This is a genomic window from Methyloversatilis universalis EHg5 (genome assembly GCF_000378945.1).
In the GTDB taxonomy this organism is placed as follows: domain Bacteria; phylum Pseudomonadota; class Gammaproteobacteria; order Burkholderiales; family Rhodocyclaceae; genus Methyloversatilis; species Methyloversatilis universalis_A.
This window is the reverse complement of record NZ_KB900539.1, coordinates 191246-248556: the sequence shown is the minus strand read 5'-3', so window position 1 is coordinate 248556 and position 57311 is coordinate 191246. Positions and strand designations below refer to the sequence as shown.

The following is a 57311-nucleotide window of genomic DNA, read 5'->3' as shown; positions in this document are numbered from 1 at the left end:
ATGTCGACTTCGACTTGCTCGATACCGATGCCTGGCGCCTGTTCCGACAAGCACGGGGGCTATCAGGCAGCGACCTGCCAAAACAGTTGAAAAGCATTGGATTGGCACAGCAAGTCGGCGCTGAGCTGAAACCTCGGCGCGCAGCGGTATTACTGTTCGCCGACGAGCCGGGTGCGCTGCTGGCGGCGTCGGGCACACGGGCGGACATCCGGGTGTTCCATTACCGCGGCAACAAGATCGAAGAAGGCGAAGTTCCGAACCTGAAGAAGACGCCGAGAACGATTTCCGGCCCGCTGTACCAGCAGATCGCGCGTGCCCACGCCTACCTGATGGATGAACTGGCCGAGGGACTGACGCTGGCCGCCTCCGGCTTTCGCACCGTTCACCGTTACCCGGAGCGGGTGATCAAGGAAGCCATCACCAATGCGGTGATTCACCGCGACTACCACCTGAACCGCGACATCCGGATCCGCATTTTCGACAACCGCATCGAGATCGAAAGCCCCGGCCTGTTCGCCGGCAGGATCAGCGCCGCCACCATACAGCGCGCCGGGTCCTTCTCGCGCAACCCCTTGCTGGCCCGCAACCTGCGTGAATTTCCCGATCCGCCGAATGTCGATGCCGGCGAGGGCGTGCGCATGATGTTCAGCGTGATGCAGGCGAGCAAACTGTTCCCCCCGTTCTATTCGGAACAGAAGGAACAGGCGCAGGAAGCCATCATGCTCATGCTGCTGAACGAAGAGCGCCCACCCGTCTGGGAACAGGTGAGCGACTGGATAGACCGCCATGGCTCGATCGGCAACGCGGATCTGTGCCGGATCGCCAGCCTGGACACACTCAGATCGTCAAAGCTGCTGAAGCGCTGGGTCGCCCAGGGCGTGCTGGTGGCCGACCCCACCCGGGGCAAACGCAATATGGTCTATTACAAGCCCCAGCAGGACGACATCGCACAGGATGACCTGCTGCCCGACGGACTGGAAGACGGTGGAGATCCCGGTTAGTCCAGCCTAACCAGCCGGAAGGTTTTGTTATCCGACCCGCAGGATAACAACGGGGACAGTCAGAAAATCACATTCGAAACAGTTACTTGCTGGCGCATTGTTATCTGCGAACCGACAGCCAGCCTGTTGTTATCCAGATATCTGGATAACAGACCGGGGAAGCGTGATGAAGCGGGCGGTCTGGTTAATCCAGCCTAACCGGTGCAGAGAAGTTTGTTATCCGATCAGCAGGATAACAACGGCAGAAACAGAAAAATGTTTTTCCAAACAGTAGCTTGCTGACAATTTGTTATCCTTGAAGCTGCAAATGGCCCATCCGCCCGTGCACACGGACTGCCAGCACGCAGCCTGCAGCGATGGCGAACACCATACCAATGTCCGTCATCCAGGGCGCTGAGCGGATCTGGCCATCGTGATGACTGCATTCGAAGGTTGTAAACATGTTGATAACCTTCGCCCGAAACGCGCTCAGCCATCGCCGGATGCAGAATTCTCAGGCGGCGGGCGCCTTGTCATGGAAGCTTTCACGCCCGCCGGAAGGATAGTCGGAGTGAACAGTTTGTTATCCGACCACCTGGATAACAAACTAGGCTGAAAAATTTTTACAACCAAAACAGCAACTTGCAGCGCCCTTGTTATCCCGGGCGCTCGCCGGAACCCCTGATACCCCATGAACGCATCCTCCCTCGTCCAGAAGGTCTGGAATTTTTGCCACACGCTGCGCGACGACGGCGTGGGCTATGGCGACTACCTCGAACAGCTCACCTATCTGCTGTTCCTGAAGCTGGCGCATGAATACTCCGAGCCGCCGTACAACCGGAACACCCACATCCCGAAAAGCTGTGACTGGACGACGCTGCGCAGCCGTACCGGCGAACCGCTGGAGGCGCATTACCTGAGCGTGCTGCACAAGCTGGGACAGGAGCCCGGCATGCTGGGCGCCATCTTTTTCAAGGCGCAGAACAAGATACAGGACCCGGCCAAGCTGGCGCGGCTGGTGCAAATGATCGACGCCGAGCGTTGGATCAGCCTGGACACCGACACCAAGGGCGATCTGTACGAGGGCCTGCTGCAGAAGAACGCGGAAGACACCAAGAGCGGGGCCGGCCAGTACTTCACGCCGCGCGCGCTGATCGAGGCCATGGTGGCCTGCGTGCAGCCGGCGCCGATGAAAACCATCGCCGACCCCGCCTGCGGCACCGGCGGCTTCTTTCTCGGCGCCTACAACTGGCTGAACCGGCCGGGCGCAAACCTGAACAAGCGGCAGAAGGAATTCCTGCGCGACCAGACCTTCCACGGCAATGAAATCGTGCCGGGCACTCGCCGCATGTGCCTGATGAACCTGTTTCTGCACAACATCGGCGAGCTGGATGGCGAACCGCTGGTGGAACGCACCGACGCACTGATCGCCGACCCCGGCAAACGCTACGACTACGTGCTGGCCAATCCGCCCTTCGGCAAGAAGAGCAGCATGACCATCACCAATGAGGACGGCGAGGAAGACCGCGACGCGCTGACCTATCAGCGGCAGGACTTCTGGGAAACCACGTCGAACAAGCAGCTCAACTTCCTGCAGCACATCGTCACCATCCTGAAGGACACCGGCCAGGCGGCCGTCGTGCTGCCGGACAACGTGCTGTTCGAGGGCGGTGCCGGCGAGCGGATACGGCGCAAGCTGCTGGAGACCTGCGATGTGCATACGCTGCTGCGCCTGCCCACCGGCATCTTCTACGCACAGGGGGTGAAGGCGAACATGCTGTTCTTCGATGCGCGCCCGAAGGACGGGCGCGTGCACACAAAAGGGGTGTGGATCTACGACCTGCGCACCAATATGCACTTCACGCTGAAGACGCGGCAGCTGAAGCTGGCTGATCTGCAGGACTTCATCGCCTGCTATCGCCCAGACAACCGGCACGAGCGGGTGGAGACCGAGCGCTTCCGCCACTTCAGCTATGAAACGCTGGTGGCGCGCGACAAGGCCAGTCTGGACGTGTTCTGGCTGAAGGACGACAGCCTGGACAAACTGGACGACCTGCCGCCGCCGGACGTGCTGCAGCAGGAAATCATCGAGCACCTGGAAGCGGCGCTGCAATCCTTTCGCGACGTGGCGGCCGGGCTGGCGCGATAACTGCTTTTCCGCAGTCGGGCACCCACTCTTCACCCGACATGCTGCTGATCGAAACCTTCGCGCCGGCCGACCCCGTGCCGGCCGATACGCTGACGCTGAACTTCGAACTGCGCGCCAAGTGCAGGCTGCGCACGCGCCTGGATTCGGGCGAGGAGGTCGGGCTCTTCCTGCCGCGCGGCACGATACTGCGCGGCGGCGACCGGCTGGCCGGCAATGACGGCCGCGTGATCGCGGTGCAGGCCGCGCCGGAGTCGGTGATCGAGGCACGCAGCGCAGATGCGCTGCTGATCGCGCGCGCCGCCTACCACCTCGGCAACCGCCATGTCGCGGTCGAGGTGCAGCCGGGTCTGCTGCGGCTGGCCGCCGACCATGTGCTGGCGCAGATGCTGGCCGGCCTCGGCCTCGATGTGCAGGAGACGCAGGCGCCGTTCGAGCCGGAAGCCGGCGCCTACGGCGGCCACCCGGCGCATCACACGCACGCGCACGCCGAACAGACCGGCGCCAGGCTGCACCTGTTCGGCGGCGGCGCATGAACACGCTGGCCCTGGTCCGCCTGCTGCATCTGGCCAGCCCGACGCTGCCGGTGGGTGCCTTCAGCTATTCGCAGGGGCTGGAATGGCAGGTCGATTGCGGGGCGATCCGGACCGAGGCGGACGCTGGCGACTGGATCGCCGCGGTGTTCGACGCCGGCATCACCACCTTCGAACTGCCGCTGCTGGCCGCGCTGATGCGCGCCTGGGCAGCCGACGATGTCGTCGCGGTGCTCGAACTGAACGACGACTACCTGGCCAGCCGCGAGGCGGCGGAGCTGCGCGCCGAAACCGTGCAGATGGGCTATTCCTGCCTGCAGCTGCTGAAGGCGCTGCCGGAATGCGGCGCGGTCGCGGCGCGGCTGGCAGACGGCGGCGACATGGCTTACCCGACCGCGTGGTCCGGCGCCGCGGTGGCGCTGGGCGTGCCAGTCGAACCGGCGCTGACCGCCTGGGCCTGGGCCTGGGCGGAAAACCAGGTGATGGCCGCGATCAAGGCTGTGCCGCTGGGCCAGACCGCCGGCCAGCGGCTGCTGATGGCGCTGGGCGAGGCGATGCCGGCCCGGGTCGCCGCCGCGCTCGAACTGCCGCGCGAAGACTGGAGCAATTTCGCGCCCGGCCTCGCGCTCGCCAGCTGCCGGCATGAAACCCAGTACTCGCGGCTGTTCAGATCATGAGCACCGCCGCACCGCACCCCAGCTACCGCTGCAAATCCCCGTGGGAGCGGCGCCCCCGCCGCGATGCGGAGGTGGCTCGAGCGCCGGCGCGTGACCGAGGCCGTATCGCGACGAGGCGTCGCTCCCACGATCCCGGGCAAAGCCCAGGGCGCGCAATCCGCACCCGCATTTCCGATGAAAGGCTGACACCATGACTGCATCCACTCCCCGCCCGCCACTGCGCGTGGGCATCGGCGGCCCGGTCGGCTCCGGCAAGACTGCGCTGACGCTGGCGCTGTGCCGCGCACTGCGCAGCCGCTACAACATCGCCGCAGTCACCAACGACATCTACACCGAGGAAGACGCGCAGTTCCTGGTGCGCAACGAGGCGCTGCCACCGGAGCGCATCATCGGCGTCGAGACCGGCGGCTGCCCGCACACCGCGATACGCGAGGACGCGTCGATCAATCTGGAGGCGGTGGCGCGGCTGAACGCCCGCTTCTCCGGGCTGCAGATCATCCTGATCGAATCCGGCGGCGACAATCTGGCGGCCACCTTCAGCCCGGAACTGTCCGACCTCACGCTGTACGTGATCGACGTGGCGGCCGGCGACAAGATTCCGCGCAAGGGCGGGCCGGGCATCTGCAAGTCGGATCTGCTCATCATCAACAAGATCGATCTGGCACCCATGGTGGGCGCGTCGCTCGACGTGATGGAACGTGACGCGAAGAAGATGCGCGGCGAGCGGCCCTTCCTGTTTTCCAACATGAAGACCGGTCACAACCTGGACGCCATCATCGCCTTCATCGAGCGCGAAGGCATGCTGGGCCCTCACTGAACTGCACGCGCCCTGACCCCGGTCATGCCGCGGGCCGGGGCTTGCGGCTACACTCGCGCCACCTTTCCCAGTGGATGGCGGCGTGAAGATCATCATTCTCGGGGCCGGCCAGGTCGGCTCCTCGGTGGCGGAAAACCTGGTGTCGGAAGCCAATGACATCACTGTGGTCGATACCGACATCCCCCGCCTGCAGGCGATGCAGGACAGGCTGGACCTGCGCACCGTGGTCGGCAATGCGGCCAGCCCGCACGTGCTGGCCCAGGCCGGCGCAGACGATGCCGATCTGCTGATCGCGGTCACCGCGTCAGACCAGACCAATCTGTGTGCCTGCCGCATCGCGAAAACGCTGTACAACCTGCCCACCCGCATCGCCCGGCTGCGTTCGATGGACTACGCCGATCACCCGCAGCTGCTGGACGAGAACAATTTCGCGGTCGATTTCTCGATCTGCCCGGAACAGGAGGTGACCGACTACATCAAGCGGCTCATCGCCTTCCCGGAAGCGCTTCAGGTGATCGAATTCGCCGGCGGACGGCTGTCGCTGGTGGCGGTGCGTGCGGTCGGCGGCGGCCCGCTGGTCGGCCGCCAGATCAAGGCGCTGCGCGAGCACCTGCCGGACATCGACGCGCGCATCGTCGCCATCTACCGCAACGACACCGCCATCATGCCGGACGGCGACACGGTGATCGAACCGGGCGACGAGGTGTTCTGCCTGGCCGCATCGGAGCACATCCGCGCGGTCACCGCCGAACTGCGCCGGCTGGACAAGCCGATGCGCCGCATCATGATCGCTGGCGGCGGCAACATCGGCTTCCGGCTGGCGGCGTCGCTGGAACAGAACTACGAAGTGAAGCTGATCGAGCACGCGCGGGCGCGCGCCGAATTCCTCGCCTCCAACCTGCACAGCGCGCTGGTGCTGCAGGGCGATACCACCGACGAAATGCTGCTCGAAGCGGAGAACGTCGATGACATGGACCTGTATCTCGCGCTGACCAACGACGACGAGAACAACATCATGTCCTCGCTGATGGCCAAGCGCATGGGCGCGCACCGCGTGGTGGCGCTGATCAACCGGCGCGCCTACGCCGACCTGGTGCAGGCCGGACGCATCGACATCGCCATCTCGCCGGCCCAGGTGTCCATCGGCTCGCTGCTGGCCCACGTGCGCCGCGGCGACGTGGCGGCAGTGCACAGCCTGCGGCGCGGCGCGGCCGAGGCGCTGGAACTGGTGGCGCACGGCGACCGCAAGACCTCCAAGGTGGTGGGACGGCGGGTGGATGAAATCCGGCTGCCGGAGGGCGCGATGATCGGCGCCATCGTCCGTCGCAGCCAGCGCGAGGTGCTGGCCCGGATGTCCGACGTGACCGTGCACGAAACCGAGGAGCGGGTGGTCATGCCGCACCACGACACGGTGATCGAACCGGACGATCACGTGATCGTGTTCTGCGCCGACCGCAGGGTGGTGGCGCGGGTCGAGCGGCTGTTCCAGGTCGGATTCGGGTTCTTCTGATGCTGCACGTTGCCAACGTGCTGGGCCGCCTGCAGGCGGTGTTCAGCCTGACCTATCTGGCGCCCATCCTCTGTTCGCTGCTGTACAGCGACGGCATGACCTGGCATTTCATCGACAGCATGGCGATCAGCGCGGCCGGCGGCCTGCTGCTCTACATCGCGACCCGCCGCCACATCCGCGAACTGAAGCCGCGCGACGGCTTCCTGCTGGTCACGCTGTCCTGGGTGCTGATGTCGGCCATCGCCGCGGTGCCGCTCATGCTGTCGGTGGACATGAGCTTCACCGACGCCTTCTTCGAAACCATGTCCGGCCTGACCACCACCGGCGCCACCGTGATGACCGGGCTCGATCACGCGCCGCCGTCGGTGAACCTGTGGCGCCATCTGCTGAACTGGATAGGCGGCATGGGCATCATCGTGTTCGCAGTGGCCATCCTGCCGCTGCTGGGCGTCGGCGGCAGCCAGCTGTACAAGGCGGAAACCCCGGGGCCGATGAAGGACGGCAAGCTCACCGCCCGCATCGCCGACACCGCCAAGGCGCTCTATCTGGTGTATTTCGGCATCACCGTGCTGTGCGTGCTGGCGCTGCATCTGGCCGGCATGGGCTGGTTCGACGCGCTCTGCCATGCCTTCGCGGCGATGGGCCTGGGCGGCCTGTCCACCCGCGACGCCAGCGTCGGCGCCTTCGACTCGCCGTGGATAGAAGGTGTGCTCACCTTCTTCATGCTGGTGGCGGCGATGAATTTCGCCACCCACTTTCTCGCCTTCCGCGGCCGCTCGCTGAAGGTGTACGCGCAGGACTACGAAGTGCGCGGCGTGCTGATCGCCTGCATCGGCAGCAGCGTGCTGCTGGCCGGCTACCTGCTCTACGCCGGCACCTACGACAGCTACTGGACCGCGCTGCGCCACGTGAGCTTCAACCTGGTGTCCATCGCCACCGACTGCGGCTTCGCCAGCACCGATTACGCGCAGTGGCCGCTGTTCGTGCCGCTGTGGATGCTCTTCCTGTCCGGCGTGACCGCCAGTTCCGGCTCCACCGGCGGCGGCATCAAGATGGTGCGCACCCTCATCCTGTTCAGCCAGGCGCGGCGCGATCTGGTCAAACTGGTGCACCCGAACGCGGTCATGCCGCTGAAGGTGGGCCGCACCTGCGTGCCGGACCCGGTGGCGCAGTCGGTGCTCGGCTTCATCTTCCTGTACTTCATGAGCATCGTGCTGCTCACCTTCGTGCTGCTGCTGTCCGGGCTGGACTTCCTGTCGTCCTTCACCGCCATCATCGCGATGATCAACAATGCCGGCCCCGGCCTGGGCGAGGTCGGCCCGGCCAGCAACTACCAGGGACTGGGCGACTTCCAGACCTGGGTGTGCAGCTTCACCATGCTGCTCGGCCGTCTCGAAGTGATGTCGGTACTCATCCTGTTCACCCCCGGTTTCTGGCGCAAATAGGCCCGATCGTCGCCTGTCCGGGCTGACCGGCGGGCGCATCGGCTATCCTTGCGCCCTGATCATCAAGGATTTTCCATGTCCGCACTTCGCAACGACACCTTCCTGCGCGCGCTGCTGCGCCAGCCCACCGACTACACGCCGATCTGGCTGATGCGCCAGGCCGGTCGCTATCTGCCCGAGTACTGTGCGACCCGTCGCCGCGCCGGCAGCTTCCTGCAGCTGTGCAAGTCGCCAGCCATGGCCTGCGAAGTGACGCTGCAGCCGCTGGAGCGCTTCCCGCTCGACGCCGCCATCCTGTTTTCCGACATCCTGACCGTGCCGGACGCCATGGGTCTGGGCCTGTATTTCGCCGAAGGCGAAGGCCCGAAGTTCGAGCGCCCGCTGCGTTCGGAAGAAGCCATCCGCGCGCTGGCCGCCCCCGACCCCACGGCCGAACTGGGCTATGTCATTGACGCGGTGAGCGAAATCCGCCGCGCGCTGGATGGCCGGGTGCCGCTGATCGGCTTTTCCGGCAGCCCGTGGACGCTGGCCTGCTACATGGTCGAAGGCGGCGCGTCGGACGACTACCGCCACCTGAAAACGCTGATGCTGGACCGGCCGGAACTGCTGCACCACATGCTGTCGGTCACCGCGAAGGCAGTCACCGACTACCTGAACGCGCAGATCGAAGCGGGCGCCCAGGCGGTGATGATTTTCGATTCCTGGGGCGGCGCGCTGTCGGCCCACGGCTATCGCGAGTTCTCGCTGGCCTACATGCAACGCATCATCGCCGGCCTGAAGCGGGAAAAGGACGGCCAGCGCGTACCGGTCATCATGTTCACCAAGGGCGGCGGCCAGTGGCTGGAAGCGCAGGTCGAAGCCGGCGCCGACGCGCTCGGTCTGGACTGGACCACCGACATCGGTCTGGCGCGCCAGCGGGTCGGCGACAAGGTGGCGCTGCAGGGCAATTTCGACCCCACCGCGCTGTTTGCCCACCCCGAGGGCATCCGCCGCGAAGCCCGCCGCATCCTCGACAGCTACGGCAACCATCCGGGCCACGTATTCAACCTGGGCCACGGCATTTCGCAGCACACGCCGCCGGAACATGTGGCCGCGCTGGTGGACGAAGTGCATCGTCACAGCCGGGCGCTGCGCGCAGGCTGAAAACCGGGCCGGACGGGCGTCGCCGGCCATTTTCTGCACAGTCGGGCGGCCAGAGGGGGTTGACTTATGCACAGTCGGCCGCACAGGCCGCCCACAAGCCAAAGGTGCAGTCATCCACAAGACGCATCGGAACAAGTCACTGAAAAATAAAGAACTATTTTTTTCTTGACGCCCGATGGAAAATTTGATGGCTGTACATGTCGGCTCCGTGACGGATCGCAACGAAGTTTCCCACAAAGTTATCCACAGCTTTTCGGGCTTTCAAAACCGTGCCGGATGAGTGTGTTGCGGACATAACCGAGCAGTCTTGTTGAACGACATGCCGCAAGTCACTGAATCCATTAACACCCCGCTTCCAGGCTTGGAAAGCACCGCAGCAAATCCGCCCGCCCGCCTGCTGCAGGTGGCCCTGCCGCGCCCACTGCCCGCGCTGTTCGATTACGACGCCTCGGCCTTCCCGACGATCGAACCGGGTCAGCGGGTGCGCGTGCCCTTCGGCCGCAGCGAACTGTGGGGTATCGCCTGGGGCTGGCGCGACGGGTCGGATCTCGATCCGTCGCGAATCAAGCCGCTCGTGGGTTGCGACGACGGCCAGCCGCCGCTGCCCGAGCGCTGGCGTGCGCTGGTGGATTTCGTCGCCGACTACTACCAGCAGCCCATCGGCGAGGTAGCCGCCATGGCCGCCCCGCCGGCCATCAGCGCCACCCGGGCGGAACGCGCGCATCGCCGCTTCCGCGCCACCGCGGCCGGGCAGGCTGCCGCCGCCTTGCTGCCGGCGCGCGACGTCGGCCGCAAGCTGATCGCCGCACTGGACGCGGCCGGCGAACTGAACGAAGCCGAACTGCGGGCGCTGTCCTCACGCGCCGGAGCGGCGCTGGAGCGTCTGCTGGCCGAAAGCTGGGTGGAACTGGCGCTGCCGCAGGCACCGGCCGAAACCGCCCACACACTGACCGCAGACCAGACAGCGGCGCTGGACGCGCTGCGGGCGGAAACCGGTTTCGCCGCCAGCCTGCTGCACGGCGTGACCGGCAGCGGCAAGACCGAGGTCTATCTGCGGCTGATCGAAGACCAGATCGCCGCCGGCCAGCAAAGCCTGCTGCTGGTACCGGAAATCGCGCTCACGCCGCAGCTGCACGCCCGGGTGGCTGCCCGCTTCCCGCGCGCCTGTTTACATGTGATGCACAGCGAAATGAGCGACGGCGCCCGCGCCATGGCCTGGGCGGCGGCGCAGTCAGGTGAGGCGGACATCCTGCTCGGCACCCGGCTGGCGGTGTTCGCGCCGCTGCCGCGGCTGGGCTGCATCGTGCTGGATGAAGAGCACGACCCGTCCTTCCGCCAGACCGAGGGCGTACGCTATTCCGCGCGCGATGTGGCGATCTGGCGCGCCCGCCATGAAAACGTGCCCATCGTGCTGGGCAGCGCCACCCCGTCGCTGGAAAGCCTGCGCCACGCAATCGACGGCCGCTACCGCTGGCTACGGCTGAATGCCCGTGCCGGCGAAGCGAAGCTGCCGGAGGTGCATCTGGTCGACACCCGGGTGTTCCGCGCCACCGACGGCCTGAGCCAGCCGATGGCCAGGGCGATCGAAAGCCGGCTCACGCGCGGCGAACAGACCCTGCTGTTCATCAACCGCCGCGGCTACGCACCGGTGCTGAGCTGCCCGGCCTGCGGCTGGGCCGCCGGCTGCACACAGTGCACCGCAAATTTGGTGCTGCACGCCGCCGACCGCCGGTTGCGCTGCCACCACTGCGGCGCCGAAGGGCAGGTGCCGCACGCCTGCCCGAAATGTGGCAACCAGGACATCCAGGGCTACGGCCGCGGCACCCAGCGGCTGGAAGAAACGCTGGCCAGCCGCTTTCCGCAGGCCCGGCTGCTGCGCATAGACCGCGACAGCGTGCGCGGCCGCGAACACTGGCAGGAACAGCTGGACCGCATCCGTCGCGGCGAGGTCGATCTGGTGGTCGGCACCCAGCTGCTGGCCAAGGGCCACGATTTTCCGGGCATCACGCTGGTCGGCGTGATCGGTGCCGACGCCTCGCTGCACGCCGCCGACTTCCGCGCGCAGGAGCGGCTGTTTGCCCAGCTGATGCAGGTGGGTGGTCGCGCCGGCCGCGGCGACACCGCGGGCGAGGTGCTGATCCAGACCGCCCAGCCCGAACACCCGCTGTTCGCCGCGCTGAAGGCACATGATTTCGACGGCTTCGCGCGCAGCCAGCTGGACGAACGCGCGCTGCTCGGCCTGCCGCCGCACGGCTTCCAGCTCATGCTGAGCGCTGACGCGCCGGAACTGCAGGCCGCGCTCGATTTTCTCGAAGCCGCCCGCCGCGCCGCGCAGGCGCTGCAGGTCGATGGCGTGCAGGTGTATGACGTGGTGCCGATGCGCATGGTGCGCCGCGCCAACCGCGAACGCGCCCAGCTGGTGGTGGAATCGCGCAGCCGCCCGCAGCTGCGCGCGCTGCTGCGGCCGTGGATCGCCAACCTCTACCGGTTACGCCTCGCACGCGGGCTGCGCTGGCATGTGGATGTCGATCCGGTCGAGGTGTAAGACGCCGGATGGCGGGAACGGTGGATCCGGCGCGGCCACCGCACCCGCAGACACTGCGGGCAGCGGCGCCGGCTACGGGCCTTACACCTTCTGGTAGATCTCCGCGCCGGACTTCACGAACTCGACCGCCTTCACTTCCATGCCCTTCTGCAGGGCTTCGTCTTCATTCAGGCCCTGCTTGGCCGCGAAGTCGCGCACGTCCTGCGTGATCTTCATCGAACAGAAGTGCGGGCCGCACATCGAGCAGAAGTGCGCCACCTTGGCCGACTCCTTCGGCAGCGTCTCGTCGTGGAAGCTCTTCGCCTTGTCCGGATCCAGCCCCAGGTTGAACTGGTCGTCCCAGCGGAACTCGTAGCGCGCCTTTGAGAGTGCGTTGTCGCGGATCTGCGCGCCCGGGTGACCCTTGGCCAGATCGGCGGCGTGGGCGGCGAGCTTGTAGGTGATGATGCCCTCCTTCACATCGTCCTTGTCCGGCAGGCCCAGGTGCTCCTTGGGCGTCACGTAGCAGAGCATGGCGGTGCCGTACCAGCCGATCTGCGCCGCACCGATGCCGCTGGTGATGTGGTCGTAACCCGGGGCGATGTCGGTGGTCAGCGGGCCCAGGGTGTAGAAGGGCGCTTCCTTGCAGTACTCGAGCTGCAGGTCCATGTTCTCCTTGATGAGATGCATGGGCACGTGACCCGGCCCTTCGATCATCACCTGCACGTCGTGCTTCCAGGCGATGTCGGTCAGTTCGCCCAGCGTCTTCAGCTCACCCAGCTGCGCGTCGTCGTTGGCGTCGTAGATGCTGCCCGGACGCAGACCGTCACCCAGCGAGAAGGCCACGTCGTAGGCCTTCATGATTTCGCAGATCTCTTCGAAGTGGGTGTAGAGGAAGCTTTCCTTGTGGTGCGCCAGACACCACTTGGCCATGATCGAACCGCCGCGGCTCACGATGCCGGTCATGCGGTTGGCGGTCATCGGCACGTAGCGCAGCAGCACGCCTGCGTGGATGGTGAAGTAATCGACGCCCTGTTCGGCCTGCTCGATCAGCGTGTCACGGAAGATGTCCCAGGTGAGTTCTTCGGCCTTGCCGTCGACCTTCTCCAGCGCCTGGTAGATGGGCACGGTGCCGATCGGCACCGGGCTGTTGCGGATGATCCACTCGCGGGTTTCGTGGATGTTCTTGCCGGTGGACAGATCCATCACCGTGTCGCCGCCCCAGCGGATGGCCCAGGTCATCTTGTCGACTTCCTCGTTGATCGAGGAGCCGAGTGCCGAGTTGCCGATGTTGGCGTTGATCTTCACCAGGAAGTTGCGGCCGATGATCATCGGCTCGCTTTCCGGGTGATTGATGTTGTTCGGAATGATGGCGCGGCCGCGGGCGACTTCATCGCGCACGAATTCGGGCGTGATTTCGGCCGGTATCGATGCGCCGAAGCTCTGGCCCGGGTGCTGGCGGGTGAGCAGCTTGGCCATCTTCTCGCCGGTGGGGCCGGTCGAACGCAGGCTCTCGACGTAGGCGGCGCGGTTCATGTTCTCGCGGATGGCGATGAACTCCATCTCCGGCGTCACGATGCCCTGGCGGGCGTAGTGCATCTGGGTCACGTTGCGACCGGCGACGGCGCGGCGCGGGTGGCGGTGCAGGCCGGGGAAGCGCAGGTCGTCGAGCGCGGCGTCGGCGGCGCGGATGCGGCCGAATTCGGAGGAGAGGTCGGTGAGCTGCTCGGTGTCGCCGCGTTCCTCGATCCAGCGGGCGCGCAGCGCGGGCAGGCCCTTGCGGATGTCGATCGAGGCCTTCGGGTCGGTGTAGGGGCCGGAACAGTCATAGACGAACACCGGCGGGTTCTTCTCGCCGCTGGTGTTGCCAAATGAGCCGGTGGGCGTGTCGGCCTGGGAGATTTCGCGCATCGGCACCCGGATATCCGGGCGCGAACCTTCAAGGTGGATCTTGCGCGAGTTCGGCAGCGGCGCAATCGCCGCTTCGTCTACATGTGCCTGCTCGGCGAGGAAGGTGTCTTTGGCGTTCATGGAAGCTCTCCTGTGCTTGCAGCGTCGGCGCGGGGAACGCCGGCTTCCATGTCGAGAAGTCGCCCGTTTCCCTACGCCGGCATGATCCGGATCAGGTGTTGAGGGTGTGTCTCAGCCGACGCGCACCTGCGCCGGCACCCCTAACGTGTGCGCCGCTGAAGGTACTCCGGCCGGCGCAGGTACGCAAGGCGCACGTTCAAGCCACCGCCCGGCGCTGCCGTAGACCCGGGTTATCCAGAGATTGAAGCGCCCGAGACACGCCATGACGCCTGTTCACCTTTTCCGCCGGACCCTGATCGCGCTGGCCCTGGGCTGCGCCAGCGGCACCGCACTGACCGCCGACTGGGCCACCGTGGCCACCGACCGCGGCAAGAAGATCGAAATCGACCGCGACAGCGTGCTGCGCGCCGAAGGCGGCAAGAAAGTGGCCTGGGGCCGGCTGGTGCTGAGCGAGGCCGATGCCGAAAAGACCGGATACGCCATGGTGCAGGCGCTGAACCGCTACGACTGCCAGAGCCTGAAGTTCGCCACCATCAAACGGGTCTATCTGGACGCCGGCCAGCGCATCCTGCGCGAGGAGCGCACCGGTTCGGATGGCGAGATTTCGCTGCTGCCGGGCACGCTGGACGAAAAGCTGTTCCGCGAGGTGTGCCAGCCGCCGGGTGCCGAAGAACTGCGTCAGGTGGCCGAACAGGCCGGCCGTGCTGCACGCGCGGCCGCCAATAATCCGGGCGATGCCGGCCGGGTCCAGCGCACCGAAATGGTGAACATCAAGCCCGATCTGCGCGAAGCGGCTGCCGCAGCGCGCGAGGAAATGGCCACCTCCAAGAAGGCCGCAGGCGAAAAGACTGCGGACAAAGCGACCGAAAAGAGCACCGACAAACCGTCGGACAAATCCGCCGCCAAGCCGGGCGCGTCCGCAAAGGCGGAAACGCCCAAGGCGGAAGCCGTCAAGGCTGAGCCTCCGAAAGCGGCGGAAGCCGCACCGAAGAAGCCGGAGCCCCCGGTGGCCGCGACGCAGCCTGCGATCAAGCCGCCGCCGATCGGCCACAGCGAAATCCCGCTGCCGCCGCGCCCGCGCCCCCGGCCGCTGGCACCGGTCGCCCTCGCCGCAAAGAAACCGGCAGAGCCGGCGCCCGCGGTCATGGTGCCGCCACAGGTGCTTCATGGCGACCTGCAGTGGGCCTACGAAGGCGAGTTCGGGCCGCAGAACTGGGGCAAGCTGAAACCGGAGTGGACGCAGTGCGCCACCGGACGCACCCAGTCGCCGATCGACATCCGCGACGGCATCAAGGTAGACCTGCCGCCGATACAGTTCGACTACAAGAGCACGTTCTTCACCGTGGTCGATACCGGTCACACAGTGCAGGTGAATGTTGGCGAAGGCAGCTCGATCACGCTGGTCGGCAAGCGTTATGAACTGGTGCAGTTCCACTTCCACAAGCCGTCGGAAGAGCGGGTGAACGGCAAGACCTATGACATGGTCGCCCACCTGGTGCACAAGGATCTGGATGGCAATCTGGCCGTGGTCGCGGTGCTGCTCGACCGCGGTACCGAACACCCGCTGTTCAACACGCTGTGGGCCTATCTGCCGCTGCAGAAGAACGTGGAATCACGTCCGGACGTGAGCATCGATCTGGCCAAGCTGCTGCCGGAAAAGCGCGACTACTACACCTATATGGGATCGCTGACGACGCCGCCGTGCAGCGAAGGCGTGACCTGGCTGGTGATGAAGGACCCGCTGCAGCTGTCGCCGGAACAGATCGGCATCTTCGGCCACCTGTACCGCAACAACGCACGGCCGGTGCAGTCCGCCAACAGCAGGCTGGTAAAGCAGTCGCGCTGAAACAATCGCCAGACATGAAAAAGGCCATCCCACGGGATGGCCTTTTTCATTGCCGCGCCCCGAAAGGCGCGCCACTGCCGCCAGAAATCAGTAGCGGTAGTGGTCCGGCTTGTACGGGCCGTCCTTCTGCACGCCGATGTAGCGCGCCTGGGCATCGGTCAGCTCGGTCAGCTGCGCGTTCAGCTTCTTCAGCTGCAGGCGCGCCACCTTTTCGTCCAGATGCTTGGGCAGCGTGTAGACGCCGACCGGGTACTTCGCGGTTTCGCAGAACAGCTCGATCTGGGCGATCGTCTGGTTGGCGAAGCTCGACGACATCACGTAGGACGGGTGGCCGGTGCCGCAGCCGAGGTTCACCAGACGACCCTTGGCCAGCAGGATGATGCGCTTGCCATCGGGGAAGATGACGTGATCGACCTGCGGCTTGATCTCTTCCCACGGGTACTTCTCGACCGAGGCGACGTCGATCTCGTTGTCGAAGTGGCCGATATTGCAGACGATGGCCTGGTCCTTCATCTTCGCCATGTGGTCGTGCGTGATCACGTGGTAGTTGCCGGTGGCGGTGACGAAGATGTCGGCGTGTTCCGCCGCGTAATCCATCGTGACCACGCGGTAGCCTTCCATCGCCGCCTGCAGCGCACAGATCGGATCGACTTCGGTTACCCACACCTGGGCCGACAGCGCGCGCAGCGCCTGCGCCGAGCCCTTGCCCACATCGCCGTAGCCGGCGACCACGGCGACCTTGCCGGCCACCATCACGTCGGTCGCACGCTTGATGCCATCGACCAGCGATTCGCGGCAGCCGTAGAGGTTGTCGAACTTCGACTTGGTGACCGAATCATTGACGTTGATGCCGGGGAAGGCGAGGCGGCCTTCCTTGTGCATCTGGTACAGGCGGTGCACGCCGGTCGTGGTTTCTTCGGTCACGCCCTTGATGTGGCCGATGCGCTTGGAATACCAGTTCGGGTCGCGCGCCAGCGTGGTCTTGATCGCGTTGAACAGGCAGATTTCCTCTTCGCTCGCCGGGTGGTGCAGCGCGGTCGGATCGGTTTCGGCCTTGGTGCCCAGGTGCAGCAGCAGCGTCGCGTCGCCGCCGTCATCCAGGATCATGTTGCTGTAGCCGCCGTCCGGCCATTCGAAGATGCGGTGGGTGTAGTCCCAGTACTCTTCCAGCGACTCGCCCTTGACCGCGAACACCGGCGTGCCGGCGGCGGCGATCGCCGCGGCGGCGTGGTCCTGGGTCGAAAAGATGTTGCACGAGGCCCAACGGACTTCGGCGCCCAGCGCTTCCAGCGTCTGGATCAGCACGGCGGTCTGGATGGTCATGTGCAGGCTGCCGGTGATGCGGGCGCCGCGCAGCGGCTGCTGCGTCGCGAACTCTTCGCGGATGGCCATCAGGCCGGGCATTTCGGTTTCGGCGATCGCGATTTCCTTGCGTCCCCAGTCGGCCAGCGACAGGTCGGCGATCACGTAATCCTTCAGTTCGGTGGGTGCATTCATGTAACGGGCTCCTATTCAAACGGCAGGCGAAGCTCACCTGCCATCCGCGGCCGGACGACTGCCGGGCGGCGGGTTCAGGTGAGCGCCGTTGAAAAATGCCCGCGGCCGTGGCGGCCTGGCGGTTTCCGAGCCTGGGGGCCTTGCGGCACCTTGCAGCGCTCCTCGGAATCTGTGGATTATACCTGCCCGCTCAGCGTGCTTTCCGGTGCGTGACCGGGTTTCACGATGAACGGCCCCGCTCCGACCGCGGACCCGGATAATCCGTTCCCTCTACCCGCCGCCTTTCACACTTCACCGATGACCGAGCCGCACGCCCTTCCCGACCGCCCCGCGCGGCCGCTGCGCGACCTCTGCTGCAACCTGTTCGCCGGCCTGCGGGCGCTGCTGCTGTGGCGGGCCACACCCTGGCTGCGCAGCGGTGCCGCGGCCTGGATCGCGCTTGAACTGCTGGCCCTCGCCGCCAGCGCCGGCTTCGACGCGCTGCGGGTGGACGGCGCCGGCCAGTTCATGCCCGAGGCGCTGCCCGGCAAGCTGTTCCACCTGCCCTGGCTGATGCTGGCGGTGTGGGTGATCGCCCGCCTGAGCGGGCGCAGCGAGGCGTGGCTGCGCGGCGTGGTGGCGATGAGCGCGCTGTGGTTCTGGCTGTCGCTGCTGTGGAACGGCTTCACGCTGCTGCCCGCCGACTGGTGGGACACCCTCGGTGACGACGCCACCGATCTGGTGTGGTGGGCCCCCGCCGCCTGGGGCGTGATCGCGTCCGCCGTGCTGCTGGGCGACCTGTTCGGCGCCCGCCTGAAACAGCGGCTGGCGATGCCTGCCGTGGTCGGCCTGTGCTATCTGGCACCACTGATCGCACTCGGTACGCAGGCGCCGCTGTGGCAGGCGGTCGAGCCGGAACAGGATGCCGATGAGGCCGAGCGCTGGGCCGCCGCGCGCAGCGAAGCGCTCATCTATCGCCAGCCGCACCTGCTCACCGCCACGCTGGCCCAGGTCGAACAGGGCGAGCCGGGCCGGCCGGAGCTGTATCTGCTGGCGCTGGCCGGCCATGGCGCGCAGGACGTGTTCCTGCGCGAGGTCGAAAAGGTGGAGCACCTGTTCGCCGAGCGCTTCGGCACCGCCGGCCGCAGCGTGGTGCTCGCCAACAATCCGGCCACCGTGCTGCAGCGGCCGCTGGCTACGGTGAGCGCGCTGGAAGCCAGCCTGCGGGTGCTGGGCGAGCGGATGAATCGCGACGAGGACGTGCTGTTCGTGTTCCTGACCTCGCACGGCGCCGAAGACCACCGCTTCGATCTGAGCCTGTGGCCGTGGGAACTGGAACAGCTCACGCCACAGCGCCTCGGCCAGCTGCTGGACGAGGCCGGCATCCGCAACCGGGTCATCCTGGTGTCGGCCTGTTTTTCCGGCGGGTTCATCGAACCACTGGCCGGGCCGGATACGCTGGTCATGTCGGCCGCACGCGCCGACCGCAGTTCGCACGGCTGTTCGCACGAAGCGGACTGGACCTTCTTCGGCCGCGCCTATTTCGACGAGGCGCTGCGCCAGACGCCCTCATTCACCGAAGCGTTCGCCCGCGCCCGGGCGGCCGTCGCCAGCCGCGAGAAGGCGGAAGGCCTCACGCCGTCGGAACCGCAGATCGCGGTCGGCGAGGCGATCAAGCCGCGTCTGGACGCGCTGGCCGGCCGGCTGAAAACCGCCGCATCGGCGCATGAAGGATGCGGGCCGCACTGCTGAAACCGGAGCGGACGGCGTGAAGTCCAGGCGTCATCCTCCATCGGATCGCGCCTCTCGCTGTAAAACGCCGGAATCTCCAACCAGCTCCGCAATCGCGGCGGGGGCGCCGCTCCCACAAACCTCGCCCGCACCGGTACAAGGGCGAACAGGTCGTCCGCTCAGCCGCCCGAGAACCACCACCAGCCGCCGGCCGCGAACAGCGCGACGGTGATCGAAATGGCGATGGCCCGCTGCAGCGGATAGCGCTCCAGCTTCACCAGTGGCGTACGCCAGGTGACGTAGATGAAGCCACCGCCAAACAGCGCCAGCACCGCCAGCAGCGACCAGCGGTTGCCGGTGCGGGCGGCCAGCCTGAGCAGCGTGCCGCACACCAGGATGAGGGCGAACAGCGCCATCAGCGACAGCGGCGTGATGCCGGTGCATGAGCGGCCGCCGCAGGCCGGGCACACCGCCGGCGATTTCGCCCGTGCGGTGAGCTTGATCAGCCGCGCGATGGTGTCCTGCCCGCAGTGCGGGCACCGATGCAGCGTCGCCATATCACTTGCCGGCCAGGAAAGCGGCGCGCTGCACCGGGTCCGGAATGTCGCGCGCAAGCTCGTCGAGCAGAGCCTGTTCGGTCGTCACCCGCTTGAGTGCACGACCGACCAGGATGCGCGCCATCGGCCCGATACGGCGCGCCAGCCGCAGTTCGATGTCGGCGATGAGGGCATCGTCCAGCGGCCGGGCGCCGAACATGACGCTGCGCGCGCTGGTGGTGGGCGGCGATGAACGGCGTGCGCTGCTCTGCGCATCGCCGCTGCGCGCCAGCGACGACACGCCGGTGGTACCGGCCACGTGCCGCTTCGCTTCGATCAGGAATCCGGCACGCTGGGATTCGCCCGGGATATGGGTGGCCAGCTGTTCGACCAGCTGGGCCGGGCTGGACGACAGCGGCGCGATGCGGGTGACCAGCACCCGGGCCATCGGCCCGATATGGCGCGCCAGCAATGCCTCCAGCACCGGCGTGAGCGCGTCCTGCGCCAGCGCCGGCTGGGCCTCATCGGTGCGACGGGTGATGCCGCTGGCGGCGTCCAGTTCGAACACCTCCTGACTGCGCGAGGCGATGTCCGCCCGCTGGCCGGTGGTGTGCAGACCATCCGGCGCGCCGCTGCCGAGCGCCGACACGGTTTCGTAGTAGGCACGCGACACCAGTACCTGGCCGGCGCGCGCCAGACCGGCCAGCGTGCGCGCGGTATCCAGACCGTCGCCCTGCACGTCGAGCGCGCCCGAGCCGGCGCGTATCACCCGCACCGGCCCGAGGTTGATGCCCTGGCGCAGACCACCGCCGGCTTCGCCCAGATCCAGCCGGCGCAGCTTCTGCGCCACCACGCAGGCGTCCTCCGGCTGACCGAGCAGGCACAGCGCGGCGCCATCGGCGGTGTCGTGGATGAGCCGGCTGTCGGCGTCGACCGAACGGGCGGCACGCGCCAGCGCGTCGTCCAGTTCCGACTTGCAGGCCAGACGCTGGGCGGTGTCCAGATCCACGCTGCGGTCGATCTGCGCGTACAGCACGCTGCACACGATGGTGCGCCGCTCTTCCGACGCGCCGGTGGCGCGCACCGCTGGCGCGCGGGTGGGCGCGTCGCTGGCCAGCGGCCCGCGCGCGGCCGGCGCCGGTGCCGGCATGAACACCCGACGGAAATCGGCCACGCTGCGCGGGCGCTTCGCCTCGTGCGGCTCCAGCCCCCATTCGATCGCGCGCAGCAGCGACGCACCGAAAGTGCCGGAATCGGCCGCCTTCGACGCCGGCAGCAGCGGATCGCTGTGCACGCGTGCGGCCGACTCGACCGGCCGCTGCCCGGTCACCAGCCAGTACATGACGGCGGCCAGCGAATAGATGTCGGTCCACGGCCCCTGATTGCCGTGCGAGTGGTACTGCTCGAACGGCGCGAAGCCGGGCGTGACGATGGCAGTAAGCGTGTGTTCGGCGTCGTGGTAGCGGCGGGCGGCACCGAAATCGAGCAGCACCGGCGTACCGTCGTCGCGGATGCAGATGTTGGCCGGCTTCACGTCACGGTGCAGGAAACCGCCGTCGTGGATGGCCTGCAGCCCTTCCATCAGCGGCTTCACGATGGCCAGCAGCGTGGTGCGGTCCATCGCGGTTTCGCGCTCGCGCACCCACTGGTTCAGCGTGCGCCCCTGCACGTAGTCCATCACCATGTAGGCGCTGCCGTTCGCTTCGAAGAAGCGGTTCACGCGCACGATGTTCGGGTGGCGGAAGGTGGCCAGCGCGCGCGATTCGTCGAGGAAGCGGCGCAGGCCCTGTTCGAACATTTCGACCGCCGGCCCGGAGCGCGGCAGCACGCGCTGCCCGTCCCCGCGCACCGCGAGGTCGGTGGGCAGGAACTCCTTGATCGCCACCTTGCAGTCGAGCAGGGTGTCGTGCGCCAGATAGGTCAGGCCGAAGCCGCCACCGCCGAGCAGCGATTCGACCCGATACTCGTTCAGCGCCCAGCCAGACGGCAGTGCGCCGGCCGACGTAGTGGCGGTGGGCAGGAAGCCGCTGCCGGCCAGCACGTCGCTGACGACGCTGTCTTCGGTGAAAGCATCGTCGTCGTCAAACGGTGTCGAACCACCGGTCATCTCAGTCGCCCGCAGTGAGTGTGGTGGCCATCGCGCCGCCCGCCGGGCCGCCCCTAGGACGAGCGCTGCCCCCTTGTGGGGGTGAGGCAGGGGTTTCGCAGCGCAATGCGCTGCGCCTGCCGAACGGGCTAGCTGTGCAAAGCCGGCCCTCCCGAGCGAACGAAGCGAGCGTGGGGGGTGTAGCGGGGGTTTCGGCGAGCACTGCTCGCCGCCCGCGCAACCGGTCGGCTATGCAAAGCCGACCGTGGGTCGCGCCGCCCGCCGGGGCGTCCCAAGGGCGAGCGCTGCCCCCTTGGGGGGGTGAGGCAGGGGTTTCGCAGCGCAATGCGCTGCGCCTGCCGAACGGGCTAGCTGTGCAAAGCCGGCCCTCCCGAGCGAACGAAGTGAGCGTGGGGGCCATTTCCCTCAGCTGTCTATCATGCGCATCGCAGTTTCCAGACTGCGCCGCATGCGGTTGAAGGATGAGCCGAGCACCGATACCTCGTCGCGGCCGCCATCGCCGAATTCAGGCACCGAGAAGTCGCCGGTGCTGATGCGGTCGGCCGCCGCCGACATGCGGGCAACCGGGCGGATGATGAGCCACTCCAGCATGATGTTGAGCACCGCCATCACGAACACGAACACGCCCACCAGCGAGGCCATGAAGGTGGTGAAGGCGCGGTCGGCATTGGTAACCGGCAGCGTCATCGGCACCGACACCACCTGGGCACCGATCACCTCATTCATCTTCCAGCCGAAGCCGTTGGATTCGCCATACACCTTCACCAGCGTCGGCGGCGCGGTGGCCGCGGTGTCGTGACAGGCCAGACAGGCCGGATTGGTGATGCGGATCGGCCGTGCGATGTACATCTGGCGACCGGTCGGGGTGTCGCGCTCGCCGGTCAGTTCCTTCACGTCGTCGGCATTGCGGAAACCGGCCACCAGATCGGCTTCCCAGTCCGACGCGCGGTCGCGCGGGTTGGACGGATTCAGCGTCGCTTCCTTGTAGGCGTACTCCGGATGGTTCTTGCGCAGCTCGTTCAGCGTTTCGGTCGCGGCATAGGCCGGCACCGTCTGCGGCAGGAAGCGCTCGGCCAGCATGGGGTCGAGGTGCGGCTTGATCTGGCTCACCGTGTAGGCGCGAATGGCCAGCGCTGCTTCCATCATCAGCCGGGCATTGCGCTCGACCTCGGCCCGCGCGTTGTCGTGCAGCAGACGGTAGGACAGCGCCGCGCACGCCGCCAGGCCGATCGCAAACACGCCGATCAGCACCAGGTTGAACTTGAGTCTGAGTCCCATGGGAGGCACCGGAAATGGAGGCGGCGGACGGGCGTCCACCGCCGGAGTTCATGGTGCCGGATTGTAAGTCATTGAGTCGATTGCAAGGAATTGTGTCAGCCGGGTGACCTCTCGGTGACCGCTTTGCGCCCGGTAATCAGAGGGCCGGGCGGCGCTGCCACCACCAGATGACGGCCGCGATCGACGCCATCCAGAGCAGCAGGACGAACACGCCTGCAACCCAGTTCGCCGGCAGCCGGCCCTCGCGCGCCCGGGCACGCGCCGCCTCCATCACATCCGGCGGAATCATGCGCACGACCAGCCACACGCCCAGCGGCAGCAGCACCAGCTCGTCGAGCAGGCCGAGCACCGGAATGAAGTCCGGAATCAGGTCGATCGGGCTGGCGGCATAGGCCAGCAGGAAAAGCAGCAGGATCTTGGCACGCCGCGGCGTGCGCGTGTCCTGCGCGGCAACGGCCAGCGCCATCACCTCGAGCTTCATCGCGCGTATGCGCTCCTTCAGACCTGACCCCGCCATGTTCTTCCGCCATTTTTGTATTCGAGTGGGGGTGATCAAACCACAAAACATGTGGATGCGTCAGCCCTGCCGGCATGAAGGATGAAATGCGCGTTACCGGCAGGCAAACGGAAAGGGCCGCCCGCAGGCGGCCCCTCGTCCCTCATCCGGCCATGACAGCCTAGAGCAGCACGATGTCGAACTGCTCCTGCGAATAGCTCGATTCGGCGTGCAGCGAGATCGGCTTGCCGATGAAGTCCGACAGCATGGCCAGCGACTGCGATTCCTCTTCCAGGAAGAGGTCGATCACTTTAGGGTGGGCCAGGATGCGGAATTCGCGGGCGCTGAACTGGCGGGCTTCGCGCAGCAGTTCGCGCAGGATGTCGAAGCTCATGGTCTGCGCGGTCTTCACTTCGCCGCGGCCGCCGCAGGTGGGGCAGGTTTCGCACAGCACGTGGGCCAGCGATTCGCGGGTGCGCTTGCGGGTCATTTCGACCAGGCCGAGCGAGGTGAAGCCGCTGACCGAAATCTTGGTATGGTCCCGCGCCAGCGCCTTGTGCAGTTCGGCCAGCACCTGGGCGCGGTGCTCCTCGCTTTCCATATCAATGAAATCGATCAGGATGATGCCGCCGAGGTTGCGCAGACGCAGGTGGCGCGCGATCTGGTGGGCCGCTTCCAGATTGGTCTTGAAAATGGTTTCGTCGAAATTGCGCGAGCCGACGAAGCCGCCGGTGTTCACGTCTATCGTGGTCATCGCCTCGGTCTGATCGAAGATCAGATAGCCGCCTGACTTCAGGTCGACCCGGCGCGCCAGCGCCTTCTCGATCTCCTCCTCGACGCTGTGCAGCTCGAACAGCGGGCGCTCGCCGGTGTAGTGCTCCAGCAGCTTGGTCAGCTGCGGCATGTATTCCTCGGCGAAGCTGCGCAGCTTCACGTAGTTCTCGCGCGAGTCGACCTGGATGCTCTGGGTGTCGGCGCAGGCGAGGTCGCGCAGCACGCGCTGCGCCAGCGTCAGGTCCTCGAACACCAGCGAGGGCGGCTTGGCGCTCTTGGCGCGATTCCGTATTTCCTGCCAGGTCTTGCGCAGATAGGCGATGTCAGCCGCCAGTTCTTCGTCGCTGGCCGATTCGGCCATGGTGCGCACGATGTAGCCGCCCGGGTCTTCCTGCGGCAGCAGCGCGTGGATGCGCGCGCGCAGCGCCTCGCGTTCTTCGGTCGATTCGATGCGCTGGGAGATGCCGACGTGACGGTCCTGCGGCAGATGCACCAGCAGCCGGCCAGCGATGCTGATCTGCGTGGACATGCGCGCGCCCTTGGTGCCGATCGGGTCCTTCAGCGCCTGCACCAGCACGCTCTGTCCTTCGGTCAGGATGCGCTCGATCGGCTTCGGCGGTTCGCCGTTCTGGCGCGCTTCCCAGATGTCGGCCACGTGCAGGAAGGCGGTGCGTTCGAGACCGACGTCGATGAAGGCCGACTGCATGCCGGGCAGCACGCGCACCACGCGGCCGAGATAGATGTTGCCGACGATGCCGCGCGCGCTGCTGCGCTCGATGTGCAGCTCCTGCACCGCGCCCTGCTGCAGCAGCGCGACACGGGTTTCGGCGGGCGTGAAATTGATGAGGAACTGGTCGTTCATGGGGCGGACCGGTAGGGAGTGAATTCAGTTCAGAGATCGAGGCCGAAGTCGCGCAGCAGCTGCCAGGTTTCGTTCAGCGGCAGGCCGACGATGCCGGTGTAGGAGCCTTCGACGTGCTGCACGAAGGCGCCGGCGCGGCCCTGTATGCCATAGGCCCCGGCCTTGTCCATCGGTTCGCCGCTCAGCACGTAGCGTTCGATGTCGCGCGCAGTGAGCGGCGCGAACCGTACGGTGGAAATCGACAGCGCATGCTCCAGACGCCGCCCGTCGCTGACCGCGACCGCGGTCAGCACGCGGTGGGTGCTGCCGGACAGCCGGGTGAGCATGGCGGTCGCCTCGGCGGCGTCGGCCGGCTTGCCGAGGATGTCGCCCTCCAGCTCGACCGTGGTGTCGGCCGACAGCACCAGGCCGGCGGACAGCCGGCGCCAGGCGAGGCGCTTCTCGCCGCCCAGCGCCTTGGCGCGCGCCACGCGCACCACATAGGTTTCGGCATCCTCGCCCGGCCGCACGTCCTCGGACACATCGATGTCCTCGCGCGGCACGCCGCGGAAGGGCAACAGCAGGAAGTTCACGCCGATCTGGGTCAGCAGTTCGCGCCGGCGCGGGCTGCGCGACGCGAGATAGAGCACGGGCGGAACGGTATTCAGAAGGCTCATTGGATGCAGTGCACCGCGAACCGGCATCGCATCGACCCGACGACCGCCCCCGGGGGCGGCGAACACGGTGAGCGCGGCGTCATCATTCGCGGTGGTAAGGATGGTTGGCTTCGAGGCTGACCGCACGATACAACGCTTCGACCAGCAGCAGGCGGGCCAGCGCGTGCGGCAGCGTGAGGCTGGACAGGCGGATCAGCTCGTGCGCGCGCGATTTCAGTGCCGGCGACAGGCCGTCCGGCCCGCCGATCAGCAGCACCACGTCGTCGCCATCGGCGCGCCAGCGGCGCAGCCGGCCGGCCAGCGCTACCGTGGTGAGGTCGTCGCCGTGCTCGTCCAGCGCCACGATGCGGGCGCGCGGCGGTATGGCCGCCTCGATGCGCGCGCGCTCCGCCTCCATCAGCACCTCGACCGGCTTGCCCTGGGTACGCGGCTCGGCCTTCACCTCGATGATCTGGGTGGCAGCGTCGCGCGGCATGCGGCGCACGAACTCCTGCACGCCGGCATCAACCCAGTCGGGCATGCGGTGCCCGACGCAGACCACCAGAAGTTTCAAGGCCGGGCCTTAGGCTTCAGCGCCGTTCGCCGCGCGCGCGGGCGGCGGCCGACTTGTCCGAGGGCTTGGCGCTGCCCGACCACAGCTCTTCGAGGTTGTAGTAGGCGCGCACCGCCGGCTGCATCACGTGCACCACGACGTCGCCGAGGTCGACCAGCACCCATTCGCCAGTGTCCTCGCCTTCGACGCTGACCACCGTGCCGCCGGCTTCCTTCACCTTTTCCTGCACATTGCGCGCGAGCGCCCGGGTCTGCCGGTTGGAGTCGCCGCTGGCGATGACCAGACGGTCGAACAGCGAATTGAATTTCGAGGTGTCGATCACCTCGATGTCCTTCGCCTTGATGTCTTCCAGCGCATCGATCACGAGCGCCTGCAGTGCATTGATGTCCATTTCAAACCTTCAGTAGAGCCGGTGACGGCGGATGTATTCGAGTACGGCGTCGGGCAGCAGGTAGCGGCCGCTTTCGCCCCGGGCCAGCCGGGCCCGGATGTCGGTGGCGGACACCGCCAGCGGCGTCATGTCGAAACGCACGATGGCGCCCGCCGGCGCGGTGCGCAAGTGCGCCGCATCACGGCTGCGCGCCTGCAGTTCGGCGGCCAGCGCCGGCTCCAGTGCCGACGCATCGACCGCCTGACCGGCACGGGTGGCCAGCCCGATGTGGGCCAGGCCGAACAGCGCCTGCCAGCGGTGCCAGGTGTGCAGCCGGGCGAAGGCATCCGCGCCCAGGATGAGCACCAGTGGCAGATCGTCGCCCAGTTCGGCGCGCAGCGCGGCCAGCGTATCCACCGTGTAGCCCGGTGCGTGCGCGACCGCCTCGCGAGCGTCCACCTCGAACGCGGGATTGCCGGCCACCGCGGCCTGCACCATGGCCAGCCGGTGTTCGGGTGCGGTGCGCAGCGCATCGCGATGCCAGGGCAGACCGGCCGGCAGCCAGCGCACCCGCGCCAGGCCCAGTGCCTCGCGTGCTTCTTCCGCCAGCCTCAGGTGTGCGACATGCACCGGATCGAAGGTGCCGCCGAACACGCCGAGCGGCGCCTGATCACTCATCGGCAGGCCCGGGTGCGTCCGGTGCCGGCGGCGCGGCTTCGGGCGCCGCCTGCGCGAACACCTGGCGGAAGCTCACGTACAGGCTGGCGGCCATCGTCGGCACCAGCACGAACAGCAGCGCCATGCGCAGCACGAAGCGCAGGATGCCGGACACGCCGTCGGAATCCAGCGCCTGCACCAGCAGCATGGGCAGGCCCACACCCAGCAGCGCCGCGCCGGCGAAATACACGACGAAGGGCACGATGTTGCGCAGCACGCCGATGGCGCCGAAGAACAGTGCCTTGCCCAGCGGCAGGTCCGCAGTGGCGATCAGATACGGCGGAAACCACATGATCAGGATGAGCGGCAGCACCAGCGGCAGCAGCTGCATCAGCGTGCGCATGAACAGCGTTTCGTCGCCCTCGGCGATGGCAGCGTCCGCACCCGGAAACAGCAGGGTGTGGATAAGCACCACCAGCAGAGAACCGCCAAGGTGAACGAAACCCAGCTGCACCAGGGTGCGCGCATTCGGCACCAGCCCCTGCTTGAGCGCCTCGGCGCTCACCTCGCGCCGCTCGTCGAGCAGACGCGAGCCGTTGAACACGATGACCGACATCAGCGGCAGGCAGATGGCAACCAGTATCGGGCCAAGCAGCGGCACCACGTTCAGGAACACCATCACCAGCAGATAGCTCAGCGTGAGCGCGGTCATCAGCGGCGGATTGCGGCGGAACAGCGCAAAACCGCCGGCGATCCATGACCAGCCGGCCAGCGCCGGCAGCGCGCGTGCCTGCAGGCTCAGCGCCATGGCAGCGTGTCACCGGCGCGGATGCGCGCGCGCAGTACGTCGCGGAAACGGGCCGGATCGTGCTTGTGCACCATGGCGCCGTCGCGCGGCATGTGGAAGTCGTACAGCCGCGACATCCAGAAACGCAGCGCGGCGCCGCGCATCATGGCCGGCCAGGCGCGGTGCTCGGCGTCGGACAGCGGGCGTTCGGCGTGATAGGCGCGCAGCATGGCGTCCGCCTTGGCCGGGACCAGTTCGCCGGCCGCATCCGAACACCAGTCGTTCAGCGTGACCGCCAGATCGAACAGCAGATAGTCGTCGCCGGCGAAGTAGAAGTCGATCACGCCGCCCACGCGCTCGCCGTCCATCAGCACGTTGTCGCGGAACAGGTCGGCATGCACCACGCCGTGCGGCAGTTCTCGGCACAGGCCGTCATCGCGCGCGGCGCGCTGGAAGGCGATTTCGGATTCGAGCAGCGCGCGCTCGTCGGCCGGCAGGAAATCGAGCAGGCGCGGCGCGGTGTCCACCCACCAGGCGTAGCCGCGCGGGTTATCGAAGCGGCGGTTGTAGCTCTGGCCAGCCACGTGCATGGTGGCCAGCATGCTGCCGATGGCGGCGCAGTGCGCCGGGCCCGGCTCCATCTGCGAGCGGCCGGCGAGCCGCGTAGCCAGCATCGCCGGCTTGCCGTGGATCGTGCCGAGGTATTCGTTGTCACGGTCGGCGATCGGCGCCGGGCAGGGAATGCCGTGGCGCGCCAGATGCGCCATCAGGTGCACGTAGAACGGCAGTTCGGTGCGCGTGAGCTTCTCGAACACGGTGAGCACATAGCGGCCGTGCGAGGTGTCGACGAAGTAATTGGTGTTTTCGATGCCGGCCGGAATTCCCTCCAGCGACACCAGATGGCCGATGGAGTAATTCTTCAGCCAGTCGCGCAGCTCGTCTGCGGTGACGGTGGTGAAGACGGACACGAGTCAGGACGGAAGGTTGGGCAGGCGCCGGCGGCGCCCGCGGGTCAGTCGAACGAGAAGATCACCCACTTCGGCACGCGCAGGCCGGAGTCGAGATCGTCATAGCGCGTCATCGCGCCGGAGCCGGTCTCGTCCATCAGGTAGTAGGGCACGCCATGGCTGGGCGTCACTTTGATCATGTAGAGCTTGCCGTTCACCCGGTGCTCTTCCACGGTTTCGCCATTGCGCTGCAGGATGGTCACCTGCGGCTCGACCGCGACGCCGCCTTCCAGCGGTTCGGGCGGCGGCGGGGGTTCCGGAATCGGCTGCAGATTGGACGGGCGGTTGGCCTGTGCGAACGCGGCCGGCACGGCGGCAGCCAGCGAAACGGCGATCAGGGCGGCAGAAAGAAGCGGTCGCATCGAAAATCCTTCGTATTTCCCGCAGTTTAACAGAGGCACCCCACCCTTCAGCCCGGACGGGGGCGTATGCAACAGCCGCCGGCCGGGTTTTCACGCGCGCTGGAAAGTACCCGGGCGGTGCTAGAGATTCAGCATGGCCTCATGCTCTTCAGGCAGCGGCATGAAGCTGCGGTTCTCGTAGTGCCGGAAGATGGCGTCCACGATCTGCGCCGGGTCGTCGATGATCTGCACCAGATCCATGTCGGCTGGCGAAATCATGCCTTCGTTCACCAGCGTGTTGCGGAACCAGTCGATCAGGCCGGCCCAGAACGGCGAATGCACCAGGATGACCGGAATCGAGCGGCTCTTGCGGGTCTGGATCAGCGTCAGCGCCTCCATCAGCTCGTCCACGGTGCCGAAACCGCCGGGCATCACCACATAAGCGGCAGCGAAGCGCACAAACATGTACTTGCGGGCGAAGAAGTGCTCGAAAGAATGCGAAATGTCCTGATAGACGTTCGCGTGCTGTTCCATCGGCAGCTGGATGTTCAGGCCCACGCTGGGCGACTTGCCGTGGAAGGCGCCCTTGTTGGCCGCTTCCATGATGCCGGGGCCGCCGCCGGAAATGACCGAGAAGCCGGCGTCCGACAGCTGGCGGGCGATGCGTTCGGTCAGGTCGTAGTAAGGGTGGTCGGGCGGCGTGCGGGCGCTGCCGAAAATGCTCACCGCCGGCCGGATCTGCTGCAGCCGCTCGGTCGCTTCGACGAATTCGGCCATGATGCCGAAGATGCGCCAGGCTTCGCGGGCGCTGCTGGTGCGTGCGGCTTCACCCGGGTCAATCATGCCCGGCAGTTTGTCTTTCGCGCTCATGGAAATGGTGTCCGGTGAATGAGGGCAAGGCGCGGGCACGCGGAGATTGTGCTCAGGTGACCGGCGCTCCGGCGATAATCGCGGGCTGACCGAATGTCCTGATGCGGAACCCGCCATGCCCACGCTGCTGCTTGTCGATGGATCGTCCTACCTGTACCGCGCCTTCCACGCGCTGCCCGACCTGCGCAATGCGCAGGGCGAGCCCACCGGCGCGCTGCGCGGCGTCATCAACATGCTAAGGCGGCTGGCAGCCGACTACAAGGCGGAATACCGCGCAGTCGTGTTCGATGCCAAAGGCAAAACCTTCCGCGACGACTGGTACCCGGACTACAAGGGCCATCGGCCGCCGATGCCGGAAGACCTGGCGGCGCAGATCGCGCCCATCCACGACGCGGTGCGCGCACTCGGCTGGCCGCTGCTGATGGTCGACGGCGTGGAAGCCGACGACGTGATCGGCACGCTGGCCGCGCACGCGACCGAACGCGGCATCGACTGCGTCATATCGACCGGCGACAAGGACCTCGCCCAGCTCGTGAACAGGCACGTGACGCTGGTAAACACGATGAGCGAGGAAAAGCTGGACGAAGCCGGCGTGCTGGCCAAGTTCGGCGTGCCGCCGTCGGCCATCGTCGACTACCTCGCACTGATCGGCGACAGCGTGGACAACGTGCCGGGCGTGGACAAGTGCGGCCCGAAAACCGCGGTGAAGTGGCTGCAGCAGTACGGCGGCACGCTGGATTCGGTGGTCGCGCACGCGGCCGACATCGGCGGCAAGGTGGGCGAGAACCTGCGCGCCCACCTCGACTTCCTGCCGATGGCGCGCCGGCTGCTGACCGTGAAATGCGATGTCGAACTGCCGCAGCCGCTGGAATCGCTGACCTCGGACGGCGAAGACGCCGAGGCGCTGCGCCCGATCTACGAACGATACGGCTTCCGCGGCCTGCTCGATGATCTGGCCAAGGGCGGACGCAAGACGGTGAATGCCCCGGCGCCGGCGGAGGATGCCGCGCCCTCGACCGCGCCCGAAGGCAGTCACCGCGCCCACTACGAAACCCTGCTCGACCGCGCAGCCTTCGAGCGCTGGCTGGCGAAGCTGATGGCCGCCGGGGTGGTGTCGCTGGACACCGAAACCACCGGCCTCGATCCGATGGAAGCGCGGCTGGTTGGCATGAGTTTCGCGCTGGCCGAAGGCGAAGCCGCCTATCTGCCGCTGGGTCACGTCTATCCGGACGCCCCGGCCCAGCTGCCGCTGGACGAGGTGCTGGCCGCGCTCAGGCCCTGGCTGGAATCGCCGACGCACGGCAAGCTCGGCCAGAACCTCAAGTACGACCGCCACGTGTTCGCCAATCACGGCATACGGCTGGCCGGCGTGGTCGATGACACGCTGCTCGAAAGCTATGTGCTGGAAGCCGACCGCAACCACAGCCTCGACACCCTGGTCACCCGCCACCTCGGCCTGAAGGTGATCAGCTATGACGAAGTGACCGGCAAGGGCGCCGCGCGCATCGGCTTCGAACAGGTACCTCTGGACCGTGCCGCCGCCTACGCCGCCGAAGACGCCGACGTGACGCTGCGTGTGCATCAGGTGCTGGCACCGCGCATCGCCGCCGACAGCAAGCTTGCATATATATATCGCGACATCGAACTGCCGGTGTCCGACATCCTGTTCGAGATGGAACGCAACGGCGTGCTGCTCGACGTCGGCTCGCTGGCCGCCCAGAGCAACGAACTGGGCCAGAAAATGCTGGATCTGGAGCGGCGCGCACACGACGCCGCCAAGCAGCCGTTCAACATCAACTCACCGAAACAGCTCGCGGAAATCCTGTTCGAGCGCGAAAAGCTGCCGGTGATCAAGAAAACGCCGTCCGGCACGCCCTCGACCGACGAGGAAGTGCTGTCGCAGCTGGCGCTCGATTACCCGCTGCCGGCCCTCATTCTCGAATACCGAGGCATGGCCAAGCTCAAGGGCACCTATACCGACAAGCTGCCGCGCATGGTGCGCGCCGATACCGGCCGGGTGCACACCAGCTTCGGTCAGGCGGTGGCGGTAACCGGCCGGCTGTCGTCGGTCGACCCGAATCTGCAGAACATTCCGGTGCGCACCGCCGAAGGCCGGCGCATCCGCTCCGCCTTCATCGCGCCGCCCGGCCATGTGCTGGTCAGCGCCGACTACTCGCAGATCGAACTGCGCATCATGGCCCACCTGTCGCAGGACGCCCGCCTGCTGCAGGCCTTCGCCGACGGCGAAGACGTGCACCGCGCGACCGCAGCCGAAGTGTTCGGTGTGGCACCGGCCGAGGTGAGCAGCGAACAGCGCCGCTACGCCAAGGTGATCAATTTCGGCCTGATCTACGGCATGAGCGCGCACGGCCTGGCGAAGAACCTGGACATCGAGCGCAGCGCCGCGCAGAGCTGGATAGACCGCTACTTCGCGCAGTACCCGGGCGTCGCCCGCTACATGGACGAAACCCGCGCGCTGGCGCGCGAGCAGGGCTATGTCGAAACCGTGTTCGGGCGCCGGCTGCAGCTGCCGGACATCCGCGCGCAGCAGGTGGGGCGCCGCCAGGGCGCCGAGCGCGCCGCGATCAACGCGCCGATGCAGGGCACCGCGGCCGACCTGATCAAGCTGGCGATGATCGCGGTGTCCGGCTGGCTGAAGGCGGAAGGGCTGGCCACCCGCCTCATTCTGCAGGTACACGACGAACTGGTGCTGGAAGTGCCGGACGCCGAGCTCGATGTCGTCCGCACCCGCGTGCCGGCACTGATGGAAGGCGTGGCCCAGCTGTCGGTGCCGCTCAAGGTGGAAGCCGGCGTCGGCCGCAATTGGGACGAAGCGCACTGACAAGACTGTGCTGACAGCGCATCGGGCGGCGGAACACAGGGTGGCAGGGATGGCGCGGGCGTCAGACCGGTCGCGCGGCGGACGCGACAGGGGCTTGATCCTTGCGCACCGCAGTGCACAATGCGCAGCTTTGTGCCCGCACCGGCCGTGCGGTGCCGCCCGATAGCCGCAAGCCGCACTCCGTGACCACCTATACACCCACCGCCAACAGTCCGGCCCTCGGCACGGCACACCTTCCGCAGGCCGGCACCCGCGCACGCGCGGCCGGCGGGCGGCTGGCGGTGTTCGACGCGCTGAAGGCCTTCGCCTCGCAGCTCATCGTGCTGCATCACCTGGTCGCCTACGGGCCGCTGTCCGAAGCGCTGCGGCTGCGCTTCCCGCGCCTGGTGGACTGGCTCTACTACGATGGCCGGCTCGCGGTGCAGGTGTTCTTCGTGCTCGGCGGCTTTCTCGCCGCGCGGGCGCTGGCGCCGTCACTGCAGGCGCGCCCGCTTTCGCTGTCGTCGGCGCTGTGGAAGCGTTACCGCCGGCTGGCCCTGCCCTGTACCGCCGCGGTGCTGGTGAGCATTGTGTGCGCAGCCATTGCACGCACGCTGATCGCCGACCCCAGCCTGCCGGCCGCGCCGCATTTCAACCAGCTGCTGGCCCACCTGCTGCTGATGCACGACGTGGTCGGTGTAGAAGCGCTGTCGGCCGGCGTCTGGTACGTGGCGATCGACTTCCAGCTGTACGCGATGATGGCCATCACCGTGTGGCTGACCCGGCTGGCCCGCCCGCCGCGGCGCACCCGTGTGCTGGCGCTGCTCACCTCCGGCCTCGCGCTGCTGTCGCTGTTCGCGATCAACCGCAACCCGGATCTGGATTTCATCGCCCCCTACTTCTTCGGCGTGTACGCGCTCGGCGCGGCGGCCTGCTGGCTCAGCCGGCGCGACCGCTCACCGCTGTGGGGCCTGGCGATCGCGCTGGCAGTGCTGCTGGCACTGCAGATCGAGCACCGTGAACGGGTGGCGGTGGCCGCCTGTGTCGCGGCCTCGCTGTGGGTGGGGCTGCGCAGCGGTGCCTTCGACCGCTGGCCCGACCTGCGCCCGCTGGCCTTCCTCGGCCGCATTTCATTCTCGGTCTTTCTGATCCACTATCCGGTGGCCATGCTGGTGAATGCTTTCGTGAGCCGCATCTGGGGCGCCACGCCGGACACCGCGGTGGCGGGCCTGCTGTTCGCCTGGATCGCCAGCACCGTCGCCGGCGCGATTTTTCACCGCCAGGTCGAACAGCGCTTCGGCGGCTGACCGACCGGCGCTACAAAGTTCAGGCCACTGCGTCCTCGGCACGCTCCAGTGCCAGACGGTCACGGCCACTGTTCTTCGCCCGGTACAGCGCGCGATCGGCGCGCGAGAAGAGGGCAGCGAAACCGTCCTCACCGGCCCGCAGCACCGCCGCACCGATGCTCACGGTGATATGCAACGCCGTACCCTCGTGATCGATGCGTGCAGCGCGCACGACCTGCAACAGGCGTTCGCCCGCGTCGCGCGCGCCGGCTTCATCGGTTTCCGACAGCACGATGGCGAATTCCTCGCCGCCCAACCGGCCAAGTACATCGCCGGTACGCAGCGCGGCCCCCAGCATCCGGGCCAGCGCCCGGAGCACCGCGTCGCCGGCCGGATGGCCATGCACGTCGTTCACCTTCTTGAAGTGGTCGACATCGATCACCAGCAGGCTGAGCGGCCGGTCGTGCCGCAGCGCAACCGCGATCAGCTCCTCGCTCTTGGCCGTAAAGGCACGGCGGTTCAGCACGCCGGTCAGCCCATCGGTAGCGGCCTGCTGCTGCAGCTCGCGCTCCAGCCGCTTGCGTTCGCTGATGTCGCGGATGATGCCGACATGGAAACTCTGTCCGCCCTCGCCCGAACTGCCCACCGTGACGTCGATCGGAAATTCGTGCCCGTCCTTGTGCAGTCCGGTCACCTCGCGGCCTCGACTGCCGCTGCGCACGCCCGTCGCACCATTCGCGGCCTGCACGTAGTCACGGTGTTCCGCGCCGAACTGCTGCGGCATCAGCATGTCGATCTTGCGCCCGAGCACCTCCTTCAGTGAATAGCCGAACAGGTTTTCGGCCGCCCGGTTGAACTCGACGATGCAGCTGTTGCTGTCTATCACCACCACGCCATCGCGCGCGGTATTCATGAAGGTACGGGCGCGGTCCTCGCTGCGCTTGAGCTGCTGCGTGCGCTGCAGCACGCGGTCCTCGAGTTCCTGGTTCGCGTGGGCCAGCTGGAGCAACGCCAGCCGCCGTCGCTGCACCTGGTTGACGGCGAACCAGGCCAGACCGGCCACGATAAGGTTGCCGGCGATCGCAATGAGCACGTAGTTGCCCAGATCGCGGCGCCAAGGTACCAGCACCGTCTTCTCATCCACCGTCGCGGCGACGACCAGCCGGTAGCGCGACGAAGTGGTGTAGGCCGCCAGCCCCGGGGTTTCGTCGAGCAGCGTCTGGTGGGCGAACTGCCCGCGGGCCTCGGCCGGCAGCAAGGAGCGGAACAGCGGCGTGTGGTCGACCTTGCGCTGCAGGCAATCGACACGTGCCGGGTAACAGGCCATTCCCTGCCCGCTCTGCAGGAATACCGACAGTACGTAACCGTCCGGAAGGCCCTGTTCGGCGAGCATTTTCGTGAGCATGCCCGGATCCACCGCCGCAGCCACCACGCCGAGAAATCGGCTGCCTTCGTTCTCTACCCGCCGGCTGAGCGGGACGATGTACTGGCCGGTCAGCTTGCTCACGATGGGCTGGCCGACGAACAGGCGGTCTTCGTCCGCGCCCGACCCGGACTGCGCCAGGAAGTAGTCGCGTCCGGACACATCCACCTCTTTCAGCGGATAGGCGGTCGACACCTCGGCCATCACGCCGGTCTCCCGGACCAGGAAGAAGGAGCGCAGTTCGGGGTTGATCGCATGGCGCCGCAGCAGCAGGCGGTGCATCGTGAGATCGGGGGTATCGGAAATCCTGCCGCGCAGACGCACCGCTTCGCCGATGCCGGACAACAGGCGGTCATAGGTAGTCAACTGCTGGTCCAGCCGCTGAGCCAGCACATCCACGCCGACGTGCAGCGTGTACTGGGCGCGGTCCAGTGCCGCCTGACGCGCCTCGCTGGCCATCATGTACAGCCGGACATCGAACACCGCCAGCACCATTACGACCAGCACAAGCCAGCGCCAAGCGTGAGGCTGCATCATTCCGCCGCCCATATGCCTCCCGGAATCCATCGGCCATAAGCCATTCCGGCGGATAGTAGCCCAGGGCTCCGGCATTCCGCCCGAAAAGAACGGAATGCCAGCTTTTGCGCTGCAGCATGAAAATGGCCTGACGCGTGCAGGCGCCGATGACCTGGCCTGCACGATGAAAACAAAAAAAGGCTGGATCCTCAAGAGGATCCAGCCTTTTTCCGAATCTGGCGCGCCCGGCGCGATTCGAACGCACGACCCCTGCCTTCGGAGGGCAGTACTCTATCCAGCTGAGCTACGGGCGCATGGGAGCATGTTGAAACGCTCCGCAGGGCGCGAAGGATAGCGGCTTTGCGGCCGCGCGTCCATGCAGAGCGGCGGAGGTGCGTCATCGGGGGGTGCAGGCCGGCCGGCAGCCGCTATAATGCTGCGTTACGTTTTTCCAACCCATACAGGTCATCCAGAGGAAGGCACCATGTCGGACGCGCACGAAGAGCACGAAACCCTCATCAAGACGCCGCAGCAGCTGATCGCGGTCGTCGTTCTGTCATTTGTCGTGTTTGTCGGCCTCGGCGTGACTGTGGCCCAGTACGTGTCGTCCGGCTACAAGGGCGCCAACAATCCCGATTCCGAAGCGGTGGCCAAGGCGATCCAGCCGGTGGCACAGCTGACGCTGGGCGAGCCCGAAACCAAGGGCCCGAAGACCGGCGAACAGATCTACAAGGGCGCCTGTGCCGCCTGCCACGATGCCGGCATGGCTGGTGCGCCGAAGCTGGGCGACTCGGGTGCCTGGGGCAGCCGCATCGCCACCGGACTGGACGCGCTGGTGAAGTCGGCGGTCGGCGGCAAGGGCGCCATGCCGCCCAAGGGTGGCAACGCTTCGCTGAGCGAAGAAGAGATCAAGCGCACCGTGGTGTTCATGGCGAACAAGGGCGGCGCGAACTTCCCGGAACCGAAGCTGGAAGCGGAAGCCGCTCCGGCCGAAGCCGCGAAGTAAGCCGGTCGGTTTCATCCCGGCACAGAAAAGCCCGCCAATGGCGGGCTTTTTTTCGTCCGCGCGCCGGCCGCTCAGCTGCCGGGCAGCACCTTTCCCGCCAGCCGCGCCTTCATCGCTTCGAGCTGCGCAACGCGGGCAGCGCGGTCTTCAGCGGTGGGGGCGGCGCCGTCCTTCTTCGGTCGCTGCACGTCCTCGCCCATTTCGGAGATGAAACGCGACGGCTCGCAGTCACGCGACTCGCGACCGCTCTTGCGGCGTTCGCAGTGACTCAGCGTCAGCGTGCGCTGGGCACGGGTGATACCGACATACATGAGCCGGCGTTCTTCCTCGATCTTGCCGCCGTCGATCGATTCGCGGTGCGGCAGGATGCCTTCCTCCAGGCCAATCAGATACACGTGCTTGTATTCCAGGCCCTTCGACGCGTGCAGCGTCGATAGCTGCACCGCGTCGCGTTCCTCGCCGTCGTCGCGCTTGTCCAGCATGGTGATCAGCGCAACGGTCTGCGTCAGTTCCATCAGCGTCTTGCCGTCTTCCTCGCCCTTGCGGCCCATCCAGTCGACGAACTCGCGCACGTTGTTCCAGCGCGTCTCCGCCTCCTTCGGCTCGAACTGTTCGAACAGCCAGGTTTCGTAGCCGATGCCGCGCAGCAGATCTTCGAGCAACAGGCGCGGCGCCTCGGTGCGGGCGCGCCATTCGAGCCGATTGATGAAGTCGCCGAATTCGCGCAGAGGCGTGAGCGCGCGCGCCGGCAGCGCGTGCTCGGCGCCGGTTTCGAACATCGCCGCGAACAGGCCGATGTGGCGTTCGCCGGCGTAGCGGCCCAGCGCTTCCAGGCTCATGCCGCCTATGCCGCGCTTGGGCGTCGTCACCGCGCGAATGAAGGCCGGATCGTCGTCGCCATTGGCGACCAGCCGCAGATAGGCCATCACGTCCTTGATTTCGGCGCGGTCGAAGAAGCTCTGGCCGCCGCTGATGACGTAGGGAATTTTCTGTTCGCGCAGCGCGGTTTCGATCACCCTCGCCTGGTGGTTGCCGCGGTAGAGCACCGCGTAGTCGCTGAACTTGCCACGGTGCTCGAACTTGTGCGAGGCGATGCGCATGGCGACGCTTTCCGCCTCGTGGTCCGCATCGCGCGCGATGAACAGCGTGATCGGATCGCCGCGCCCCATGTCGGACCACAGCTTCTTGTCGAACAGCTTTTCGTTGCGTGCGATCAGCGTGTTGGCCGCCGACAGGATGCGCTGCATCGAGCGGTAGTTCTGCTCCAGCTTGATCACCTTGAGCTTCGGGTAATCAGTCTGCAGATTGCGCAGGTTCTCGACGTCGGCACCGCGCCAGGCATAGATGGCCTGGTCGTCGTCACCGACCGCGGTGAAGGCGCCGCGATGACCGGCCAGCAGCTTCACGATCTGGTACTGGCAGCTGTTGGTGTCCTGATACTCGTCAATCAGCAGGTAGCGCAGCCGGCGCTGCCAGCGTTCGAGCAGTTCTTCGTCGCTGGCCAGCAGGCGCGCCGGGATGCCGATCAGGTCGTCAAAATCGACCGCCTGGTAGGCGCGCAGCGTGCGCTCGTATTCCTCATAGACGCGGGCGGCCAGCGCCTCCATTTCGTCGGCCGCGTGCGAAGCGGCGGCCGACGGCGGCAGCATCGCGTTCTTCCAGCCGGATATGCGCGACACCAGCGCGCGCAGGCGCGACTTTTCGGTTTCCTTCGAAATGTCGGACACGATGGCGGTCGCGTCGGACGAATCGAGTATCGAGAAGGCGGGCTTGAGCCCGGCGGCCTTCGCTTCGGTGCGCAGCATCTTCACGCCCAGCGCGTGGAAGGTGGAAATGTTGAGCTGCTTGCCGGCGCGGCCTTCGAGCAGGTGCGAGGCGCGCTCCTGCATTTCCTTCGCCGCCTTGTTGGTGAAGGTGATGGCCGCGATATTGCGCGGGTCGAAGCCGCATTCCTGCACCAGATAGGCGATCTTGCGCGTGATGACGCGCGTCTTGCCCGAGCCGGCGCCGGCCAGCACCAGCAGCGGGCCGTCGAGGTATTTCACCGCCTCGCGCTGAGGCGCGTTCATGTCGGACAGCATGGGATGCCTGCGCCGCCCGGACGGGTAGCGCGCCAGTCGATGGATGACCCGGGATTGTACCGGCTTGCGGCAGGCGGCCTGCGTGGGTATGGTTCGCGCCTCCCGTAGTTCATCCAGCCTGCTTCACATGCTCCCTCCGATCGAACAGCGGCTCGCCGCCGAACTGGGCGCACGCCCGCAACAGATCAACGCCGCCGTCGCCCTGCTGGACGAAGGCGCCACCGTGCCCTTCATTTCGCGCTACCGCAAGGAAGCCACCGGCGGCCTGGACGACACCCAGCTGCGCCTGCTGGAAGAGCGGCTCGGCTACATGCGCGAACTGGAAGAGCGCCGCGTCGCGGTGATCGCCAGCATCGACGAACAGGGCAAGCTCACGCCGCAGCTGCGCGCCGAGATCGAGGGCGCGGACAGCAAGCAGCGGCTGGAAGATCTCTACCTGCCGTACAAGCAGAAGCGCCGCACCAAGGCGCAGATCGCGCGCGAAGCGGGCATCGAGCCGCTGGCCGACGCGCTGCTGGCCGACCCGACGCTGACACCGGACGCCGAAGCCGCGAAGTTCCTGAATGCCGACGCCGGTTTCGCCGACGCCAAGGCGGTGCTCGACGGCGCGCGCCAGATCCTGATGGAGCGCTTCGCCGAAAGTGCCGAACTGGTCGGCGCGCTGCGCGACTACGTGACCGAACACGGCGTGGTGGTGTCGGTGGTAGCCGACGGCAAGGACAGCGACGCCGAGGCGGCCAAGTTCCGCGATTACTTCGCCTACCGGGAGAAGCTGGCCGACATTCCGTCGCACCGCGCGCTGGCGCTGTTCCGCGGCCGTAACGAAGAGGCGCTACGGGTGAAGCTGGCGCTGGACTCCGACCCGGAGGACGGCAGCCGCTCGCCCGAACCCAACCCGTGCGAGCGCCGCATCATGGCGCACGCCGGCATCCGCGATCAGGGCCGCCCGGCCGACCGCTGGCTGGTCGATACCGCACGCTGGACCTGGAACGTGAAGCTGTCGGTGCACATCGAGCTCGATCTGATGGGCGAGCTGCGCAGCCGCGCCGAACTGGAGGCGATCCGCGTATTCGCCAAGAATCTGAAGGACCTGCTGCTAGCGGCTCCGGCCGGCCCGCGCGCCACCATGGGCCTGGACCCGGGCATCCGCACCGGTGTGAAGGTGGCGGTGGTGGACGCCACCGGCAAGCTGGTCGATACCGCCACCGTGTACCCGCACGAGCCGCGCCGCGACTGGGACGGCTCACTGCACACGCTGGCCGCACTCGCGCAGAAGCACAACGTGCAGCTGATCGCCATCGGGAATGGCACCGCCAGCCGCGAAACCGACAAGCTGGCCGCCGATCTGATCAAGCTGAAGCCGGAACTGGCGATGACCAAGATCGTCGTGTCGGAAGCGGGCGCCTCGGTGTATTCGGCGTCCGAACTGGCAGCGAAGGAATTCCCCGGCCTCGACGTGAGCCTGCGCGGCGCGGTGTCGATCGCCCGCCGGCTGCAGGACCCGCTGGCCGAACTGGTGAAGATAGACCCGAAGGCCATCGGCGTCGGCCAGTACCAGCACGACGTGAGCCAGACCAAGCTCGCGCGCTCGCTCGACGCGGTGGTCGAGGACTGCGTGAACGCGGTGGGTGTGGACGTGAACACCGCCTCCGCCCCGCTGCTGGCGCGCATTTCCGGCCTGAACAGCACACTGGCGCAGAACATCGTCGCCCACCGCGACGCGCACGGCGCCTTCGGCTCGCGCAAGGCGCTGCTGTCGGTGCCCCGCCTCGGCGACAAGACCTTCGAACAGTGCGCTGGCTTCCTGCGCATCATGAATGGCGACAATCCGCTGGACGCCTCGGCGGTGCACCCGGAAGCCTATCCGGTGGTCGAGCGCATCCTGGCGGACGTGCAGAAGAAGGCGCGCGAACTGATCGGCGACGCTGCCACGGTGAAGAAGCTGTCGGCGCAGAAATACACGGACGAGCGCTTCGGCCTGCCCACGGTGCAGGACATCCTGCGCGAACTGGAAAAGCCGGGCCGCGACCCGCGCCCGGAGTTCAAGACCGCCAGCTTCCGCGACGGCGTGGAGGGCCTGAAGGATCTGGAGCCGGGCATGCAGCTCGAAGGCGTGGTGACCAACGTCACCAACTTCGGCGCCTTCGTGGACATCGGCGTGCACCAGGACGGCCTGGTGCATGTGTCGGCGCTGTCCAACCGCTTCGTGAAGGACCCGGCCGAAGTGGTGAAGGCCGGCGATATCGTGAAGGTAAAGGTGATCGAGGTGGATCTGGCGCGCAAGCGCATCGCGCTGTCGATGCGGCTGAGCGACGAGGCGGTGAAGAAGCCCGCGGGCGGTGGCCGCGACCCGCGGAACGCACGCCCCGACCCGCGCGCGATGGCGAAAGCCAAGGAAGCGCCGGCCGCCAACAACGCACTGGCGGCGGCCTTCGCGAAAGCCGCGAAGCGCTGACCAGCGCGCCCGCGGGCGCCCCCGCCCCGGTCAGCGACCGGGCGGGCGCCCGCTCAGCAGCCGCAGAGCGCGCTGCCGCACAGCTTGCTGCGCATGTCCTTCAGATGCTGGGTCGGCACGTGCTCGACCTCGCCGCGCAGGATGCGCTCGACCTGCACCACTGACAGCCCCAGTTCGGACGCGGCGCGCGCCGCGTCCCAGCCCTTGCCGGCGATCAGCGCCGCCACGTCTTCGGCGTGCTTGCGCCGGACGATGAGTGCCGGATCGACCGCCATGATCACTTGCCCAGCGCGCCGAACACCTTCTTCGCCAGATCGCCGGCCGCGCCCACCGGGTTCTTGCGGATGGCTTTCTCCTCTTCCGCCACCATCGTGAACAGGCCGTCCAGCGTCTTCTGCGTCACGTAGTTGTCGAGGTCGGCGTCTTCCTTGCTGATCACGCCGTACTGCGCACCCTTGGACGCGAACTTTTCGTAGGTCTTGGCCAGGCCCACCTTGTCCATCGCCTTCTGCACGATGGGCTTGAAGCGTTCCTTCAGTTGGGCCGAGGTCTTGCCCTTGAAGTACTCGGTGCCCGAGGTGTCGCCGCCGGTCAGGATCTTTTTTGCGTCCTCGACGCTCATGTCCTTCACCGCACCCACCAGCAGTTCCTTCGCTTCCGGCACCGCAGCTTCGGCGGCGCGGTTCATCGAGGTGATCAGTTCATCCGCCTGCTTCTTCATGCCAAAGGTGCGCATCAGCTTTTCCGCCTGGCGCAGGCCGTCCGGCATCGGAATCTTCACCTTGGCGTTCTTCAGGAAGCCGTCCTGCTTGCCCAGCAGGTCGACCGCCTTGGCCGCGCCCTGGCTGAGCGCCTCTTTCAGGCCACCGCCGGCGTCCTTGTCGGACAGATCGGACAGCGAAATCGCCCACACCTGGGTGCACATGACAAGACAGCCCACAAAACCGACAATCGCGCGCATGGTCCAACCTTTCCGCAGTAAGAAGTACGAATCCGGATTATGAATCGCAAATGGGTATCGCCGTTAGTTCTGGTCGCACTGATCACCATCGTCTGGCTGCTGCGCGGCAGCGGGCACCCGGAACAGGTGCCGCCGGTAAGGATTGCGCTGCTGGACGGCGGCACGCTTGATCTGGGTCAGCCGGACGGCCGCGTGCGTCTGGTGAACTTCTGGTCCACCTCCTGCGGCCCCTGTATCCGGGGCATGCCGGGGCTGGCCGACACCCATCGCCGCTACGTCGGACGCGGCTTCGAGGTGGTGGCGGTGGCCATGTCCTACGATGCCCCGGTACAGGTTCAGGCTTTTGCCCAGCGCGAACGGCTGCCGTTTCGCGTAGGCTTCGACCCGGTCGCCGAAGCCGACCATGGCTTCGGCGGCATCCGCGCCACACCCACCAGCTTTCTGGTGGACCGCGACGGCCGCATCGTCAAACGCATCATCGGCAACCCGGACCACCGGCAACTCGACGCCCTGATCGATACACTGCTTGCGCCCCGGTCCTGACCGGCCACCCCAGCTCCGCTCACGCCTTCGCATCTTCCTGCCGATTTCCCGATGAAAACCCGTCACCTGATCGCACTGCTGCTGGCCGCGGCAGTGCTGACCGCATGGCTGCTGTGGCCGCGCGGCGTCCCCGTCGATGTCGTGAAGGTCGAACGTTCGCCGCTGACCCAGAGCGTGGTGGCGACCGGCCGCATCGCCACGCCGTCGCGCATCGAACTGGGCACCCAGGTCACCGCCCTCATCGACGCGGTAGCGGTGCGCGAGGGCGCACGGGTGCAGGCCGGCGACGCGCTGGTGAAGCTGCGCGCCACCGACGCTGATGCAGCGATCGAGCAGGCCCGCTCGCAGATCGCCGAAGCGCAGGCGCGCTTCACCCAGCTCGACGCAGTCGGCCTGCCGGTGGCCGAACAGGCGGTGAAACAGGCGGAAGCCAATCTGCGCGTGGCGGAAGCCGAGTACCAGCGGGCGCAGGCGCTGGTGGCGCAGCAGTTCTACTCGCCGTCGAAGCTGGATGAAGCCGCGCGCCAGCTCGACAACGCGCGCGCCCAGCTGCGCACCGCCCAGGCCCAGCGCGACGCCAACACGCCGCGCGGCGCCGAGCGCGCCACCGCCCAGGCCCGGCTGGCCCAGGCCACCGCCGCGCTCGACACCGCGCGCGCGAAACGCGATCTGCTCACGCTGCGCGCACCGGTCGATGCGCTGGTGATCGCACGCGACGCCGAACCGGGCGATGTGGCCCAGGCCGGCCGCGCGCTGCTCACGCTGGCCGAGGACGGCGAAACCCGCATCCACGCCACGCTGGACGAAAAGAATCTGCGCTACCTGCAGCTCGACGCGCACGCGCAGGCGGTGGCTGACGCCTTCTCCGGCCAGTCCTTCGACGCGGTGGTGTATTACCTGTCGCCGGCCATCGACGCCCAGCGCGGCACGGTGGAAGTGCGCCTGCGGGTGCCCACGCCGCCGGCCTTTCTGCGGCCGGACATGACGGTGTCGGTCGAAGTGGTGATCGGTCGCAAGCCGAGCGCCCTGTCGCTGCCGCTGGAAGCGGTCCGCGACGTCGATGGCGGCAGCCCCTGGGTGCTGCTCGCGCGCGATGGCAATGCAGTCCGGGTGCCGGTGAAGATCGGCCTGCGCGGCGTCGGCCGCGTCGAAATCACCGACGGGCTGAACGAAGGCGAGGTCGCCATCCTGCCGGCGGGCGGCGCGGTCGATGGCGACCACATCCGCATCAAGCCGCCGCGCGGCGCGCCCGGCCCGACGCCCAACCTCGGCCGCTGAGCGCGCCCATGGCCCGGCCCAAGCTTCCGTTCGAATTCCTGGTCGCGCTGCGCTTCCTGCGCGAGGGGCGCATGCAGACTGCGCTCATCCTGCTCGGCGTGACCGGCGGCGTGGCGGTCATCGTGTTCCTGTCCCAGCTCATTTCGCAGCTCCAGGCCACCATCATTGACCGCGTGCTCGGCAGCCAGGCGCATGTGGTGATGCGGCCGCTGGAAGAAGCCAACCAGCGCGCGCTGAACGACCCGGCCAGCATCGCGGTGATCGAGCCGCGCGCGCAGCGCCTGCGTTCGATCGACCAGTGGGAAGCGATGGTGAAGCTGGCCGAAGCCCAGCCGCGCGTGGTGGCGGTGTCGCCGGTGGTGAGTGGCCCGGCCTTCGCGCTGCGCGGGCGCGCCAGCAAGTCGGTGGCGCTGATGGGGGTGGATGCCGACCGCTACCGGCGCATCGTGAAGATGGACGGCTACATGACGCGCGGCACCTTCCATGTCGAGGGCACCAACGCCATCATCGGCATCGAACTGGCGAAGGATCTGGGCGTCACCGTGGGCGACAAGGTGTTCGTGCGCGCGGCCGGCGGGCGGGACGAACTGCTGCAGATCACCGGCCTGTTCGACATCGGCAACAAGGACCTGAACCGGCGCTGGGTGTTCACCACGATGAAGCTGGCGCAGTCACTGCTGGACCTGCCGGGCGGCGTGTCCAACATCGACATCACGGTGACCGACATTTTCGACGCGCAGGACGTGAGCGAGCGGCTGCAGGCGGGCAGCGGCCTCACCGTCGAAAGCTGGATGACCACCAACTCGCAGCTGCTGGCCGCACTGCGCAACCAGACGGTGTCGAACAATCTGATCCGCAGCTTCGTCATTGTCATCGTGGCGCTCGGCATATCGAGCGTGCTGGTGGTGAGCGTGGTGCAGAAGCAGAAGGAGATCGGCATCCTGCGCGCGATGGGCGCCAGCTCGAACCGCATCATGGGCATCTTCCTGCTGCAGGGCGGGCTGGTGGGCTTTACCGGTGCGCTGGCCGGCGTCGGCCTGGCCTGGGGACTGCTGCAGTTCTTCTCGTCGGTCTATCGCACCGGCGACGGCGCGCCGCTGTTCCAGCCGCATCTGGATACCGGCATCGCGCTGTCGGCCGCGCTGATCGCGCTGGTGGTGGGTGTGCTGGCGGCGCTGATACCGGCGCGGCGCGCGGCCAAGATGGACCCGGTACAGGCGATACGTGCATGAGGGGCCGGGCATGAGGTACGGGGCATGACGGCCATTGTGGCGCTGCGTGATCTGCGCAAGTCCTATGGCGTCGGTACGCCGGTGGAAACCGAGGTGCTGCACGGCATCGATATCGAACTGGCGGAAGGCGAGTTCTGCGCGTTGATCGGCCCCAGCGGCTCAGGCAAGAGCACGCTGCTGAACCTGATCGGTCTGCTGGAGCGCCCGACTTCGGGCGACCTGGCGATCGCCGGCAGCGAAACCGCCGGCCTGAACGAACAGGCGCTCACCGTGCTGCGCGGCCGTCATATCGGTTTCGTATTCCAGTTCCATCATCTGCTGCCCGCCTTCACCGCGCTGGAGAACGTGATGATGCCGTCCATCATCGAACAGGGCGTGGCCACCGCCGATGCGGAAGCCATCGCGCACGACCTGCTGCTGCGGGTCGGGCTGAAGGGGCACGAACACAAGAAGGCCAACCAGCTGTCCGGCGGTCAGCAGCAGCGGGTGGCCATTGCCCGTGCGCTGTCGCGCTCGCCGCGCCTCATACTCGCGGACGAACCGACCGGCAATCTGGACACCCACACCGCCGACGACATTTTCGCGCTGCTGCGCGAATTCAACCGCGAACGCGGCAGCGCATGCCTCATCGTCACCCACGACCCGCGGCTGGCAGCACGCTGCGACCGGCGCATCGAACTGGTCGACGGCAGGGTGGCGCACGTATCCTCCTCGTGAGCATCCGGGGAACCGGAGCGCGGCTTCAGCGTTCAACACCCCTCCTTCAGCAACGGTTCCGCCCATGACGACACACAGCACCTACGTCGCCGAACTGACGGCTCTGCTCGAAGACCTGTCCCGCCACGCTGGCGACAGCGGCGGCGAAGCGCTTGCCCGGCTGATCGCGCTGATACGGCCCGCCGGACGCGAAACCCATGAAGTGGCCGAATCGCGCTTTCGCGCGCTGCTCCGGCTGCTGGGCGCCCGCCCCGAACTGGCCGCTGCACTCGCACAGCATCTGAACGCGGTACTGGCCGCGCGCATGCATCGCACGCTGTATTCAGAATCCGGTGTGCTGGCCAATCAGGGCTTCTTCAGCGGGCTGGGCAGCCGGCTGCTCGGCCGCATGCTGCCCCCGGCGGTCGATCGCGACTTCCTGCGCAGCCTGTTCAGCGAAGTGTTCGACGACGCGCAGGATGGCGAATGGATGAGCGCGGTGCCGCGCGAGGACTGGCTGCTGCTGCTCGACACGCTGGACGTGGGGGGCGAACGTTTCACCGACGCGCGCCGGCAGTGCCGGCACGAGCTGTTCGAAGCCATGCGCATGGCTTCGCACCGGCTGGCTGCGCTCGGCATGGAACAGGCGCTGCTGCGCTACCTGCCCTCGCTGGCACGCCACGAATCGCCTTTCCTCGCACAGAGCGACGAAGTGCGCGCCTTCATCGACCGCCACGCCGACAGCAGCGAACCCGCGCCGCACGACGGCCATCTGGAAGTGCTGCTCGACCAGTGCATGAGCTATGTCGATACGATACGGCGCCGCTCGCGCGAAGCCGGCGTCGGCGTGAACCTGGTGTTCGTGCTGGCACGCATCGAACAGATCGTCGAACGGCTGCGCCTGCTGCGCACGTTGGTGCAGCCGGCGCCGGAAGACGATGCGGCCACCGTGCGGGCGCGGGCGATCGACTTCTTCCTCGGCCTCGTTCGACAGGAAAACCGCCGCCACAGCGTACGCGACCTGTTCAGCGGCACCACCCAGCTGCTGGCGCGCCGTGTCACCGAACAGGCCAGCAAGTCGGGCGAGCACTACGTGACCGAGTCACGCGGTGAATTCTTCGGCATGTTCCGCGCCGCCGCCGGTGCCGGCCTGATCATCGGCAGCATGGCCATGATCAAGATACTGAGCGCCAAGCTCGGCCTGCCGCCGGTGTGGGAGGCGGTGGCCTACAGCCTGAACTACGGTCTTGGTTTCGTGCTTGTGCACATCCTGCACCTGACCATCGCCACCAAACAGCCGGCGATGACCGCCGCCACGCTGGCGGCGGCGCTCGACGGCAAGCAGAACCGCGAAGCGCGGCTGAACGTGCTGGCCGACCTCGCCGCCCAGGTCAGCCGCACGCAGTGGATATCGATCGCCGGCAACGTATCGATCGGCTTCCTGACCGCGCTGGCCATCGTCATGGTGGGCGGCCAGTTCTTCGGCTGGCACCCGGTCGATCCGGTCAAGGGCGCCCACCTGCTGCACGACCTGCACCCCTGGCAAAGCCTGGCGCTGGTGCATGCGGCGATTGCCGGCGTCTATCTGTTCCTGAGCGGGCTCATTTCAGGCTATTACGACAACCAGTCGCTCTACCATCGCGTACCCGAGCGGCTGCGCCGGGTTAAATGGCTGAAGAGCGTGCTGGGCGAGGCAAGGCTGGGCCGGCTGGCCGACTATGTCGAACACAACCTCGGCGCGCTGATGGGCAATTTCCTGTTTGGCTGCATGCTGGGCTGCACGCCGATCTTCGGCCAGCTGCTGGGCCTGCCGCTGGACATCCGGCACGTGGCGTTCGCTTCGGCCAATCTGGCCTACGGCCTGCACGCGCTCGATTTCGATCTGGCCTGGCAGACCATCGCGATCAGTGCGCTGGGCGTCGCCCTGGTCGGCCTGACCAACCTCACCGTGAGCTTCAGTCTGGCGATGAAAACCGCGCTGCGCTCGCGCGGCATCGAACCCGACGATACCCGCGGCCTGTCGGTGAAGCTGGCACGTCGCTTCCTGAGCCGGCCGCTCGACTTCTTCTGGCCGCCGAAACCGGCGGCCATACCCCCCATCACGCCGACCACGCCGGCCGGCTGAGCGTCAGCCGGCCGGCGTATCGGACGCCGGCTTGCGCGCGCGGCTGCGGCGCGGCGCCCGGCTGCGCGCCGGCTTGGCTTCGCCGGACTCGGCCGCCGGTGCCGGTGCCGGTGCAGCCGCTTCAGCGGCAATCACCGGTTCGGCCCGGGCCGGCGCAGCAGCCTCGGTCGTCTGCTTGGTCTTGCGGGGTGTGCGGCTGCGACGCGACTTGGGCGCCGGCGCAGCGGGCGCTTCGGTCATCGGAAGATCGTTGGCCGCTTCGCTGCCGGCTTCCGGCAGCGCCTCGGGCAGGGGCTCGGGCAGCAGTTCGAGCTGCTTGTCCGCCGCGCGCTCGATCAGCTGAACCTGGGCCTGCCCGTTGTCGCCCTTGTGCAGCCGGAACAGCTCCGGATGACTTTCCAGCAGGCCGGACAGGCTGGCGTGGCCGTAATCCTTGTGGCTGAAGCCGGGCTCGTACTGACGGACGATCTGGCCGACACGGCCGATGCCGGCCCAGCCGCTGTCCTCGTCGGTGGCCGACCGTATGCCCTGCGACAGCAGTTCGAGGATCTGCGCGTCCGGCTGGCGGTTGCGCGGCTTGCGCGGCTGTTCAATGCGCGCCGGCACCGTCGAGGGCTTCTTCTTCGGCGCCGACAGCGGCGGCGTGGCACGCATGTCGTCAGTGAATACGAACTCCTCACAGGCGCGCTGGAAGGCGACTGGCGTCGTGCGACGGCCGACGCCCATCACGAACAGGCCGCTTTCCTGGATGCGGCGGGCCAGCGAAGTGAAGTCGGAATCGCTGGACACAATGCAGAAGCCATCGACCAGACCGGAGTGCAGCAGATCCATGGCGTCGATGATCATTGCGCTGTCGGTGGCGTTCTTGCCGCCGACGATGCGGAACTGCTGGATCGGCCGGATCGAGTGATCGAGCAGATAGGCCTTCCAGCTGGTCATGTTGGGCGAGGTCCAGTCGCCGTAGATGCGGCGCACCGTCACCCGGCCGCGCGAGGCGGCGGCCAGCAGCACCGGCTGGATCAGCGAGGGCTGGGCATTGTCGGCATCGATGACCAGCGCAAGCCGGCGCGATTGCGAAGAAATGTCGTTCATGCGAAGCACGGTATGCGGTGTGAAAGCGGCGATGCTACGCCAGTCGCCACGCGACCGGGCAATCGCCTGCCCGGTCGGCGCGACGCCCGGCTCAGCCTTCGATGGTCAGATACACCAGCGTCTGGTTCAGCAGCTGGTAAGCCACTTCGCCAAAAGTCATCGGGCCCAGCATGGAGGGCACGCGCTTGCCTTCCAGTTCGCTGTACAGATAGTTCAGCACGCAGTTGCAGCTGAAGCCGATCGGCCCGGTCTGGGCCGGCAGCGCCGCGTGGAAGGCGCTCACGTAGTCCGGCACCGGCGCTGCGAAGCGGTATTCGATGTCGTCGAACACCGGCGCGTAGAAGTCCACCGTGCCCTTGCCGGCATCGACCGCCTTGATGCTCACATTGATCATGGCACCGCTGTAATCGGCCACCAGCGGCAGCTTGGTGTCGATCGCACGCGATGCGACGTACTGCGCGAAATTGCCCGGCTGATCGTTGATCAGACAGTCGGAGGCGCTAAAGCCCTTGGCCGGGAAGCGGATGCGGTCGCCCTCGCCCTGGGTGAACAGATTGATGATGTCGATCTGCGCGTACTTCGTTTCGGGCAGCGGCACATGCATCACCAGCGCGCGCTCGCCGTCGAACTCCAGCGTTTCGCCATTCACCACCAGCGGGCTGGCGCGGCCGAGGTCCGCCAGGTGGATGCCGGAAATCCAGCCCACCAGCGGCTTGATGTACATGTCCTCGTAGCCCGGCGCATTGCGCGCGAACAGCGAATGCACCGCCGAAAACGCCGGCATCACGATGATGGAGAAGCCGTTGTCCGGGCCGTCGGCGCACACGCGCTCCAGACTGATCTGGTCGTAGAAGCGGATCTCGGGCGCGCCGCCGAGCACCGGCACCGCGGCGACATAGAGCTGGTCGCGCGTGGTGACGCCACCGTCCTGCCCCATGAAGTAGGGAATGGTGCCGCCTATCCAGTGGCCGCGCGGCAGCTGGCGCAGCAGCGCCTCGTCGCCGGCGATGCTGTAGTGGCCGCCTTCGCGGATCAGGGCCGTCGCTTCGGACAGTCCCATCATGCGTCCGCTCAGGGCGGACGGGTGCTGAGTCGTCATCGGGAGTCGTCCGGTATGTTCAGTGCGTGCGCAGCTGCGCCAGTTCGTGACCGAGCATGCGGGCGTTCTTGACGAAGTAGCGGTGCAGCTCGCGCAGCTTGAGCATGCGCACCTCGTCGTCGGTGATCACCTCCATCTGGCTGCGCAGGCGGGTCATCAGCAGTTTCAGGCTGAGTGCGCGGATGTCGATGTCACGCCGGCCCTCGATCAGCTGCAGCCACACCGGATCGGCCACGTCGGGCACGTCATCGTCGGAGGCCACCGCCGGCGCTGCCGCATCGGCAGCCACCGCCGCCTGCGCGGCAACGGCTGCGCGGGCCGGATCGGTGATCGCCGCCTTGCCCTGGTCAAGCGCGAACTTGAACTTCCACAGTTCCTGCAGCGGAATGCCGGTGATGGCGCAGATGCCGTTCAGCGATACGCCCTCGTTGAACAGCGCAAATACCTGCTTGGAAAGCGCCTGCGAGAAAGGCATGTCGGCCGGCCCGGCCCAGGGCAGCGCGCTCAGATCAGCGCTGGCGGGCGCCAGCACATGCAGGTGGCAGCGCCAGCCGGCGAGATCGATGTGACGCCAGACCCGTTCCGCGCCCTCCTGGTCGGCCTGTTTACGGCCGAGGCCGAACCAGCCGCGCTGAACTTCGAGTCCTATCCACGCATCAACCCGTCTCGCCCCCGGATCGAATCTGAACTCACGCACCGTCCACGGTTCGTTCAATTGCAGCAAGCGCCCGAGCAGGGCCTTGTCCAGCGCCATCGTCGTCTCCTTCTCCGACCTTGTCCGCCTCCTGCTCGTAGTCAGGAAGTCGTTGGTTGATAGAGTGGCTGGGAATTGCGACGCGCATAGTAACAAAGCGCAGGACGCCGGACAGGGCATGCTGCACGCGGCCGCAAAGAGACGACAACGGATGAAATGTGGATTTCTGAACCGGGGAGCCCGGATTGCCCGCACCGGAGAGCCCGGTGAGGCGGTACCTTGAACGGTACGGAAGGTGTGGTGCGCGGAGAGAGACTCGAACTCGTGGGAGAACATCCCTCAAACCGCGCCCCGCTTGGGTTTCCGGGCGGTCGCCTTCCCAGCCAATCCGCGAAAGCTTCCCAACGGATCGGCCTCCCTGCACTTTAGCAGGATCGACCCCCGACCATGTTCCCGGACCTGCGGAGACGGCGAGCCGCCAGCCCTGCCGCAGTGATGACGCCGATGGCCCAGAGCATCCCCTGTGCAGGTTCAGGGACAGGTAATGCCTCCACGGTCACTGCATATCGGACGCCGCCGTCGTCGCGCAGGAACTTGAAGAGCGCCTCGCCAAAGTTCAGATAGACGGACTGGTCATCGAATGTCCAGGCGTCACCTGTTATCGAGCGCACGACCACGCGCCCGGCCGTGACACTTCCAACGATGGGAGACATATCGACGTATGAGGCACCATCGTTCGTATTCAAGCTTCCTAGGGCCGTCCAGATAAACATATTCTCAGGACTGGCCATATCGCTTCCGATGAGGACGGCATCGGCATACAGCGATGCTACTAAGCCACCCGTAGCACCCGTAACGGCGTCTGTGAGCTGCAGCCATGCGGTGTCCCTCGTATAGTCGGGCGAGTAGGGCCCACCGGGGAGCGTGTATCGGATGTCCAATACCTGGCCGGTGCTCACCGTCACAGAAGCCGCCTCCGAAGGCGCCGGGATGAGAAGCGTGGAGATGAATACCGCGCCGAATAACTTGCCAAGCGAATGCATAGGATAAAGGCATGAGTTTTGAAGGAACGCCGATACTAGTCGCGGCTTCTCTCAAGGAAGCTGTTTCAGACGACCCGTTGCGACTTTTCCCAGGAAAAATCTGAAGCACCTCCCCTCCCACCCCTTCTAGCTGATCCCCCCCTCCGGGTGCCCTCGCCGTGGCGACTCTCCGGTCCAATCAATCAGCCTCCCCACCGCACCGAGCTGCACGGACTCAAAGACGTTGCGCCTCCTGTCCTCCAGCGGCCGGCGCTCACGCCAAAAGTCCGCCACATGTACTGACACCTCCACTTGTGAACCCTCCCCGACAATGGTACAAATCCAAGTAACGACCGTTACGTAACTTTGTACCCCTGGAGGGCATCGCATGAAGATCGTCGGATACATCCGGGTGAGCACCAGTAAGCAGGGACAGTCCGGGTTGGGTCTTGAGGCCCAGCGTGCAGCCGTGGAAGCCTATGCGGCCCAGCACGGCGCCGACATCCTGGAAATGGTGACCGAGGTAGAGAGCGGCAAGAAGAACGACCGCCCGGAGCTACTACGCGCCCTGCATCTGACAAAGGTGACCGGGGCAACGCTGGTCATCGCGAAACTGGACCGACTCAGCCGGAGCGCAGCATTCCTGACCGCTCTACAAGAAAGCGGGGTCCAGTTCATCGCAGCAGACATGCCGCACGCCGACACCTTCACCGTGGGCATCCTCGCCATGGTCGCCCGGAAGGAGCGCGAAGCCATCAGCCAGCGCACCCGTGAGGCCCTCCAAGCGGCCAAAGCGAGAGGCCAAAGGCTGGGCAACCCGAACGGCGCAGCGGCCCTGAAGCGGGCGGGCAAGGGCAATGGGGCGGGGGTAGCCGCAGCAAAGCAGGCTGCCGACCAGCACGCGGAAGCACTACGTCCAGTGGTGGATGCGCTGCGCGCTGAGGGGGTCTCCTCACTGGGGAGCCTCGCGGATGCCCTCAACGGTCGCGGCATGAGGACTCCTCGCGGTGCGACGTGGCACAAGTCCAGCGTGCGCAATCTGCTGGACCGGCTGGGCGCATAGGAACGGCTCATCGGCGGACCAGCAGAACAGCCAAGCGCAGCAGCCGTCCCCGCGCGTGTCTCCCAAGGAGAAGGAGCACGGCTAGCGCGAGCGCGCCCGACACCGCTCCGGTACCGAGGAGTAGAAGGATCGCTTGAAGGGACAAAGAAGCAGCCATCGAAGGGACTCCGGGTTGGGGTGTGCTCATCGTCCCGGAATGACCGCGCTGGATACAGGCTGAACGAGTTCAGCTCTAGAGCGAATCCGGGGCACTGCAATGGTCCCCTCTGCGGGCCGCGAGACAGCCCGTGAAGGTGTTCAGGTGTTCGCCCAGGCTAGGCGATAGACCCCGACTCTAGGGGAGATGGGGGCAGGGAAAGTCCCTCTGCGCGCGTTCTCTTATCTGTATGGCTCCCCTCAGAGCCGCCATGAACTCACTCATCACCCGCGAACACAACGGCGCTGCCTTCACCTTCCGCGAAGACGGCTACTTCAACATGACCAAGGCGGCCAAGCACTTCGGGAAGGTCCTCTCCGACTTCTGGCGCCTCCAAGAGACTGCGGAATATCTCGACGCCATGGTGGTAACTACAGGGATTCCGCTGGAGATACTGAAGCAGGCCCGCTGTGGGGGAAAAGGGGCCAACGTAGGAACCTGGGCGCACCCCAAGCTGGCCGTCTTCTTCGCCCGCTGGCTGGATGTCCGGTTCGCGGTGTGGTGTGACATGCAGATCGACGCGGGCGCCCTCCCGGAGTCTGCGTGCGTGCATGCGGGATAAACCCCGACTCTGAGGGGGAGCGGCAGAGGGCCGCCCCGACATCACGAAAGGAACCTCAACGATGACCAGCAATGCCACCAGCACGGCAGGCAGTGGGCCGCCCCTCGTTGTGCAGACCCTGGGAGAACTCCTCGCAACTCCACCGGCGCCCCGTGAGTTCCTCCTAGCGCCGTGGATGCTGGAGGGGGACAGCTCGCTCATCTACGCCCCCACGGGAGCCGGCAAGAGCATATTCACGCTGGCCCTCGCTCTCACCATCGCGGGCGGAGGGAGCCTCCTTGGATGGAACGCGCCGGCACCGCGCCGCGTCCTGCTGGTGGATGGAGAGATGCCGCTCGCGGACATCCATGAGCGCGCCTCCATGCTGCTTCCCAGTATTCAGGACTGTGACGCTGAGGCGGTGCGGGAGAACCTCCGGTTCCTCGTTCAACAGGCACAGCACGCGGACACCGCATTCCCAGACATGGACAAGCCCGCAGGACAAGCGGCTGTGTTGGACATGGTGCGGGACGGGAACATTGATGTCCTGATCTTAGACAACTTCAGCACCCTGTTTGAGTGCCCCGACGAGAATTCAGCGAGCGCCTTCAACGGCGTTGCAAAGTTCCTCAAGCGGATCAAGCAGGCAGGCACCGCGTGCATCCTGGTCCATCACACAGGGAAGAACGCCACCACGTACCGGGGTTCCTCCAAACTGGCGATGACATTTGAGACCTTGATTCACCTCCAGCCGACTACACGGGCCATCCCGCCTGGCGCCCTGGGCATGGACATGTCATGGCCCAAGTTCAGGCGTAAGCGAGGCGCGCACGCTCAAGACCGGACAGCCTGGCTGACCGACTCAGACAGCGAGGGCGGCGCAAGGTGGGGGCACGACGCCCCAGGCGAGGACCTGGCCTCAATCATCATGGAGGCGAGGACGGGTGCCTACAGAACCCAGGGCGAACTGGCGAAGAAGCTAGGGATGACGGCAGGCGCACTGAGTAAGAAGAAGGACCGCGCCATCGCGCTGAAGCTGACCACCTCCGAGGAGTGGGCCGCCTGCTTCGGCAGCAGTGCAAAGGCTGTGCCGCCTCCCGTCCCAGGCGCGCCTACTGCCATCCCGTAGGGGACTCTTCAGACTCATGCGTCGCATGAGCGATGAAGGAGGGCTACGGACGCCCCAGGGCAGAGCCATACACATGACACCTGTTACACAGACATCCATAACCGTGGTCTCAGGCGCGCAGCGCCGCTTAAGGGCTCCTCCCTGAGTCTTTAAGAGTACCTATAGGAGAACCGGGGGGATTCATCCCCGTTTCCAAGTCTTGTTTTTATAGGGCCGGAAACTGGAAACATGGCCCAGTCCGTATCCCGCCGGCATCGCCCCAGAAGCACCCACCACCAGCCCGTCAAGGAACCTCAACGATGACCAGCAATGCCACCAGCACGGCAGGCCCTGTGCCGCCCTTACCCCCTCCAGACACCTTCCCCGAGAAGGACCGAGTAACGATCCATACGGACGGCTCCTGCATTGGCAACCCAGGGCCGGGCGGCTGGGCCGTGGTCATCTGCCGAGGGAAGAAACGCAGGGAACTGACAGGCGGTGAAGACGCGGCCACCTCAAACCGAATGGAGCTGCTGGCAGCCATCAACGCGCTGGAACATCTCAGGCGCCCCCTCCCGGTGACCCTCTGCACGGACTCCATTTATGTCCGAAACGGAATCACCGCATGGCTCCCGGACTGGAAGGCGCGCGGATGGAAGACCGCCGCAGGACAGCCCGTGAAGAACGCGGACCTATGGGAGCGCCTGGAGCTGGCGGCAGCCCGACACCGGGTGCGGTGGGTCTGGGTGAAGGGCCATGCAGGCAACCCGGCAAACGAGAGGGCGGATGCGCTGGCGAAGCAGGAAGCACGGAGGCGTGCAGCCGTTGCCGGAGCCGCCTAGCACCTCCAAACACTTCCATGTACGGAAGCCTTGCGTCGGTGGAAGTGTTATTGAAGACGAGCGCATTCCACGGTAGCACGAAACAGCCGTATATCCGCCATCCCGCGCATATACGTACCCCCTTCAGATGGGCATCTTGAGCGCTCCCGCACACCTCACAGGAGCCCTTGAAAGATGTCCTCTTCACCCCGCTTCTTCACTCTCTACAACCCCACAGGAATGCATGCCGGAAGGGTGCTCCTCCGGCTGCTTAGGAACGCCGTGAAGCCCTCAACGCGGGTCTTTACATGGCGTTCATCCTACGAGCCTATTGGATCGCCTCAGCGGCCCTCTCAGACGTTCTTCGACCTCCACCTTTACTCCGATCAAAGCGGATTCGAGTTTCGCGCCGGGTCCTCCGGGCGCTGTTTCGGAGTGGAACCCCCACCGCCTCTAACGAAAGGACACACCGCACATGTGTGAAGACATGACCCGCCTCAGCGAAAGCTCTGAGCAGATGACGAACACCCAAGCGGCAGCGCCGACTGCTGCACAGACCGAGGCCGAGCGCAAAGAGCAGCTCCTGGCTGCATATGAGGAGTGGTATGCAAGGCACATCGCGCCTCCGGACAGCGTTACGGAAGTGCGTGCCTACGCAAGCGGAGGTAAGGCCTGATGGCAGAGCGCAGGCAGATACGCGCCCGTGAGGTGGTCACCCCAGGAGGCCGCACGCGGGACAGCTACTCGACCCAAGTGGTCGCCAACCCGACCGACATAGGCGCCCTCGCAAGTCCCTCTCGCGGGGAACTGGAAGGGCTCCTTGATGGGCTGGCGTCGTTCGACAAGGGGCTCGGCAAGTTCATGGCGGAGCAGCAGCGCCGGGACGCCGAGGCCGGCCGTGCAGCGCGCCTGATGGGGGAGAACCTGGGAGACGACCAGGGCATCGACTTCACGGGCGGGTACATGGCGATGGACATGACCGTCAAGGGAGACCAAGACGGAGCGGCCATCGCGGACGCCTACCGGACCTCCTTCGACCCCGAAGCGGACAACTTCGACGACTGGCTGGCGAAGCAGTACGGCGAGCGCGTCAGCGGCA

At 66.6% G+C, this 57311-nt stretch carries 48 protein-coding genes, 1 tRNA gene and 2 riboswitches (2 of these 51 running past the window's edge); of the genes, 25 read left to right on the top strand and 24 right to left on the bottom strand.

What is annotated here, in order from left to right; translation table 11 throughout:
* From METUNV2_RS0101120 to METUNV2_RS0101080, 9 genes are all read left to right on the top strand, one after another.
* Positions 1-1001, top strand: partial view of an ATP-binding protein gene (locus tag METUNV2_RS0101120; RefSeq protein WP_332309786.1) — the 3' portion only. It extends 598 nt beyond the left edge of the window; the window shows 1001 of its 1599 coding nt (coding positions 599-1599); its start codon lies off the left edge, out of view; it ends in the stop codon at positions 999-1001.
* Between the two features lie 670 nt (positions 1002-1671).
* A complete protein-coding gene (locus METUNV2_RS0101115) occupies positions 1672-3129 on the top strand; it encodes a class I SAM-dependent DNA methyltransferase (RefSeq protein ID WP_018227673.1) in 1458 nt (485 codons plus the stop codon).
* Between the two features lie 38 nt (positions 3130-3167).
* Positions 3168-3662, top strand: coding sequence for an urease accessory protein UreE (gene ureE, locus METUNV2_RS0101110; protein ID WP_018227672.1), 495 nt, complete (start codon positions 3168-3170; stop codon positions 3660-3662).
* Positions 3659-4336: an urease accessory protein UreF gene (locus tag METUNV2_RS0101105; protein ID WP_018227671.1), complete on the top strand. Its 678-nt coding sequence runs from the start codon at positions 3659-3661 to the stop codon at positions 4334-4336. The genes ureE and METUNV2_RS0101105 overlap by 4 nt, the downstream gene beginning before the upstream one ends.
* Positions 4337-4526: 190 nt before the next feature.
* Positions 4527-5153, top strand: a complete 627-nt coding sequence (gene ureG, locus METUNV2_RS0101100; RefSeq protein ID WP_026187767.1) for an urease accessory protein UreG — start codon at positions 4527-4529, stop codon at positions 5151-5153.
* Between the two features lie 82 nt (positions 5154-5235).
* Positions 5236-6663 carry a Trk system potassium transporter TrkA gene (gene trkA, locus METUNV2_RS0101095; RefSeq protein ID WP_026187766.1) on the top strand — a complete coding sequence of 476 codons (1428 nt, stop codon included), beginning with the start codon at positions 5236-5238 and terminating at the stop codon, positions 6661-6663.
* A complete protein-coding gene (locus METUNV2_RS0101090) occupies positions 6663-8108 on the top strand; it encodes a TrkH family potassium uptake protein (RefSeq protein ID WP_018227668.1) in 1446 nt (481 codons plus the stop codon). The genes trkA and METUNV2_RS0101090 overlap by 1 nt, the downstream gene beginning before the upstream one ends.
* 75 nt (positions 8109-8183) lie before the next feature.
* Positions 8184-9251: a uroporphyrinogen decarboxylase gene (gene hemE, locus METUNV2_RS0101085; RefSeq protein WP_018227667.1), complete on the top strand. Its 1068-nt coding sequence runs from the start codon at positions 8184-8186 to the stop codon at positions 9249-9251.
* Between the two features lie 361 nt (positions 9252-9612).
* Positions 9613-11796 (top strand): primosomal protein N', encoded by a 2184-nt coding sequence (locus METUNV2_RS0101080; RefSeq protein ID WP_018227666.1) that lies wholly within the window; start codon positions 9613-9615, stop codon positions 11794-11796.
* Positions 11797-11877: 81 nt separating this feature from the next.
* Here the strand turns inward: METUNV2_RS0101080 and thiC are convergent, their stop codons facing one another.
* Positions 11878-13806 carry a phosphomethylpyrimidine synthase ThiC gene (gene thiC, locus METUNV2_RS0101075; protein ID WP_018227665.1) on the bottom strand — a complete coding sequence of 643 codons (1929 nt, stop codon included), beginning with the start codon at positions 13804-13806 and terminating at the stop codon, positions 11878-11880.
* A gap of 51 nt (positions 13807-13857) precedes the next feature.
* Positions 13858-13958: riboswitch (TPP riboswitch) on the bottom strand.
* A gap of 110 nt (positions 13959-14068) precedes the next feature.
* Between thiC and METUNV2_RS0101070 the strand changes: the two genes are divergently transcribed.
* Positions 14069-15652 (top strand): carbonic anhydrase, encoded by a 1584-nt coding sequence (locus METUNV2_RS0101070; RefSeq protein WP_018227664.1) that lies wholly within the window; start codon positions 14069-14071, stop codon positions 15650-15652.
* 87 nt (positions 15653-15739) lie between these two features.
* On the opposite strand, the gene ahcY is transcribed toward METUNV2_RS0101070, so the two are convergent.
* Positions 15740-17149 carry an adenosylhomocysteinase gene (ahcY, locus tag METUNV2_RS0101065; RefSeq protein WP_018227663.1) on the bottom strand — a complete coding sequence of 470 codons (1410 nt, stop codon included), beginning with the start codon at positions 17147-17149 and terminating at the stop codon, positions 15740-15742.
* Positions 17150-17222: 73 nt separating this feature from the next.
* A riboswitch (S-adenosyl-L-homocysteine riboswitch) is annotated at positions 17223-17319 on the bottom strand.
* A gap of 127 nt (positions 17320-17446) precedes the next feature.
* On the opposite strand from ahcY, the gene METUNV2_RS0101060 reads away from it, so the two are divergent.
* Positions 17447-18880 (top strand): C13 family peptidase, encoded by a 1434-nt coding sequence (locus tag METUNV2_RS0101060; RefSeq protein ID WP_018227662.1) that lies wholly within the window; start codon positions 17447-17449, stop codon positions 18878-18880.
* A gap of 158 nt (positions 18881-19038) precedes the next feature.
* On the opposite strand, the gene METUNV2_RS0101055 is transcribed toward METUNV2_RS0101060, so the two are convergent.
* From METUNV2_RS0101055 to METUNV2_RS0100995, 13 genes are all read right to left on the bottom strand, one after another.
* Positions 19039-19416 carry a hypothetical protein gene (locus tag METUNV2_RS0101055; RefSeq protein WP_008063083.1) on the bottom strand — a complete coding sequence of 126 codons (378 nt, stop codon included), beginning with the start codon at positions 19414-19416 and terminating at the stop codon, positions 19039-19041.
* 1 nt (position 19417) lies between these two features.
* Complete coding sequence (locus tag METUNV2_RS19305; protein ID WP_051081861.1) at positions 19418-21502, bottom strand: protein kinase domain-containing protein; 2085 nt, start codon at positions 21500-21502, stop codon at positions 19418-19420.
* Positions 21503-21907: 405 nt separating this feature from the next.
* On the bottom strand, positions 21908-22780 hold the full coding sequence (locus METUNV2_RS0101045) for a Tll0287-like domain-containing protein (protein ID WP_018227661.1): 873 nt from the start codon (positions 22778-22780) through the stop codon (positions 21908-21910).
* A gap of 136 nt (positions 22781-22916) precedes the next feature.
* Positions 22917-23297, bottom strand: a complete 381-nt coding sequence (locus METUNV2_RS0101040; RefSeq protein ID WP_026187765.1) for a YkvA family protein — start codon at positions 23295-23297, stop codon at positions 22917-22919.
* Between the two features lie 160 nt (positions 23298-23457).
* Positions 23458-24912 (bottom strand): ribonuclease G, encoded by a 1455-nt coding sequence (gene rng / locus METUNV2_RS0101035; RefSeq protein ID WP_018227659.1) that lies wholly within the window; start codon positions 24910-24912, stop codon positions 23458-23460.
* Positions 24913-24941: 29 nt separating this feature from the next.
* The gene (locus METUNV2_RS0101030) at positions 24942-25568 is read right to left on the bottom strand and encodes a Maf family protein (protein ID WP_018227658.1); all 627 of its coding nucleotides are present in this window, start codon (positions 25566-25568) and stop codon (positions 24942-24944) included.
* An 82-nt stretch (positions 25569-25650) separates the two neighbouring features.
* Positions 25651-26121, bottom strand: a complete 471-nt coding sequence (gene rlmH / locus METUNV2_RS0101025) for a 23S rRNA (pseudouridine(1915)-N(3))-methyltransferase RlmH (protein WP_026187764.1) — start codon at positions 26119-26121, stop codon at positions 25651-25653.
* A 16-nt stretch (positions 26122-26137) separates the two neighbouring features.
* Positions 26138-26512: a ribosome silencing factor gene (rsfS, locus tag METUNV2_RS0101020; protein WP_018227656.1), complete on the bottom strand. Its 375-nt coding sequence runs from the start codon at positions 26510-26512 to the stop codon at positions 26138-26140.
* Between the two features lie 9 nt (positions 26513-26521).
* Positions 26522-27169 carry a nicotinate-nucleotide adenylyltransferase gene (nadD, locus tag METUNV2_RS0101015; protein ID WP_018227655.1) on the bottom strand — a complete coding sequence of 216 codons (648 nt, stop codon included), beginning with the start codon at positions 27167-27169 and terminating at the stop codon, positions 26522-26524.
* Positions 27162-27956 (bottom strand): BPSS1780 family membrane protein, encoded by a 795-nt coding sequence (locus METUNV2_RS0101010; RefSeq protein ID WP_018227654.1) that lies wholly within the window; start codon positions 27954-27956, stop codon positions 27162-27164. The genes nadD and METUNV2_RS0101010 overlap by 8 nt, the downstream gene beginning before the upstream one ends.
* Positions 27947-28903, bottom strand: coding sequence for a homoserine kinase (locus tag METUNV2_RS0101005; RefSeq protein ID WP_018227653.1), 957 nt, complete (start codon positions 28901-28903; stop codon positions 27947-27949). Before METUNV2_RS0101005 ends, METUNV2_RS0101010 begins: the two co-directional genes overlap by 10 nt.
* A gap of 44 nt (positions 28904-28947) precedes the next feature.
* Positions 28948-29304, bottom strand: a complete 357-nt coding sequence (locus METUNV2_RS0101000) for a DUF2782 domain-containing protein (protein WP_018227652.1) — start codon at positions 29302-29304, stop codon at positions 28948-28950.
* A gap of 120 nt (positions 29305-29424) precedes the next feature.
* Complete coding sequence (locus METUNV2_RS0100995) at positions 29425-30153, bottom strand: TIGR00730 family Rossman fold protein (RefSeq protein WP_008063098.1); 729 nt, start codon at positions 30151-30153, stop codon at positions 29425-29427.
* Between the two features lie 115 nt (positions 30154-30268).
* Here METUNV2_RS0100995 and polA point away from each other — a divergent pair, with 115 nt between their 5' ends.
* Both polA and METUNV2_RS0100985 read left to right on the top strand, forming a co-directional pair.
* Entirely contained in the window at positions 30269-32995 is a 2727-nt protein-coding gene (gene polA / locus METUNV2_RS0100990) for a DNA polymerase I (RefSeq protein ID WP_018227651.1), read from the top strand.
* 182 nt (positions 32996-33177) lie between these two features.
* Complete coding sequence (locus METUNV2_RS0100985) at positions 33178-34281, top strand: acyltransferase family protein (RefSeq protein ID WP_051081947.1); 1104 nt, start codon at positions 33178-33180, stop codon at positions 34279-34281.
* Positions 34282-34300: 19 nt separating this feature from the next.
* Here the strand turns inward: METUNV2_RS0100985 and METUNV2_RS0100980 are convergent, their stop codons facing one another.
* Together METUNV2_RS0100980 and METUNV2_RS0100975 are read right to left on the bottom strand one after the other, a co-directional pair.
* Positions 34301-36217, bottom strand: a complete 1917-nt coding sequence (locus METUNV2_RS0100980; protein WP_232415578.1) for a diguanylate cyclase — start codon at positions 36215-36217, stop codon at positions 34301-34303.
* A gap of 219 nt (positions 36218-36436) precedes the next feature.
* Positions 36437-36513, bottom strand: a tRNA-Arg gene (locus METUNV2_RS0100975).
* 170 nt (positions 36514-36683) lie between these two features.
* On the opposite strand from METUNV2_RS0100975, the gene METUNV2_RS0100970 reads away from it, so the two are divergent.
* Positions 36684-37205 (top strand): c-type cytochrome, encoded by a 522-nt coding sequence (locus METUNV2_RS0100970; protein ID WP_018227648.1) that lies wholly within the window; start codon positions 36684-36686, stop codon positions 37203-37205.
* A 71-nt stretch (positions 37206-37276) separates the two neighbouring features.
* Here METUNV2_RS0100970 and METUNV2_RS0100965 read toward each other — a convergent pair whose 3' ends face one another.
* Positions 37277-39286, bottom strand: a complete 2010-nt coding sequence (locus METUNV2_RS0100965; protein ID WP_018227647.1) for a UvrD-helicase domain-containing protein — start codon at positions 39284-39286, stop codon at positions 37277-37279.
* A 127-nt stretch (positions 39287-39413) separates the two neighbouring features.
* On the opposite strand from METUNV2_RS0100965, the gene METUNV2_RS0100960 reads away from it, so the two are divergent.
* Positions 39414-41741 carry a Tex family protein gene (locus METUNV2_RS0100960; protein ID WP_018227646.1) on the top strand — a complete coding sequence of 776 codons (2328 nt, stop codon included), beginning with the start codon at positions 39414-39416 and terminating at the stop codon, positions 41739-41741.
* 53 nt (positions 41742-41794) lie between these two features.
* On the opposite strand, the gene METUNV2_RS0100955 is transcribed toward METUNV2_RS0100960, so the two are convergent.
* On the bottom strand, positions 41795-42016 hold the full coding sequence (locus METUNV2_RS0100955; protein ID WP_036271154.1) for a hypothetical protein: 222 nt from the start codon (positions 42014-42016) through the stop codon (positions 41795-41797).
* A gap of 2 nt (positions 42017-42018) precedes the next feature.
* Positions 42019-42702, bottom strand: coding sequence for a DUF4197 domain-containing protein (locus METUNV2_RS0100950; RefSeq protein ID WP_018227644.1), 684 nt, complete (start codon positions 42700-42702; stop codon positions 42019-42021).
* 39 nt (positions 42703-42741) lie between these two features.
* Between METUNV2_RS0100950 and METUNV2_RS0100945 the strand changes: the two genes are divergently transcribed.
* The 5 genes from METUNV2_RS0100945 (at position 42742) to METUNV2_RS0100925 (ending at position 48576) form a co-directional block, all read left to right on the top strand.
* Positions 42742-43245 carry a TlpA family protein disulfide reductase gene (locus METUNV2_RS0100945; protein WP_018227643.1) on the top strand — a complete coding sequence of 168 codons (504 nt, stop codon included), beginning with the start codon at positions 42742-42744 and terminating at the stop codon, positions 43243-43245.
* A 51-nt stretch (positions 43246-43296) separates the two neighbouring features.
* Complete coding sequence (locus METUNV2_RS0100940) at positions 43297-44523, top strand: efflux RND transporter periplasmic adaptor subunit (RefSeq protein ID WP_018227642.1); 1227 nt, start codon at positions 43297-43299, stop codon at positions 44521-44523.
* 8 nt (positions 44524-44531) lie between these two features.
* Positions 44532-45755 carry an ABC transporter permease gene (locus METUNV2_RS0100935; RefSeq protein WP_018227641.1) on the top strand — a complete coding sequence of 408 codons (1224 nt, stop codon included), beginning with the start codon at positions 44532-44534 and terminating at the stop codon, positions 45753-45755.
* Positions 45756-45779: 24 nt separating this feature from the next.
* Positions 45780-46472, top strand: coding sequence for an ABC transporter ATP-binding protein (locus METUNV2_RS0100930; RefSeq protein ID WP_018227640.1), 693 nt, complete (start codon positions 45780-45782; stop codon positions 46470-46472).
* Positions 46473-46536: 64 nt separating this feature from the next.
* Positions 46537-48576 (top strand): site-specific recombinase, encoded by a 2040-nt coding sequence (locus METUNV2_RS0100925; RefSeq protein ID WP_018227639.1) that lies wholly within the window; start codon positions 46537-46539, stop codon positions 48574-48576.
* Positions 48577-48579: 3 nt separating this feature from the next.
* Here the strand turns inward: METUNV2_RS0100925 and METUNV2_RS0100920 are convergent, their stop codons facing one another.
* From METUNV2_RS0100920 to METUNV2_RS18765, 4 genes are all read right to left on the bottom strand, one after another.
* Positions 48580-49668, bottom strand: a complete 1089-nt coding sequence (locus METUNV2_RS0100920) for an NYN domain-containing protein (RefSeq protein WP_018227638.1) — start codon at positions 49666-49668, stop codon at positions 48580-48582.
* A gap of 91 nt (positions 49669-49759) precedes the next feature.
* Positions 49760-50767, bottom strand: coding sequence for a DUF6976 family protein (locus METUNV2_RS0100915; protein WP_026187763.1), 1008 nt, complete (start codon positions 50765-50767; stop codon positions 49760-49762).
* A 19-nt stretch (positions 50768-50786) separates the two neighbouring features.
* On the bottom strand, positions 50787-51521 hold the full coding sequence (locus METUNV2_RS0100910; protein WP_018227636.1) for a hypothetical protein: 735 nt from the start codon (positions 51519-51521) through the stop codon (positions 50787-50789).
* 365 nt (positions 51522-51886) lie between these two features.
* Positions 51887-52504, bottom strand: a complete 618-nt coding sequence (locus METUNV2_RS18765) for a hypothetical protein (RefSeq protein WP_018227635.1) — start codon at positions 52502-52504, stop codon at positions 51887-51889.
* Between the two features lie 367 nt (positions 52505-52871).
* On the opposite strand from METUNV2_RS18765, the gene METUNV2_RS0100900 reads away from it, so the two are divergent.
* From METUNV2_RS0100900 to METUNV2_RS0100875, 5 genes are all read left to right on the top strand, one after another.
* Positions 52872-53546, top strand: coding sequence for a recombinase family protein (locus METUNV2_RS0100900; protein ID WP_018227634.1), 675 nt, complete (start codon positions 52872-52874; stop codon positions 53544-53546).
* Between the two features lie 407 nt (positions 53547-53953).
* Positions 53954-54304: a KilA-N domain-containing protein gene (locus METUNV2_RS18760; protein ID WP_018227633.1), complete on the top strand. Its 351-nt coding sequence runs from the start codon at positions 53954-53956 to the stop codon at positions 54302-54304.
* A gap of 61 nt (positions 54305-54365) precedes the next feature.
* Complete coding sequence (locus METUNV2_RS0100890) at positions 54366-55412, top strand: AAA family ATPase (RefSeq protein ID WP_018227632.1); 1047 nt, start codon at positions 54366-54368, stop codon at positions 55410-55412.
* 299 nt (positions 55413-55711) lie between these two features.
* Entirely contained in the window at positions 55712-56233 is a 522-nt protein-coding gene (gene rnhA / locus METUNV2_RS0100885) for a ribonuclease HI (protein ID WP_081618489.1), read from the top strand.
* A gap of 654 nt (positions 56234-56887) precedes the next feature.
* On the top strand, positions 56888-57311 hold the beginning of the coding sequence (locus METUNV2_RS0100875; RefSeq protein WP_018227629.1) for a hypothetical protein. The gene runs 1310 nt beyond the window's last position; the window shows 424 of its 1734 coding nt (coding positions 1-424); its start codon is at positions 56888-56890; the stop codon falls past the right edge of the window.

Excerpts from the sequence above, each read along its gene's own strand:
- METUNV2_RS0101115 (WP_018227673.1), top strand. The coding sequence starts at position 1,672 with ATGAACGCATCCTCCCTCGTCCAGAAGGTCTGGAATTTTTGCCACACG.
- ureE (WP_018227672.1), top strand. The coding sequence starts at position 3,168 with ATGCTGCTGATCGAAACCTTCGCGCCGGCCGACCCCGTGCCGGCCGAT.
- METUNV2_RS0101105 (WP_018227671.1), top strand. The coding sequence starts at position 3,659 with ATGAACACGCTGGCCCTGGTCCGCCTGCTGCATCTGGCCAGCCCGACG.
- ureG (WP_026187767.1), top strand. The coding sequence starts at position 4,527 with ATGACTGCATCCACTCCCCGCCCGCCACTGCGCGTGGGCATCGGCGGC.
- METUNV2_RS0101090 (WP_018227668.1), top strand. The coding sequence starts at position 6,663 with ATGCTGCACGTTGCCAACGTGCTGGGCCGCCTGCAGGCGGTGTTCAGC.
- hemE (WP_018227667.1), top strand. The coding sequence starts at position 8,184 with ATGTCCGCACTTCGCAACGACACCTTCCTGCGCGCGCTGCTGCGCCAG.
- thiC (WP_018227665.1), bottom strand. The coding sequence starts at position 13,806 with ATGAACGCCAAAGACACCTTCCTCGCCGAGCAGGCACATGTAGACGAA.
- METUNV2_RS0101070 (WP_018227664.1), top strand. The coding sequence starts at position 14,069 with ATGACGCCTGTTCACCTTTTCCGCCGGACCCTGATCGCGCTGGCCCTG.
- ahcY (WP_018227663.1), bottom strand. The coding sequence starts at position 17,149 with ATGAATGCACCCACCGAACTGAAGGATTACGTGATCGCCGACCTGTCG.
- METUNV2_RS0101060 (WP_018227662.1), top strand. The coding sequence starts at position 17,447 with ATGACCGAGCCGCACGCCCTTCCCGACCGCCCCGCGCGGCCGCTGCGC.
- METUNV2_RS0101055 (WP_008063083.1), bottom strand. The coding sequence starts at position 19,416 with ATGGCGACGCTGCATCGGTGCCCGCACTGCGGGCAGGACACCATCGCG.
- METUNV2_RS19305 (WP_051081861.1), bottom strand. The coding sequence starts at position 21,502 with ATGACCGGTGGTTCGACACCGTTTGACGACGACGATGCTTTCACCGAA.
- METUNV2_RS0101045 (WP_018227661.1), bottom strand. The coding sequence starts at position 22,780 with ATGGGACTCAGACTCAAGTTCAACCTGGTGCTGATCGGCGTGTTTGCG.
- METUNV2_RS0101040 (WP_026187765.1), bottom strand. The coding sequence starts at position 23,297 with ATGGCGGGGTCAGGTCTGAAGGAGCGCATACGCGCGATGAAGCTCGAG.
- rng (WP_018227659.1), bottom strand. The coding sequence starts at position 24,912 with ATGAACGACCAGTTCCTCATCAATTTCACGCCCGCCGAAACCCGTGTC.
- METUNV2_RS0101030 (WP_018227658.1), bottom strand. The coding sequence starts at position 25,568 with ATGAGCCTTCTGAATACCGTTCCGCCCGTGCTCTATCTCGCGTCGCGC.
- rsfS (WP_018227656.1), bottom strand. The coding sequence starts at position 26,512 with ATGGACATCAATGCACTGCAGGCGCTCGTGATCGATGCGCTGGAAGAC.
- nadD (WP_018227655.1), bottom strand. The coding sequence starts at position 27,169 with ATGAGTGATCAGGCGCCGCTCGGCGTGTTCGGCGGCACCTTCGATCCG.
- METUNV2_RS0101010 (WP_018227654.1), bottom strand. The coding sequence starts at position 27,956 with ATGGCGCTGAGCCTGCAGGCACGCGCGCTGCCGGCGCTGGCCGGCTGG.
- METUNV2_RS0101000 (WP_018227652.1), bottom strand. The coding sequence starts at position 29,304 with ATGCGACCGCTTCTTTCTGCCGCCCTGATCGCCGTTTCGCTGGCTGCC.
- METUNV2_RS0100995 (WP_008063098.1), bottom strand. The coding sequence starts at position 30,153 with ATGAGCGCGAAAGACAAACTGCCGGGCATGATTGACCCGGGTGAAGCC.
- polA (WP_018227651.1), top strand. The coding sequence starts at position 30,269 with ATGCCCACGCTGCTGCTTGTCGATGGATCGTCCTACCTGTACCGCGCC.
- METUNV2_RS0100980 (WP_232415578.1), bottom strand. The coding sequence starts at position 36,217 with ATGCAGCCTCACGCTTGGCGCTGGCTTGTGCTGGTCGTAATGGTGCTG.
- METUNV2_RS0100970 (WP_018227648.1), top strand. The coding sequence starts at position 36,684 with ATGTCGGACGCGCACGAAGAGCACGAAACCCTCATCAAGACGCCGCAG.
- METUNV2_RS0100965 (WP_018227647.1), bottom strand. The coding sequence starts at position 39,286 with ATGCTGTCCGACATGAACGCGCCTCAGCGCGAGGCGGTGAAATACCTC.
- METUNV2_RS0100960 (WP_018227646.1), top strand. The coding sequence starts at position 39,414 with ATGCTCCCTCCGATCGAACAGCGGCTCGCCGCCGAACTGGGCGCACGC.
- METUNV2_RS0100955 (WP_036271154.1), bottom strand. The coding sequence starts at position 42,016 with ATGGCGGTCGATCCGGCACTCATCGTCCGGCGCAAGCACGCCGAAGAC.
- METUNV2_RS0100950 (WP_018227644.1), bottom strand. The coding sequence starts at position 42,702 with ATGCGCGCGATTGTCGGTTTTGTGGGCTGTCTTGTCATGTGCACCCAG.
- METUNV2_RS0100945 (WP_018227643.1), top strand. The coding sequence starts at position 42,742 with ATGAATCGCAAATGGGTATCGCCGTTAGTTCTGGTCGCACTGATCACC.
- METUNV2_RS0100940 (WP_018227642.1), top strand. The coding sequence starts at position 43,297 with ATGAAAACCCGTCACCTGATCGCACTGCTGCTGGCCGCGGCAGTGCTG.
- METUNV2_RS0100935 (WP_018227641.1), top strand. The coding sequence starts at position 44,532 with ATGGCCCGGCCCAAGCTTCCGTTCGAATTCCTGGTCGCGCTGCGCTTC.
- METUNV2_RS0100930 (WP_018227640.1), top strand. The coding sequence starts at position 45,780 with ATGACGGCCATTGTGGCGCTGCGTGATCTGCGCAAGTCCTATGGCGTC.
- METUNV2_RS0100925 (WP_018227639.1), top strand. The coding sequence starts at position 46,537 with ATGACGACACACAGCACCTACGTCGCCGAACTGACGGCTCTGCTCGAA.
- METUNV2_RS0100920 (WP_018227638.1), bottom strand. The coding sequence starts at position 49,668 with ATGAACGACATTTCTTCGCAATCGCGCCGGCTTGCGCTGGTCATCGAT.
- METUNV2_RS0100915 (WP_026187763.1), bottom strand. The coding sequence starts at position 50,767 with ATGACGACTCAGCACCCGTCCGCCCTGAGCGGACGCATGATGGGACTG.
- METUNV2_RS0100910 (WP_018227636.1), bottom strand. The coding sequence starts at position 51,521 with ATGGCGCTGGACAAGGCCCTGCTCGGGCGCTTGCTGCAATTGAACGAA.
- METUNV2_RS18765 (WP_018227635.1), bottom strand. The coding sequence starts at position 52,504 with ATGCATTCGCTTGGCAAGTTATTCGGCGCGGTATTCATCTCCACGCTT.
- METUNV2_RS0100900 (WP_018227634.1), top strand. The coding sequence starts at position 52,872 with ATGAAGATCGTCGGATACATCCGGGTGAGCACCAGTAAGCAGGGACAG.
- METUNV2_RS18760 (WP_018227633.1), top strand. The coding sequence starts at position 53,954 with ATGAACTCACTCATCACCCGCGAACACAACGGCGCTGCCTTCACCTTC.
- METUNV2_RS0100890 (WP_018227632.1), top strand. The coding sequence starts at position 54,366 with ATGACCAGCAATGCCACCAGCACGGCAGGCAGTGGGCCGCCCCTCGTT.
- rnhA (WP_081618489.1), top strand. The coding sequence starts at position 55,712 with ATGACCAGCAATGCCACCAGCACGGCAGGCCCTGTGCCGCCCTTACCC.